The organism is Calothrix sp. CBUCES-K 9914 (assembly GCF_059640475.1).
On record NZ_JBXXZH010000002.1, the window covers coordinates 1 to 57671 of the forward strand.

The window sequence follows — 57671 nt, forward strand, 5'->3', positions numbered from 1 at the left end:
AGCACTGAAGGACAACCACGAGGAAAGTAAGAAAGTGAAGAGTGCTGAGTGCTGAGTAAAGAGTTTTAACTTAAAACTCCTTACTCTTAACTCCTAACTATTTATCTCACTCAGCACTCAGCACTCAGCACTCAGTACTCAGCACTCTTAACTATAAAAATATGAAAGCTGTTTGTTGGCACGGAGCAAATGATGTGCGGGTTGAAACTGTACCCGACCCAAAGATTATCAACCCGCGCGATGTCATTCTAAAGATTACATCTACTGCTATATGTGGTTCAGATTTACATATATATGGTGGTTATATTCCTACAGTTCAACCTGGTGATATCATCGGTCATGAATTCATGGGAGAAGTTGTTGAAACTGGTAGTAAAATAAGTAATCTGAAAGTTGGTGACAGAGTAGTTGTACCTTCCACTATTGGTTGTGGTCACTGTTACTATTGCTCACATGATATGTGGTCGTTATGTGACAACTCTATTCCTGAAGGTTGGGTTGAAGAAAAATTATTTGGTAATATCACTTCAGCGATTTTTGGATATTCTCATGCTTTTGGTGGATACGCTGGTGCCCAAGCTGAGTATGTAAGAGTTCCATTTGCTGATGTGGGTGTAGTCAAGGTTCCTAAAGATATACCCGATACTCAATTACTCTTTATATCGGATGCTATTCCTACAGGATATATGGGCGCCGAGTTATGTGATATTCAACCTGGTGATACTGTAGCTGTGTGGGGATGCGGTGCTGTCGGTCAATTTGCGATGATAAGTGCTTATATGATGGGCGCCGAAAGAGTTATTGGTATCGACCGTTTTCCAGAGCGTTTAGAACTAACAAAGAAATTTGCCAAAGCTGAAGTTATCAACTACGAAGAAATAGACGCAGGTGAAGCATTAAAAGAAATGACAGGTGGTCGAGGTCCTGATGCTTGTATTGATGCTGTAGGTTTAGAAGCGCATGGTGTAGGTTTTGAAGACTTTTACGACCAAACAAAGCAAAAACTGCGTTTAGAAACCGACCGTCCCCACGTTTTACGACAAATGATGTTAGCTTGTCGCAAAGGTGGAACTCTTTCCATTATGGGTGTGTATGGAGGCTTTATAGATAAAATGCCTCTCGGCGCCGCATTCAATAAAGGTTTAACTTTCCGTATGGGACAAATGCATGGTCAAAAATACATGCATAAGTTACTAGATATGATAATGGAAGGTAAATTAGACCCTTCACAAGTAGTTACACACGAATTGCCACTTGAACAGGCGCCGCATGGTTACGAAATTTTTCAGCAAAAAAAAGATAACTGTATTAAAGTAGTTTTAAAGCCGTGAATAAAGTTTTTTGGCAAGCTTTTTGACGAATTTTGCGGAGATAAAGTTCAAATTATCAACATCTATCCAATGGAGGAACTTTTCGATGAATATGTTACGTAAGGCATTGACTTTATTAATAGCAGCATTTACATTATTCACAATTCAATTTGGTTACAACAACATCCAGCCAGCATTTGCTGACAACACAGTAACATCACCCGAAGGCGTATATTACAAAGGTACGCCAGATGATGATATCCACAGAAACCTCGGACAAAATAACTACGGTAGCGACAGCAACAAAAACAAAGAAAGTAGCTACGGAAAGGATAGCAAAAACTACAAAAATAATGCTGACGATACCGAGTTCTATAAAACCAAAGTTGACGACGGTACTGTTGGCTCACAAGCTAAAAACAGAACTCAAGCAAGCGGTGGAACAGTAACATCACCCGAAGGCGTATACTACAAAGGTGTGCCAGATGATGATGTTCACAGAAACCTAAGACAGAATAACTATCCTAGCGATACCGAGAACTACAATACTAGCAGCGGCAACATCATAGAAGAAGCTAAAAACAAACTTCAAGAAACCGCTGAAACAGTAAAAGAAAAACTCAACTTGGACGAAGAAACACCCCGTGCGACTAAACAGTTCTTACGTTCTACTGAAAAGCAAGTAGAAAAAACAGTTGAACCTGTAACTGGTACTCGTAGCGGTTACTATCAGCTTCCTTAACTCTGACTTTGCGTTCTTTGCGTTCTTTGCGGTTCGTTAAAAAATAAACCACAAAGACACAAAGAACACAAAGAAAAGAAATATAAAAAATTAGGAATAATAATTATGAAAGCAGTATGTTGGCACGGTGCCAATAAAGTTCAAGTAGATACAGTTCCAGACCCAAAAATATTAAACCCGCGCGATGCAATTATAAAAATTACTTCAACAGCAATCTGTGGTTCAGACTTACATTTATTCAATGGCTTTATTCCCACAATGGAGAAAGGGGATATATTAGGACATGAGTTCATGGGAGAAGTCGTTGAAGTTGGAACATCTGTTAAGAATATAAAAATTGGTGATAGAGTCGTCGTACCATTCACTATTGCTTGCGGAAACTGTTTCTTCTGTCAAAAAGACTTATGGTCACTGTGCGATAACTCTAACCCCAACGGATGGTTAGCAGAGAAGATAATGGGTCATTCACCTTCAGGTTTATTTGGATATTCCCATATATTTGGAGGATACGCAGGTGGACAAGCAGAGTACGCGCGTGTACCTTTTGCTGACACAGGTTTACTCAAGATACCTGATGGGTTAACAGACGAGCAAGTTTTATTTTTAACAGATATTTTTCCAACAGGTTATATGGCAGCAGAAAACTGTCATATCAAACCCGGTAATATTGTCGCTGTATGGGGATGTGGACCAGTTGGACAGTTTGCCATTAAAAGTGCGTATATGTTAGGTGCCGAAAGAGTCATTGCTATTGACCGTATTCCTGAACGTTTACAAATGGCGAAAGATATATGTAAAGCAGAGGTTCTTAACTACGAAGAAATAAACGTAGGTGAAGCACTCAAAGAAATGACAGGAGGTCGTGGTCCAGATGCGGTTATTGACGCAGTAGGGCTTGAGGCACATGGTACAGATTTTATGGCACTGTATGACCAAGCAAAACAAGCGGTAAAATTAGAACCCGACCGTCCTACAGCATTACGCGAAGTTATTGTAGCTTGTGGTAAAGGTGGTCATGTATCAATTGCAGGTGCTTATGGTGGGTTTGTTGATAAACTGCCAATGGGCGCCGCAATGAACAAAGGTCTAACCTTTAAAATGGGACAAACACACGTTCATAAATATTTACGTCCTTTACTCGAACGTATTCAAAACGGTGAAATTGACCCAAGTTTTGTAATCACACACACCTTACCACTCGAACAGGCGCCGCACGGTTACGAAATATTCAAGCACAAAAAAGACAACTGCATCAAGATTGTACTAAAACCCTAGCAAACGTAGGTTGGGTCGAGGCACAAGACCCAACATATATTATCTATATGTCAAATGAATTATCACGTCGTACACTTTTACATAAAGCTGGTTTGGGACTACTAACAATAGGCGCCGCTTCTGCTGGTACAATAATCAAACCTGCTCGTACCTTTGCTCAAGTTAAAGAGCCTCCAATGCCACCAAATAAAAGATTAGGTTGGGCAATTGTTGGTTTAGGGAAATTTGCAACTGAGCAAATAATACCATCATTTGCTGAATGTAAAAGCTCAAAGTTGGTAGCATTTGTTAGCGGAGATAAAGCGAAGGCTGAAAAATATGCCAGCCAATACGGTGTTAAGCCTAAGAATATCTATAATTATCAAAACTACGACTCTATTCGTAATAACTCTGAGATAGATGCAATATATATAATATTACCAAACGGACTACATGCCGAATACACAATTCGCGGTTTGCAAGCTGGCAAGCACTTAATGTGTGAAAAACCGATGGCAATTACTGTCCAAGAATGTCAAGCAATGATTGATGGTGCTAAAAAAGCTACACGCAAATTAATGATAGCTTACCGCGCGCAGTATGAACCGTTCAACTTAGCAGCAATAAAATATGCTCGTAGTGGTCAACTAGGTAAATTAAAATTAGTTACTTCAGACCACGGACGTAACCTCGACCCTAAAGACCCAGCAGACAGTTGGCGAATGAGTAAAAAGTTAGCTGGAGGTGGTTCATTGTATGATATTGGTATATATAGTTTACAAGCAGCGAGATATATTACAGGCGAAGAACCTATTGAAATCAACGCCATGATTTATAGTACTCCAGGTGACGCGCGCTTTCGTGAAGTGGAAGAAAGTGTTAATTTTGGACTACGTTTTCCTAGTGGCGCCTTAGCTAATTGTAGTTGCAGTTATGGTCATTCTGATGTTAAACGTCTTCAAGTATTTGGTACAGAAGCAACATTAGAACTTGACCCAGCAACAGACTACTACCGTCATCGTTTAATAATCAAACGTAAAAGTGGTATGGAAGAACTACAAATTCAAGAGCAAAATCAATTTGCTTTAGAAATAGACCATTTATCACAGAGCATCATGGAGAATAAACAACCAAAAACTCCAGGTGAAGAAGGTTTACAAGACGTGCGGTTAATGAACTTAATATATGAAGCTGCACGTACAGGTAGAACAATCAAAGTTTAATTACATAAGGAAAAGAGGATAATATCATGGCTGACACAAGCGTTAAAAAAGTAGATTCTGCTTATTCACCTACAGGTCAACTCGGTCAAAAATATTTAGCATCTGGAAAAACCGTTTCCATGCGACTTTGGGAAGACGAACAACCCGGAGAACCCAAAGAACCAACAGCGCGCGAATATGAAACAGTAGGTTACGTCATCAAAGGTACAGCAGAATTACACCTCGAAGGTCAAGTAGTAAAACTCGAACCAGGTAATTCGTGGGTAGTTCCAAAAGGAGCATCCCACACCTACAAAATCTTAGAATCATTTACCGCAGTCGAAGCAACAAGTCCACCAGCGCAAGTACATGGACGCGACGAAAATTAATTACATTTATAAAATGAACATTGTTATTTTGTTTTGTTGCAAAGCATCTAAAGGCTTTGCAACAAAATCCAGATAAAGCAGTAGCGTTACGTCAAGCGATGCTAACAACGATGAAACAACAACCATATTCTAACCCTTTAAGATGGGCTGCTTTCACGTTGATTATTAAATACTACGCATCTGTATTAAGTATCTTTAAATCGGTGACACCTGTACTAGAGAGTGTGTCAATAGATTTTGTTAACCATTGGTTATCAATTTCCTAGGTTTAAAACCATTTATCTACCTAAAGTAGTAGATTCATAACATAAGTTTGCATTAATACTAATAAATAACAAAATAACCATAAAGAACACAAGTATTGCTATAAAAATTTTGTTAGACTTACTTAGTAGATGATTAGTTAAGAAAAATGTATTTTCAAGTAAGTCAAAACATAAATGGCACTTAATCCAAGTAAATTTACAGTAATAGTGATTTTCAGTACTAACTAACACATTGGTTAAACAAGTTAATCTAGGCAAAACGGTAAAAATAAAACTCTGGAAAGTTATTCAGCTAAAACTTATTAGTCAAAATTAATACTGGTACAATTAATATTTTTCTAAAATTTGACTATAAAATCAAGCTTGAATGTATTAATTATTTCGTTTTAAATATTACTTTGATTTTGTTAATTAGTGCAAAGTTTTGAGAACAGCATCTGAAAGTAAAGATTAAATATTTTTAGATGTATTCACAGAGTAGTGTGTTATATTGACAAGCAAAGTTTTAGTGCTTTCCCCACTATGAAACAACAAAAAAATCACCCCAATACTAGTGTATTTAGGGGAATATCTGTTTTGAAAACAAAGATTCTCTTATTAGTTTGCATTTTTATCATTAGTACTTTTGGAGTTGTGTTATCAAATTGGTTGACGACAAACCAGACAGCTAGAGCTAATAGTGATTTTTTACAACCTGCTCCTAGTCAACCACTAGATTATTACGACTATTTTGGAAAACTACTGAGTCCTCAAGAAGCAGCAGGAGTAGTTATTAATAAGGGACTTGATGCTAATGACCCCACTTCTTATCAGCGGGTAGGTGCTGTTAAAATTACCAAGGAATTAATCGCTCAAGGTGAAAACATATTCTTCAACCGTAAGATTGGCGATACATTTGGTTTGCAAGGGGTATTTGGTTTTGCACAAGGCATCAACAGAATATCAAATGAATTAACTGTTGCAGTTGCTAATTTACAAGGTCAGTCAACAGCTAACTTAAAAATTACCCTTCAGAAGGACTTAACTCTGGGTAGTCGAACTTTTCCTAAAGGGACTGTTATTCCTACAGGTTTAAAAATTCAACAGGGAAAAGTTACTTCATTAGGAACTACTCCTAGTGGAGACTTTACTTGTGCGCTCTGTCATGCAACTCTTTCTAATGATGGCAAGATTCTTGCTGGAGTGCCCAATGGTGAAATTGCTTTTCCGTTTTTTATTGCCTTGGCACCGAATACAGCTGCTGGGTTTGCACGGGCGGGTATCAATCCTCTCGACCCACAATATAAAGGTAATGGTAAGACGATAATTGACAGCAAAGGTAATAAAGTAGAATTACCCGACCCTGAAAAATTTGAAAAAGCCTTTGATGATGCTGTTTTAGATGTACCATTTGGTCATTTTGAAAGTTCACCAGATGGGATTAGAAACACAACTCAAATTCCTAGCGTTTTCACGTTTAAGAGTAATCCTTATGCATTCTCTGGAGATTTTGCCGTAGGTCCGTTTGCAGGATTAAGTTCTCTTAACAGCGCTGTTCACTCCTCAGAAATCAATATCTTGGCAGCTGCCCAACTCAGTCCAGAAACTCTTGGCATTGACCCAGAAGTTTATATTGGTACATTTCTTCAAAATGCTGCGGTTTCCAGTCTTCGTTTACCAGAAGGGAATATAGTAAAACCTTCAGAGTGGTTACGAGGAGTGATTGCGAAAAATCCACTGCAAGCAGAACTCGAAGACCAAATTCCTGCTCCTGGTACAGGAACTTACCCAAATCTGCAACCCAGTTTATTTACTTTCAATGGTTTAGTTTTCAGCCCAAATACTGGTAAGGCAGATGAAATTGCTAGTGGTTCTTTCCTCGAAGCTGCAAACGCGATGTCTGCTTTTCAAAATAGCTTAGTGCCACCTGCTAATCAGAGCCAAGAAAATTGGCAAGCTTTGAATAGTAACTCTGTAAGGCGTGGTGCAAAAGTATTTGAGAAAGCAAATTGTGCAACTTGTCATATTCCACCCTTCTTCACCGACAACATAATTCATCCACTTGATGAAGTAGGTGGAAATCCTGCGCGCGCTCAAACGAAACTGAAAATAAATAAATTATTAGTTCCACCCAAGTTATACACTTTCAACACTCCCGTTCCCATACCTGAATCAGCTGAAGTACTGGATGTACCGACACAAGGCATCTCCGATAGTCCTACAACTCTACCCAAAGGCACCTTACCAAAAGGTGGTTATAAAACCGTCTCCTTACGAGGTCTTTACTTGAGCGCACCTTATTTGCATGACGGTGGTGCAGCAGTACGAGCAGGAAGTTTAAAAGTTAACCGAAATGGTAGCTTTACAGTTATTGACAAAAGCGGGTTAGGTTTAACTGGCACAATTAGCCAAGGTATTCCTGCTGATGCAGCTAGTAGCTTGCGTGCCTTAATTGACCGCGAACTTCGTGCATTAGTTGTGGAAGCTAATAAAGCTAACCCAAGTTTAGTACGTAGTAATCTTGATGGTACAGGTCATGATTTCTATGTTGATAGGTTGGCTGGGTTTAATCAAAAACAGCAAACAGACCTGATTAATTTCTTACTAGCATTGGATGATAATCCTGAAAGCTTTTAAATAACTTGACAAAAAGTCCAAATCTAACTGCTAAAGGGATAAGGGTGTATGTACTATATACACCCCTACTTTAATAATCAGGCATCTGAAGTTTGAATTGTTGTATCGTATAGAATAATTCATATAAACCATCCGTTACATCCGTTTAAAATCCGTTGCCATGATTACTTGCTTCCATACTAGATATGCTTTTCCATTTAAATGTAGTCCATCGCTTGTAAATTCGGTGCCTAATTGTCCTTCTGTATCAAGAAGATGTGAATGTATGTCAATATATGTATAGTTATATTCTTTTGCTAAGTTCTGTAATTTTGAGTTCAGGTCTACTACTTTTTGTTTATCTGTCCAATATAAATATATAGTGTTATTAATAGGTAAAACACTTTGGATAAATACTTCAGTATTAGGTAATTTATTTTGAAACTCTATTAATATCTGTTTGTACCCTTCCAATGTAGCTTCGACTGATTTGTGAAGCATATGCAAGTCGTTGATACCAACCATGAGAAATATTTGTTTAGGCTGGTTCTGAATTATTGTATCAAGGCGCCGCAATATTCTTTCTGTGGTGTCGCCCGATATGCCACGGTTTTGAATATTAGGATTTTCTAGTAATTCTGTCCATTCCCCTTCGTCGGTTATACTGTCTCCAAGAAAGATGATTACGTTAGTTTGAATGGGCAATAGTTCAAATTGACTTGTTTTATGTATGTAGTATGGTGGGTTATAGATATGAAATATGTTTCTATTTTTATTAAAGATGTTCAAATTTGAGATTTTTTGGTGCCAGTAACTAATGCCTCCATTCTTAATGGTCAAAATACACGCTAATATTAATATCAGTAAATTACAACAGATAGAGACAAATAATAAGATAGTCATAAAAACTCCCGTACTCTTTGCGATACTTGTTCTAATAAATTAGGCGCCTGAACATCGAACCATTCAATTTCTGGGTATGCATGAAACCATGTTCGCTGTCTTTTGGCAAATTGTCGAGTATGCAAAACAGTTAACTCTTTGGCTTGAGTTAAATTTATTTCGCCTGCTAAGTATTGTCGAATTTCCTGGTATCCTAATGTGTTTAACAAAGATAACTCGGCGCCGTATTTGTTGGATAAGTATTCGACTTCTTGTATAAAGCCATCTTGAATCATTTTTTCAGTACGTTGGGCAATACGTTGTGTTAAATGTGTGGGGTCACTATCTAAAGCTATTTGTAGTATGGGGTAGGAGGGAGGATTTTCTCCTTGCTGTTTTGAGATTGGTTTGCCTGTAATGTAATATACTTCTAATGCTCTTATTGTTCTTACTGGGTCGTTAGGATGAATTTTTTCGGCGGCAAGTGAGTCAACTTGAAGTAGCATTTCGTATAGTTGACTTTGAGCAAATGTTTGTGTTAATTGCGCTCTTAACTCATAGTTAGGCGGCACTCTTGGTATTTTCATGCCTTGTACGATTGATTTTATGTATAAACCTGTACCTCCAACTAAAAGGGGGGTTGGAGAAGAGGGTTTTTGTAACAATTTGTGAACTTGGTCTTGATAGTCTGCAACTGTCATAGTGTCTGTGGGGTTGCAGACATCTATCATGTAGTGAGGAACTAGGGCAAGTTCAGATGGAGTTGGTTTGGCAGTACCAATATTAAATTCACGGTAAACAAGGCGGGAATCTGCACTGATAATTATAGTATTGAGCCGTGTTGCTAATTCTAGCGCCAAGCCTGATTTTCCTGTCGCCGTTGCACCACATATGACTATTAATTTGAATTCGGTCATAAAGGTCGAACCAATTGGAAGGAAATATAAATAAATAATTTTACGTAAAATATGGGATAATCTTCTATAGAAAAATATTTACTCATATTGCTCTGACGCTACAGTAGTCCATTAATCAATCGTTAAAATTTAGCTAAAATTTAAGGTTTCGCTGTTTTGTTTCGATTTATTGCATACAATAAGCAATAGCCCCTAAATTTGATACATAAATACTATAATTAAATGAAGTCAAGATGTCTTTTGGATGCAGTGAAAAACTCAAGGCAATCAGCAGGCGAATATAAGAGGGTTGCACCCCCGTTAGGAAATAAGTATCAAATTGCCCTAAATTCGTCATCAAGGCTTTTGTGCTAGAATCTTGAAGTGATTTTGACTAAATCGCTATTTAAGCGACTTCATTCCCACTAAGAACGGAAAATTTCATGACGACAGATTACGGCGCCGATCAGATACAGGTTTTGGAAGGTCTGGAACATGTCCGCAAACGACCGGGTATGTATATAGGTTCAACCGGAACGCGCGGACTACACCACTTAGTGTATGAGGTGGTGGACAATTCAATTGATGAAGCTTTGGCTGGTCATTGTACCGTTGTTGAGGTTGAGTTAAACCCTGACGGGTCATGTCGGGTGGAAGATGACGGTCGAGGTATTCCAGTTGATACGATGACAAAAACTGGAAAATCAGCACTAGAAACTGTACTAACCGTACTTGGTGCGGGTGGTAAGTTTGGTGGTGGTGGTTATAAGGTATCTGGTGGTCTTCACGGGGTTGGTGTTTCGGTTGTTAACGGTTTATCTGAATGGTTGGAAGCTACTGTTTGGCGTGATAAGAAAGTACATACGCAACGCTACGAACGCGGTGTTCCTCAGTCCGATTTGAAGATAAAACCTTTGAAAGAACCACGTACTGGTACTTCAATCCAGTTTAAGCCCGATGACACTATTTTTACTACTACCACCGAGTTTGATTACATTACTTTAGCTGGGCGCCTGCGAGAGTTGGCGTATTTGAACGCGGGTGTAAAAATTACTTTTACTGACAATCGTTTAGAGTTGCTCAAAAGTGATATACCCAAGGTTGAAACTTACGAGTACAAAGGTGGTATTCGTGAGTATGTAGCTTATATGAACGTTGATAAGCAAGCTTTACACGAAGAAATTATCTTTGTGCAAGCCGAACGTAACAACGTTCAAGTTGAAGTTGCTTTGCAGTGGTGTACTGATGCTTACTCAGATAATGTTCTAGGTTTTGCCAACAATATTCGTACCGTTGATGGTGGTACACACCTGGAAGGTTTGAAAGCAGTACTAACTCGGACGATGAATACTGTTGCCCGTAAACGCAACAAGATTAAGGAAAACGAGCCTAATCTTAGTGGTGAACACGTTCGCGAAGGTTTAACAGCTGTTATTTCTGTAAAAGTCCCTGAACCTGAGTTTGAAGGACAAACTAAAACTAAACTTGGTAACACTGAAGTTCGCGGTATTGTTGAGTCTCTCGTTGGAGAAGTTCTCAGTGAGTACTTAGAATTTCATCCAGGTGTCGCCGACTCTATATTAGACAAGGCTATTCAAGCTTTTAAAGCTGCTGAAGCTGCACGTCACGCGCGTGAGTTAGTACGCCGCAAATCTGTACTCGAATCATCCCCTTTACCCGGTAAATTAGCGGATTGCAGCAGCCGTGATCCAGCCGAATCAGAGATATATTTGGTCGAAGGCGATTCAGCGGGCGGATGTTGGGATTTATACACACAAATTGCACTTACGGATGGGCGCCATTTAACGATAGAAGAGATAATAAATGAGCAGGAGCAAGGGATACAGAACTATTGCTATACTATCCGTGAGAGTGGGAACATAGGTATAGAGCGTATAATTAATGCACGTAAGACTAAGAGTAATACGGAAGTAGTGAAGGTAACGCTTGATAACGGAGAGGAACTAATTTGCACTCCAGACCATCCTTTTATGTTACGGGATGGTAGTTACAAGCCAGCAGCTTCGTTAACTCCTGATGATTCGCTGATGCCTTTATATCGGGAAATATCTGAGAAGAACGAGCGTGGAAAGGGGCTTAATGGCTATGAAATGGCGTGGAACCCATTAAAAGAGGATTGGATTTATACGCATTTGCTCGCGGACTTCTATAACCTTGAACACGGTGTTTATGAAGCCAAAGGTGTATGTCATCGTCACCACGTTGATTTTAACAAGCGCAACAATAACCCTACTAATATCCTTCGGATGAAACCCGAAGACCACTTAGCACTGCATCGCGCACATCTTGAGAAAACGTTACATAGACCAGATGTAATTGAAAAAAGCCGTCAAGCTCATATGACGCAAGAGTTTCGTGACTTCATAAGCGAGCGGATGCAGCGCGAGGACACACGTAAGATTCTTTCCGAGCAAGCAAAAGTGCAGTGGGAGGATGAAGCGTACAAAGAGTTCATGACGCAAAAATGGCGTGAGTTTTATGATACTAATGAAGCTTATCGCCAAGAAAACAGTGAGCAACTAAACCGCGCGCAGCAAGAATACTGGAGTGACGAAGCTAACAGAATTAAGCAGTCAGAGCGTGTACGTGAGTATTATGCCAATAATCCTGAAGCTCGCAAAGTACTTTCAGATTTAGCGAAGGTACAATGGCAAAACGAAGAGTTACTAGCATGGCGCCGTGAAAAAACGAAGGAGCAGTGGAAGAGTTGCAATTATAGATTAAGTCGTCGTGAGGCACTTAACAAAACTTACTACCTCAAAACGATGGGTGCTTTGAGAGAAGTTTACAGACAAACTAATTGGATAGACCCCGAAGTTTACGACGACTATCGGCGCCGATTAAAAGATAAATCTTTACTTTCTTGGAAAACCTTCTGTGAGCGTTACTTCAAAGGAGAGGAATATTACGCAAAACAAGCAGTAATGAACTACAACCACCGCATCGTCAAAGTCGAACATCTCGAAGAAAAAATGGATGTTTACGACATTGAAGTGCCAAATAGCCATAACTTTGCTTTAGCAAGCGGTGTATTTGTCCACAATAGTGCTAAACAAGGACGTGACAGACGTTTCCAAGCAATTCTCCCATTAAGAGGTAAAATTCTTAACATTGAAAAAACCGACGATGCCAAGATTTATAAGAACAACGAAGTTCAATCGTTGATTACGGCTCTAGGTTTGGGCGTTAAAGGAGAAGACTTTGATGTCACGCAATTACGGTATCATCGTGTAATAATTATGACTGATGCTGATGTAGATGGCGCCCACATCCGTACTCTACTACTAACGTTCTTTTACCGATACCAACGTTCTTTAGTCGAACAAGGGCACGTATATATTGCATGTCCACCGCTATATAAAATAGAACGTGGACGTAATCATTATTACTGCTATAGCGACCGAGAAAAAGCTCAAATCATTGGTCAGTTCCCAGACAACGCTAACTACACCATTCAGCGTTTCAAAGGCTTGGGTGAAATGATGCCAACTCAGTTATGGGAAACAACGATGAACCCGGAAAGTCGAACATTGAAACAAGTAGAAATCGAAGATGCAGCGGAAGCTGACCGTATCTTTACAATATTAATGGGCGACCGAGTACAACCGCGTCGTGAATTTATTGAAACTTACGGGTCTAAACTTGATCTAATGGATTTAGATATTTAATCGGTTTTGTGAAAATCCTCACTCTTTTACAGGGTGGGGATAAATATTAACTCAACATCGTCATTGCTACAACTTTTGGTGTCGGTAACTTTACTGTTACTGTTGTTCCGACGCCAACTGAGCTATTTAATTCAATTGAACCTGCATATAAATCTACACATTTCTTTACAATAGCTAATCCTAAACCAGTACCAGGAATATCTTTAGTATTGCCCGCGCGGTGAAACAAACTGAACAGTTTTTCTTTGTCCTCATTTGGAATACCAATACCTTGGTCTTGAATTGTAAAGACAGCTTCAGAATCCCGACAACAAAGGGTAAAATTAATAATCTTGTGAGATGGTGAATATTTGACGGCGTTGGAAAGTAAGTTAGTTAGGATGTGGCGAATCAAATTTTCATCAACATACACATCTTTGTAATCACCGTAGAATTTAAACGCTATTTGACGATTTTCGCCCGAAGTTAAACAAATTTCCTCGATTAAGTCGCGCGAGAACTCAGCTAAGTCGATAGGTTGAATGTTAGCTTTTAACCGAGTTAAGTCAACTTGACCAATAGTTAAAACATCAGTTAACAACTGGTTCATTTTTTTGACGTTGGCAGTAATATGTTGGAAAAACTGCTGTTTTTTCTCAATCGAGAGCTTATCACCATACTGTTGAATAATTTGTGACGAAGATAAAATCACTTGCAACGGTGAACGAAACTCGTGTGAAACCATTGACACAAACCGAGATTTTAATTCATTTAGTTCCCGTTCACGTTCGAGAGATGAGCGAATTTCCGTTTCTAAACACCGTCTCTGTTCAACTTCCATCAATAACTTTCTATTTGCCGTGTGCATTTTCTGCGACATCTCACGCGACCGTAATAGTACTTCTACTCGAATTTGCAACTCGCGTTTTTCTATTGGCGCCGTAATTATTTCATCAATATTTTGCTGTAGTTGACGGTTTATCATCTCAGTATGCTGCCGCGTCACAACAAGCAGATATGGTAAGGCAACAGGATGCTCAATTTGTTTGCGTGCGTATAATTCTTGATGATACTGTTCCAGTACTACTCGGCACAGAATACACAAATCAAACGGTTGTTGTATCAAACTTATTAATTCTTCACTATCTGAGCTGATTTCCGGCGCCACCACATGATAATATTGCACCAAATACTCAACCATTAGGTGCCTGTCTTCAAAGTTGTCCAGCAGCAGCAAAATTCGACTCACAGACACTCTCCAATAAGGGAGCGAATTTTAATAATCCGCATCACATTCATTTTGCATACAATTGTGCTAGCAATTTAGCAACAGGTAATACAAATTAATCTGAAATTATATTTTAAATTGCAATACCTAAGCATATCGCCCAAGAAGTATTTTTATAGCTTATACAATGAAGCGGTCAAAACGCCTTTATATCCATAAGGGGTGTAAAGTTTTTTGATAAATCAAAGAATCAAACTGCGACCGCGATGCTTGGGCTGTAGCTGTATCGGATATTTTTTTTACTTAGACTATTAAGTTACGTAAAATTCACCAATACTACGTAGGGTTTAGGGAAAACGGGAAGGGGAAAAGGTTTTTAATATTATTAGTGGTGGGTTGAAAGCGAATCCAGTTATGTCCTTATTAACTGGTTAACGAACTTAGAAAGTAAACAAATCAATTTCACTTAAAATTGAGGGCTAAATCTCAGTGACTACTTTTAGGACAATAATTTGTTAACAGTGACAAATAATTAGTTAATGTACAACATTGAAATCACATTAAAGTATTTATATAAATTAATACTTTTATGGACGTAACTGGATTCGAACCAGTGACCCCATCCATGTCAAGGATGTACTCTAACCAACTGAGCTATACGTCCGTTTTTGCGACTTATTAAGGATAGCACAAGTTATTCTACAAAACAAGTAAAAACTAAAAATTAGATGAACTAGACTGTGTGATGGTTATTTATACTCGATTCTAGTACTTAATTATCACCACAAAGCCGCAGAGTAGACAGAATATCAGATAGAACTTCGTCTATAAATTGATTCTAACCAAAGGGGACAATGCTGAATAACCCAAGCGTAACGAGTATGTGGACTGTAAATAACACGATACCAGTCTTTTTCAGCAAGTTGTACATAAGTATCTCGAACATCATACACAAGTCTTAGCGAACCGACTTTTTCAAACTCAGCATAATAACGAAGACTAGAGCGACGCTTACGGTATTTACTCTTGAGACGTACAGCTTCTACACGCAAAATACCCTGACTTGCATCAGCTAGATGGTTACGAACATGTCGCGCTCCAGCAAAACCTGCGAATACTGTATACGTAATTAATAAGAAAATCAGAAATCTGGCGCCTGTCTGCATTTCTGGGCTAATATTAGGCTTTGCCAAAATTGTCAGTGGCACAAATCCAAATATATATCCAAGTCCAATCAAACCTATAATTAGGACAACGACTGGTGCAAATGCTTTCTTTCGCAGCCAAGTGCGCTGCTGTATTGTCATGGGCAAAGTTACAATATTTTTATCCGTCATCATCGAAACTTTATATATATATTACGTCTACTTATGTTAACTATTGACAGATGCCCATGATTCTTGATATGACGCGGCGCCAACTTTAAAGTTTCTTCGCGTTTATGCATGAATATACTAGCAGTAGTATTACTTATCCGCAAAGTAGTTATCAATACTTTTTAAAAAATAGGTTTCTGCCAAATACAAATTTTTTATGTATGTAACCTGAGTCTATAAAGTTACAGTGTATAAATGTTTCATCTAAGTAATGAAATAGCACATTGGCGCCTATCATTTGTGAACCGTGGTTCACATTTTGAATTTCAACATTGAGCCAAATTAGTTATCGCACTTGTATGAGTAAGTGGTGCCTGTGTAATCAGCTAGCAGAATATATTATCACAAATTATGACTATCCATCACTAAAAATTATTGTCGAACTGAATAATGAAAATAAAGATAAAATCATTTTTTTCTCAGAGTCTCAAGGAAATGAAAACATACCTTGGGCTGTTACAATCAAAGGAGAAACCTATACTATCAATTCAAAAACTCCTTTTGATGCGCTTAAAAAGTTAGACCCTTATCTCAAACGGGACGTTATGCAGCGTTTAATAAAAGAAGGAACTAACTTTTAATATTGTAGGACAGGCGAGACACCTATCCTACGGGGGTCATTTATTGTTTGGATAACTTTTATATAAATGTGGTTATGTCGGGAACGTTTACCCATTGAGATTTTTGATTGGATTCGTGGGCTAAGTCCATTAATAATTGTGAGTATACCCCTTCGCGTAATGAAGGTGTGACTGGTTGTTGTTGGTCGATGGCTTTGACCCAGTTGTCAATAACGCGAATAAATGCTGATATTCTACCATCTGCGTGATTATGAGGGAATAAGAAGTGGTCGGGTATTTCTATTTCTGCTTGCGGTTTACCTATTTGATTTCCCCATACACGAAAATCATGCACGTAATCTTTTTGATTTTCACTTCCTAATACCAATGTCCCCTTATCTCCATATACTTCTAACCAATGAGGACGATGTGCATGTACTACTGCACTAATTGTTAGTTGACACGGAGTTCCATCTGCTAGTTCTAACATCAACATACACGTATCATCACTGTCTACTGTTTTGAGTTCTCCAGTACTGGAGTCAATACGTTGTTGAATTGCAGTTGTTAAGTTTGCGCTGAGTTTTTTTACTGAACCAAATAACCAGTGTATATAGTCGAATGCGTGTGAACCTAATGAACCTAACGCACCTCCCCCTAGTTGTTTACACGAGTACCAATTCCAAGGACGACTTGGTTCTGCACGTGAGGCGCCTAACCAGTCTATTCTAATTAAACGTTTGTTTCCGACATAGCCTTGTGCTAAAAGTTCAGAGAAAAATTGCCACCCAGGTATAAAACGGAATTCAAAGTCTACTGTAGCAGTAACTCCTTTTTGATTGGCTAGTTGATATAGTTCTTTTGCTTCGTTTAGGTTTAAAGTGACAGGTTTTTCTAGGAGTAAATGCTTACCCGCTTCTAAAACAGTTTTTGCCATTTCGTAGTGGAGAAATGGTGGTGTTGATATACTAACTGCTTCAACTTGAGGTAAATTTACAATATCGCTGATTTGATTACAGGCATGAGGTATATTATTTGCGGCGGCAATTTGTTGAGCTTTTTCTAAATCGCGATGATAAATAGCTACTACTTGGGTACGGTGGTGCGCTTGAAATCCAGGGATGTGAACTTTATTCCCAAATCCTGTACCGACAACAGCAACACCAATTGCATCTTGATTTGATTTCGATGGCACCATAGATTGATTTATTAGAAAAATGTTATCTTTAAAATATTAACTAAAATATTAAGATTTCTTGGTCATAATTTTCTGGAATCGGTTCAATTTCCCAAACAATTCCTTCCCCTGGTTCCAAAGCCACCTCAACGAACAACTGTTCGGTAGCTGTGATTGCAGTGTCTTCGTTATCAGGGAATGATTGTAGGTCTTCGGTTAGCAGTTTTAATTTAAAACCTCCGGGAATAAATCCACCAATTCCAGCATTTTGTAGTTCAAATCGCCATGTTGTATACTCTTCGTTGATTTGAGGAACTATACGAAGTTCATACATTTGCCCTGCAATAGTCAATTGACGTGCGAGTATTTTTGTTTCATTTGCTTGTTCAATACTTCGTGCGGCGCCGCTTAGTTGTAAACTAATATTGCTCCAACCTAACTGTTGTGCAGTTTGAGTAACACCATTTTGCAGCCATTCCAATACAGATTGTTGGGGTTGTCCAATACGATGCTGATATAATTTGTGGCGCCAACCACCATTTTGAATTAAGGCACCCCATGTTTGAAAGGGTATTTCAAGACGAGGTGATACGATATCAGGATTAGTGAGACGTGCTATTAAATTGTGAGCTTGTGTTGTAGATAATGTTGGTAAAGTACTTATGGGAGCGCGCGTAGTTTCACTCGACACACAATCAAAGGAAATAACTAGAGGTAATAGGTTTATGTCGTTTATATCACTTGCATCAAGTGAATAAGTACGGGTATACGAACTATATTCTGCTTGAGTTTTAAGTTGCAAATGAGTACAGTAACCCCAAATACGAATACATCTATCTTCGGGTACAATTTGCACTCCTATATAGTAATCTGCTGCCCAACTTGGTATATCTATCCATTCTTGAGGAACTCGTAACTCACTTAAGTCAATAGTTTCTTGAGGAACTAAAATTATTTTCGTTGAGTCTACACCAATAACGGTCCCATTTACCAGTTCCCAAAAACTGGATAATGCAGTGGTATTATATGATACGTTTGCCTGGGGAGCTAAATCTTGTTGTAACCACGGCAAGATGCTACTTAGGCAAAGTTCATTTATGTAAGCTTGATAACGTGCAGTTGGGTTAGAATGAACTTGATTTTCCCAAGCTAGGTCGTAAGCTTGTTGTGGTATTTCCAAAATTAAATCCGTTGCAGAGGCGAAAGTTAGTAAGCTGTTCATAGTTTTGAAGCACTATAGTAAGACTGTAGCCATTGTTCCATAACATAGTTTGTACTTTTTAGTATGTCGGATGTAATGGAAATATGCAGTTTTTCTTTACTCCAGATAAAAACCGCTTTTAGTAGGGTTTCGCGGATTTTGTTTAGGCGCCGCGATATGGTGTACTGTGGAATTTGAAGTGATGAAGCTATTTGCTGCTGGGTTAATCCTTGAGTGTAATAGAGTTTGAGGATTTGTTGTGCCTCTAATTCAAGTTTATTAACTGCTTGTACCAAAACTTGGCTAATTTCTTTTTGCTGAGAATTACGAGTTTGCTGTTCTTCTTCGGCTATTATCTCAGTTAATAGTGAGTCTTGACTACTAGGTATATTATCTATAATTTCGTACATATCATCACTTCCAGTAGGTGTGTTGATGGAAGTCACAGTAGGATACAAAAAATTACGTATAGCTTTTGCACAAGCTTGCATCCAGGTTTCTAACGTTTGGGCAGTGATTTTAGATGGCGCCTGTGTGTTGTATGCTTTTGTAATAGCTTCCCACACTTTGTCATCAGGAGGGGAAAGCTTACGGCTTGTATTGGTTTGGGTCGGAGCGTATATTAATTGATAACAGTTCCAAGCGTTAGTGTAATTTGTTATCGTTTCTTGAGATAAGCCTGCTGCTTGCAATGATTCTACCAAACGTTTTTGACTGGTTTTGCGTAACATTCCCCAAGTCGAACAAATATCGACTTCGTGACGCTGACGTAATGTTTCACGAATAATCGAACTAAAGGTAGTGCTAGCATAGTTATTAAGGATAAAACCCTGATTTGGATTAAACCCTTTTAGGATGCGGTCAATTTGTGTAATTGCAATTTGGAAGAAATCTGGTAACGAGTACTGTGTGTTGGCAAAAGTCTGTGCTAATTTTTGTGAACTCCAGTAACAAGGTTCTTGTAGATATGCATTCAAATGCTGCTGTGGAATAGGTGTTAGCGTTTCAAGCTGCCAGCGTTTATGCCAATATATTGCCCAAATATTGTCTGAAGTCTCTTCTGGATTTTTATTTACACAGCTTGTAATACTTCGGCACAACCGTCCATCTTTTGCCCAACTGTGGAAGCGTTCTGCATCGAATTGGATAAAAGTTGAGAACTTGTCAATAATACTTTGCCGGGGATGCATAAACTTACGCTTAATTATAAATTATAAAATTTTTTAGAATGGATGACACCAAGGAGCGTCTGCCCGCTAGTTTACTACAAGAAGTTGATTATAAATTTCGACATCAAGTGAGAACGTGTTAAATGATAATACGACGCTGCGAAAAATTTTATTAATTATGATGGGTTGTATATAGCCCTGTGCAGTGACTCGATACGTGCGAAGAGACGAATAATTATCTTTACCACAGAGACGCAGAGGGCACAGAGAAGAGTATAGCAACAGATTATGAACGGATGTAACGGATATTTAGTGTTTTTCTAGAAACTTTTATGCAGATGCTTACAAACCTATCATAAATTAATTGAGTAAAGGCGAGTTATTTAAAAATTTTCAGTACAACATTACAATTAAGTTAAACCTGCCTAGGCTTATGTCTCAAAATAACCAAATTGCCGTTGAGTTTCGCAATGTGACGCTACGTCGCAACAACCGTTCATTAGTGTCTAACCTCAATTTTAGTATATATAAAGGCGAGGCGCTGGTGTTGCTTGGGCGTAGTGGTAGCGGTAAGACTACGACGATGAAGTTGATAAATAGACTTTTGGCGCCGACTATTGGTGAGGTATTATTTGATGGTATCCCCACTACAGAGTGGGATGAAATCAAGCTGCGGCGCCGGATTGGTTATGTAATTCAGGAGACAGGTTTATTTCCACATTTTACTGTAGAACGTAATGTTGGTTTAGTACCGTCGTTGGAAGGTTGGAAACCAAAGCAAATCAAAACACGCGCGCATGAGTTATTGAATTTGGTGGGGTTGGAACCTTCGACTTTTGCACAGCGTTATCCGCATGAACTTTCTGGAGGACAGCGGCAACGGGTTGGTGTTGCAAGGGCGCTAGCTGCTGACCCACCGATGTTGTTGATGGATGAACCATTTGGGGCACTAGACCCGATAACGAGATTAGAGATACAGCAAGAATTTAAACATTTGCAACAGGAATTGGGGAAAACTGTTGTTTTTGTCACTCACGATATTCAAGAGGCTTTTATTTTAGCTTCGCGAGTAGGTTTAATGTACCAAGGAGAATTGATAGTGTTGGAGGCGCCTTCTCTGTTCATGACTTCTCAACACCCTGAAGCAAAGGCTTTTTTACGATGTCTTGAGTATTCATTACCATCAGACAGATATAGCGGTTCTTAGTAAGCGTAAGGTACAGATAGAATATCTTGTGGAGCGGCTGTCCTCAGCCGCCCTGCCTTAATTTAAAGGCACTCTTTTACCAGCAAGACAGTAAACCAAATTACTGGGGCTGTTTTACTGGTGGGTATAATTTATATGTCTAAATTACTGGGGCTGTTATTCATATCCCCCAGTAATTACTCGCTCCTCGAACTGGTACGTGTACAAAAGCCCTATTTATGTAAGGCGCCTACCACTGCCTGGAATTCGTTAAAAATTTCTGCTAAGTTCGCTTCTAGTGGTGCCAATGCTGAACTGTCGCTGTTGAAGACAATTTACCTACCGTGAATGAACAATTTACCAATAGTATTGAACAGAAAAAACAACCTGCTAAAACCAGGGTTGAAAGGAGGCGCCGCATATTGGTACTGTATTAATTTTGCTAGATGTGTGTATTTCTAAGGTTTTGGAGAATATGCAATTTTCAGAAATTGCATAAGGTCAAATTCTCCAGAATTATTAGAAGATGATGATAAAGATAATTGTAAAATCAGGTACTCAGTATGAATTGTATCAAAATATTATTTGCGTATAGAAGCATTCACTATGTGACAATTAAAAATGACCACTGAATAAAAATACTTATGGGCGATGCTTCAAGATATTGGAAATTGGTGAGGATGGATGCAGGAGGGAACCGGAAAATTCTGGAAATCCCTGCTGCTAGGTCATTTTTCGTGCAAGTGTTTGGCGAATTAGCACAAGATGATGTATCGGATGGTGACATTCAGCGGCAATTACTACATTTGTATCAGAATGCATCTGGCGAAACAGCTTTGCTTGCGGAGCGTTGTTTACTTTGTTTCATTTCTGGAATTTTAGAAAAAGGTTGTCTACAATTAGAAAGAAACTTTGGTGAAAAGTTTAATTTTAGTTGTAAAGATTTATTATTGTTTGTTCTGGATGATGACAGTAGATTATCGCCAGTCAGCGAGTATAAATGTTTTTCTCGTAAGATTCTTCAGAGCTTTGATTCACAGCAAGGTAGTCTGGCTACTTGGGCGATAATAAAAGTTAAACAGCATCCCGAACTAAATAAATTTTTGTTGTCACGCGGTGTTCACTTGATTAGTAATTGGGCGATTTTAAACGATACTCAACCTAAACAATTAGAGCGCATTCTCAAGGATTTTCATACCTTAAGTGATGGAGAAATTCAAGAAGCACAAACTTTATTACATAGTTATCATACAGTATATCGCGTTCAAAGACTACAACAAATTAGAAAAAGGGTTAGGAGTACATGCGATGAACCGACTTTTACACAATTAGAAGATATTGCTCAAAGTATTAAGAATAAAACAGGTAGGTTATTTGAAGCTGAAACTGTGAGACTCAAGTTGGAAAAGCTGGCTTCTCAATTACGTGATTATCGAATTTATGTTCGAGGTGGTTCTTTACCTACAGATTCTCTAGACGCTGTAAATGGAGTCGAGTATAATTCTTTATTAGACAAAATTCCTGCTCCCTCAACCAGTAATATTGTTGAATCAAATGATGAACAGTCAGAGTTTTTACAGTATTACCGTCATCAATTTCAGATTTGCCTACAATCTGCTTTAGCCAAAGTTACAGAATCAAGGGTGAGACGATTACAACGAAAAAAAGATGACAAATCACAGATATTTTTGACTGCTCTCGAATTGTCTCAATGTCAAAAGTTAGCAATGAAGGATATTGCCGAACAACTGGGAATGAGAGCGCAAGACGCAGTATCTAAGCTGTTGAAACTAGATAATTTACGGGTTGATGTAGGACAGGAAATGTTGCTGATTTTAAAGGAATGCGTGAAAGAGAAAGCTCAAGTATACGCTGACGTACATGCTTTGAAAAAACTCGATGAGCAATTGACAGCGATACTTTCGGAAGAAATTAGCAAGATTATCGAAAATTCCGAAATTCAATCTCGAACAACGAGAAGTTATTTAAAAAGTGACATTTTTGCGGAACGTTTATGTGAATACCTCGATAATAGGAAGTTATTAAATAATTAATTATGCAAAACTTATCAATTAGTATCCCTCTCATGTCTTACCTTGACTTCGATGATTTACCAACATCAGCGATAACTCTTTCATCTGATGATATCGACCGGGCGGCAGAAATTAGCGAGTTGATTCCTAATGAGTTGAAGCAATGGCAAATGTATCTCAATAGTTTAGCTTTGTCTGCTTTTGAGCAATGGTTGGAGGAAAGAGCAGAATCTTTAATAGTTAATCGAGAGAAGTGTACGATTTTACAACCAGCATCAGCAAATTTTATTAATTGTGTAGCTAATTTACAAGTTGGCGAATTTAAAGTTTGTTTGATTGCTACAGGTAGTCTTAGCGATGAGATGGTGAGTTTATCGAGGGTAGTTGTCGATTTACCTGAGTTTATTCCCCACTTTTATGTTTTGGTGGAAATATTGGAGGAACGAGAAGCGGCAAATGTATATGCTTTTCTGTCTTATCAGGGATTGATAGAGGCGTTACATGTAGAGACGTTACATGTAACGTCTCTACAGTCGGATTGGAATTATCAACTACCCATATCTTGTTTTGATGAGAATCCAGATAGGTTATTACTGTATTTACGTTGTTTGGAACCATCGGCAATATCTTTACCCGCAATTCCTAGTAACCGCGCGGTGGTTTTATCAACTGTGCAAAATCAATTAGTCGAATTATTACCTCAGCTACAATCTCCAGAACGGGAGTTATCTGATGTTTTAACTTGGGAACAGGCAACAGCGGTGTTAACTAACCCTGAATTGCTGAACTGGGTTTATACGTTACAAAAGCAATATATGGAGGCGCCAAATAACCCTTCTGTTTATGGAAACACGTCGCTAAATTTGAATGCATCTTTACGGGACTTAATCAAATTAATTATACAACCAGCACTAAATACTGGACGCTGGTTATGGGATGAGTTGGATGAATTAGCACAGGGACTTTCTTGGGTGCTGTTACCTAGTTTTTCTACTGCTTTAGAAATGCGTCCAATGCGTAGTCCAGAAGAAGAGTTTGAAGTAATTACTACACAACTACGAGAGAGAGGGTTAGAAATTCCTATACAAGCGCGCGGTGCGTATCAAGATTTACTTTTAGCTGGCATACCTTTACGCATATATGCTGTAACTTGGCATTTGGTATCGGAGTCTCAACAACCAGAGTGGAGTTTACTGTTAATTTTAGGCGCCCCTGCTTTAAGTAGTTTACCCTCTAATATCAAACTTAGGGTCAGTGACCAAACGGGAATTTTAGAAGAACGGGGATTAGACGCGCAAACTAGTGATACTTATATATTTACCCGTGTTGTTGGTAATTGGGATGAAAAGTTTCTGGTAAGTGTAAGTTTGATGGATGGGGTTGAGACGACTTTACCACCGTTTGCGTTTAATTTAGGGAGATAGACTTATAAGGACGAGAAGAAGAGCGACAAGTAGCGGGAGCAACGAGAGCGCTCTCTGATTCTTCGACAGTTGACCATAAAACTAGGCGAATTGGATGAATCAATTCGTTCGCGCGTTTCTGTTATGTCGTTGGATCAACTTGAATTACTAGGTATAGCGTTGTTTGATTTTAGCACTATGGTAGATTTAGATGCTTGGTTGGAGCGGGTCGGGTGAAGGTGGATACTCAAATTAACGACGCACAGGTGCCTTTTTGTTCGGTTTTCACTACTTTTTATTCCAGAAAACCGTATTCACCACTTTATATTAATCCTCAATTCCTCTACTTATGGCAGAAAATTGCATAAATCTTATAGTTTTGTCAACCTCAGAACTTTTTTGGCTTTTCTTCACAATATCTTTAATTTAGGAATGATAACTAGTATTTGTACGGTATGGCGCCTTAAGGTATGGTAATTACACTGAGGTTCATTTTTTATTTTGCATAACGTGGTTTGTCCTCAGAAATACAAGAGATTAAGCAAACAATCGACTGTAGCCATATAAGAGGAGTAACCAATGTCTAACCGTTTGAAGAGTTTCGCCCTAGCTACTTTGGTATTTTCACTGACTTGTGGTGTTGGACTAGCAGCAAATGATTTAGTAGTCAAGCATACACTGGCACAAACTACTACAAGTTCAGATAAGAAAGTGGAAGCTGATAAGTTGTTTCAAGAGGGAGTGCAGCAGTTTCGGCGTGGAGAGTACCCGAAAGCGTTGCTGACTTATCAATGGGTGTTGGAGATACGGCGCCTGTTAGGCGATAAGGTAGGAGAAGCTGCGGCTTTAAATAAATTGGGAGAAATTTACAACGGGTTAAATCAACCTGACCAAGCTTTGGAAGTTTTGCAGCAATCTGTGAATTTATATAAGGTAATTGCGGATAAAGCTGCTAATAGTGACGTTCTAGATAATATTGGTACGAGTTATAGATTAAAAAATGATAATACCAAAGCATTAGAATTTTACCAACAATCCTTAATAATTCGTCAGCAGCTAAAAGATAGGCAAGGGGAAGGTAAGACGCTAAGTAATATTGGATTAACTTACAATAACCAAAAGCAATATCCGAAAGCTTTGGAAACTTTACAGCAAGCTTTAGCTATTCATCAAGAAGTCAAAGATAGTTATTGGGAAGGATATACTTTAATTAGAATCGGGGTAGTTTATGGTGATTCCAGTGACTACAAAAATGAATTGAAATATTATGAACAAGCTTTAATATTAAATAGAGAATTAGGAAATAAAGATGGGGAATTTCGTACTCTATGGAATATGGGATGGCATTATAATAGTCAGAAAGATTATGATAAAGCCATAGACTTTTGGCAGCAATCATTAGTAGTTGTAAGAGAAGTTCAAAATAAATCACTAGAAGCCCTAACTCTTATTCAGATTGGTGATACTTACTCTAATCAATCTCAATCTGATAAAGCGATTAGTTTTTATCAACAAGCACTATCTATAACGCAAAAATTAAAAAATAAACCACAAGAAGGCAGCATACTTGCAAAATTAGCAAATACTTATTTTAGCCTCAACCAATATGAAAAGGCAATTGATAGTTATCAACAAGCTTTATTGATTGCACGAGAAATACCCAATAATAAATCACAAACAGCCGCCCTTCTATATTTATTAGGGGATACTTATTTTAAGATAAAACAATATCAGCAGTCGTTGAGCTTGTACCAACAAGCGCTACCTATTGCCAAAGAAATTACCAATAAATCACTAGAAGCACAGATTCTCGACAGAATTGGTGATAGTTACTCCAATTTGCAGGAGTATGACCAAGCTATAGCAGCTTACCAAAAAGCTTTACCAGTTGCCCAAGAAGCAAAAAATCAGGGACTTACAGCAAATATCCTCATTGGTATTGGGTCGGCTTATAGCTTCAAAGATAATAAAGAAAAATACATAGAATACGTTCAGCAAGCATTAAAGATACAAAGAGAAATCAAAGATAAACCCGCTATCTTAAAAAGCCTATTATTAGTATCTTCACACTATGGTTCAAAAGCTATTAATTTCTACGCTAGAGGCTTAATTGCTCAAGCCAAAGCAGAATTACCACGTCGTATTGAGTTTGCAGAGGAAGCCTTAAAGCTTGCAAAAGAACTCAAGGAACAAGCCTCAGAAGCCACAGCTTTATATGCATTAGGTCAAAGCTACTTTATTTTAGGAGATAATCAGAAGGCGCTAGAATTCTCACAGCAAGCTGTCAAGATTGCGCGAGATATAAAAGACAGGGATCTCGAATATAGTGCCCTCAATAACCTTGCTCAAATTTATATGTCTCAGCGTAACACCGTTAAAAAAATTGAAGTAGGAGAACGACAAGTTGCAATTAAAAAAGAACAAAATGATTCGTTAGGTTTAGCTGATGCACTAGTTACTCTCGCTTCTGATTATGCAATTGCGGGTAAACATCAACAAGAGCTTGAAACCAATCAGGAAGCTTTAGCAGTAACACAGAAAATTGAAATTAGTCAACTACCTTCATATCAACAAGAAGATGCCCAAGAAGTGAAGCTCTTTGCCTTAGATGGATTGAGAAGTAGTTACGAAAATATGGGGCAACTCGATAAAGCATTAGAGTTTGCTAATGAGCATCTAAAAACAGCCCAAAGCTTCGGTAAAGCAAAGTTTGAAGCAGCAGCACGATTGAAATTAGCTTCTTTATATACCAATTCTTTTAGAGATAACCTTAAAAGCATTGATGCTGCACAAAAAGCTTTAAAGATTGCACGACAAATTCAAGAACCACAAATAGAAGCACAGGCACTACAACAATTAGGTGCTAATTATAATGAGCTTGGCAATTTTAGTAAAGCTCTAGAAGTCGCAGAACAATTATTAAATATTGCCAAGCGCTTAGATAACCCTCGCTTAGAGCGTGATGCTTTAGTCATTTTTAGAAATGTTTATCATGCTCAGGGTGAATTTCAAAAAGCTTTAGTTATGGCGCAAAAAGCTGTAGCTATCGCACAGCAAAAAAATCTTGGTGGAAATGAAATCACAGTTTTAGCTGCATTAAGTGACAGTTACTCATCTGTGGGAGATACATCTAAAGCTGTAGAAGCAGCCCAACAAATTTTAACTATAGCTAAACAACAAAACAATCCGAATTATGAAATACTTGGTTTAATGTACATGGGACGTGCCCACAAACTGCGGGGAGAATATCAACAGGGTGTTACTGCCCTAGAAAAAGCCTTGGAGATAACGCCAAAAAATAAATTTTTTGGAGGAGAGATAGCAGCAGTTGGTGAACTCGCAACTCTCTATGAAGCATTAGGAGAATATCAAAAACTTATTGCATTAGCAGAACCGCGTTTGCCACAAGTCAAGCAGCTAAAAAATCGTCCTGTTGAAGCAGGGATACTAATTGTGTTAGGCTATTCTTACAGCAGTATTGGTGAATATCAAAAAGGTACAGGGCTTGTTGAACAAGGTTTAGCAATTGCACGAGAACTTAAAAATCCTGCTCTTGAATCAACGGGTCTAGCGAAATTAGGCAGTATTTATAACTCTCGCAACGAGTATCAAAAAGCCTTAGAATTAACACAACAAAGTTTAAAAATTGCTCAAGAAATCAAAAGTTCACCTTTAATGCTAGAACCTCAAGCAACTCTAGGAGATATTTATCATAATTTAGGGGAGTATACGAGAAGTCAGGAGTATTACCAACAAGTATTGACGATAGCTCAAGAACTCAAAAATAGAAGAATTGAAGCTGCTGCCTTATTAATTCTCAGTCAAATTAATTTTAGGCAGAATGAATCGCAAAAATCTGTAGATTTAGCCCAAAATGCATTAAAGATATTTCAGCAAATTAAAGAACCTCGCTTAGAAGCACTTGCTAATTCAATAGTGAGTATTGGCTATGCTGATTTAGAAAATGACCAAAAAGCTATGGAGTCAGCAAAAATATATTTAGCGTTTGCTAGACAAGTAAAAAATACAGCTTGGGAAAAAAGTGCGTTAGCTTTAATTGGACACATACATCGCAAGTTTGGCAGAACAGAGCAAGCGATAGTTGCCTATCAACAAGCGTTAGCAATAAAAACAGATAACCAAGTAAAAGGTGCAGATGCAGGTATTTATGCTGGATTAGCACAGGTTTATCAGACTTTAAATCAACCAAATGTCGCCATTACCTACTACAAGGAATCAGTGAATAGGTTTGAAGAAATTCGTAGCAGTATTACAGGTTTACCCAAAGAATTACAAAACTCGTTCTTAAATTCAACTATTGATTTCGACAAGTTGAAGGTTTCAGATATATATGCTCAACTCGCAGGGTTATTAAATTCTCAAGGAGCGTATCAAGAAGCATTCCAAATCAGGCTACTTATCGAAAAGCAGGAAATTCGAGAAGCAAGGGGTTCTAGAGGTAGCACAGAAGGTAAATTAAATATCCCTCTCACTCGCACAGAAGCAAAGATTCCCCAGCAAGGTAAAATAACACTAGCTTTAGCTACTCAGATAAGTGAATGTGAAAAAACTAATTGCAGTCAACTAACTGAACTTAAGAATAAGCTCAGTACTTCAATTCAAGAATTTAGTAACGAATTGAAGAAAATTGAGCAAGAAATCGGAGAAAATCGTGCTAAAGATAAACAATCTTTTAATCCTGACGGACTAGGAAAAGCCCAAGCAATTGTTGAAGCGCAAGCAAAGGAAACACAAGCAAACACCGTGATGATTTATCCCTTGGTGCTAGAAAATGAATTGTGGTTACAAGTATATGGGCAAAAAGGGCTAGTCAAAACAGAGAAAGTCTCAGTATCGAGAAAGGAATTAAGAAATACAGCGAAAAAATTTCGTGAGTTAATGGCAAAATGTGAACTAGAAGGATACAACTGTAGTGGAAAAGATATTGCAGAAATACAGCAAATTAGTCAACAACTCTACAGATGGCTAATTAAACCTTTAGAAAAAGAATTAACTGATAATCAGGTCAAAAATCTAATTTTTGCACTCCACAGGGAAATTCGTTATATTCCCATGAGCGTACTTCATGATGGCAAGCAATACTTAATTGAAAAATATACAATTCATAATGTCACTACAGAAAGCTTTGATGAGAAAGAAAAGCTAACTAATAATATTCAAAATACTCCCCTTTTGGGAATGGGGTTATCTAAATCTGCTCCAGATCCAAATCCTAATTCTAATAAGAGCTTCCGCGCTCTATTAAATGTACCCAAAGAATTAGAAGCAATTATTAGTGAAAATACTAGCGAAAAACAAGGAATTTACCCAGGTAGAAGATATTTAAATGAAGTATTTAATTTTGCAACATTGCGAGATAATTTGAACAAATACAAAATTCTTCACCTTGCTACCCACGGTGTATTTGACTCAACAAGTCCAGAACAATCTTATATCTTAATGGGAGATGGTAATCCACTTACACCGACTATGATTTCCAGTTTGACAGAATTAAAGTATATTCATTTAGTTGTTCTGTCAGCTTGTCAAACAGCGCTTGCAACTTCTCAAAATCAAAATGAACCTCAAGATGGTGTAGAAATTAATACCCTGGCTTACGAGTTTATGAATCGAGGTGCTAAATCAGTAATGGCTTCTTTGTGGAAAGTTGATGACCCTAGTACATCTCAACTTATGCAAGAATTTTACAAAAATCTCGCTACTGGCAAAATGACAAAATCTCAAGCATTACGTCAAGCACAATTAAGTATGCTCAAAGGTAATAATTATACCGCAGAAAATGGTGATAAACGCGGCGCCTTTGTAGAGAGAGAACAAGGAGCATTACCCAGGAACGAACAGCGAAAAAGTAGTTACTCTCACCCCTACTACTGGGCGCCGTTTATTTTAATTGGTAACGGTTTATAAAAAACATCAGAGATGCAATAAATCGTATCTCTCCTCACCCACACATAATGCATTACCAATCAGCAACCACAAATGACCAACTTTTATCTTAAAGTCCAACACATCGAAAAAATTTGTTTATTTCAACTCAGCTGGGGAAAAGGACAGCAGCTAAATGTCACAATTCCCTATCCTCAAAATCTCACCATACTCTATCAAGATTGGCAACGTTCCTATCTAAATTATTACAACAATTACAAAAAACAATCAGTACGTGGTAGAGTGGCAGATGGTGGCGCCATTGCAACTCCACCTACTGATTGGCACGCAAAATTAGTTCAAGCTGAAGCTAGATTTTTACTGGAATTTCATAAATGGTTGCGCTGTGGGGAATTATATGAAATTCGTATGGCTTTAGCTAATGTGCCAGGGAATAAAGAAAAGATAGAAACACTTTCTCAATCACCACAGACTATAAACCTTTTCCTCACTTGCAACACCATAGATTTAGAACGCTTTCCTTGGGAATTTTGGGAAATTGGTACAGAATTTGCACTTTCTTCTGGCAAAGTTCGCATTGTTCGCACACCGATAAATATTCATCAAGGATTTGAGCATAAAAAGCATCGACTTGCTCGTAAAGTCAGAGTATTAGCAATTTTAGGTGATGAAAGTGGTTTAGATTTCAAAGCTGAAAAGGAAGCAATCCGTAAATTAAAAAATATCATAGATGTAAAATTTGTGGGTTGGCAGCCAGAAAAAAGTATTCCAGATTTAAAAAGGGAAATTAAAGATGCTATTACCTCAGACTTAGGTTGGGATATCTTATTTTTTGCTGGACATAGTAATGAGAATAATCTCACAGGTGGAGAAATTAGTATCGCAAAAAATATCGCTTTATCCATTAGTGAAGTGGCGCCATTATTAACTATTGCAGTGGAACGGGGTTTACAATTTGCAATTTTTAACTCCTGTAATGGTTTGAATATTGCCAACTCCCTGATTGACTTAGGTTTGAGTCAAGTAGCTGTGATGCGTGAACCAGTTCATAATGCTGTCCCAGAAGAGTTTTTACTGCGATTTTTGCAAGCTTTAGCGGAATTTAAAGACGTTCACGAAGCTTTATTACTAGCATCTCAATATCTAAAAACCGAGAAAAACCTCACATATCCTAGCGCTTATTTAATCCCTTCTTTATTTCGTCATCCCGAAGCACCTTTATTTCGGATTGAGCCATTTGGAATTAAACAAAGACTCAAAATAACTCGAAAAGAAGCTATAGCACTTACAGTTTTATTATTACTGAGTTTACAAGCTCCTATCCAAAGTAACTTATTAGGACAAAGATTGTGGGTACAAGCTGTTTATCGTCAATTAACAGGAAAAGTTACTAAGCAGGATTTTCCAAAAGTCTTATTAGTATCAATTAATGACGAATCAATCAAAAAGTCTAAAGGTCTAATTAGTAACCCTAGACCAATGAACCGCGAATATATTGCTAGTTTAGTTAATCAGCTAACGGATAAAGGAGCGAAAATAATCGGTATTGACTTTGTATTAGATCGACACCAACCACCAAATGATAAAATTTTAGCACAATCGATCAAAAAAGGAGTTAGTACATCTCTGAATCCAACTTGGTTTATATTTGCAGGGGATGAATCTGATGCTGGCGTATGGCAGACTGTGATACCAGAAATTGCCAGTTCTAATTGGAGTTTAGATGGTGAAATAAAAATATCATTTTGTGATGATATACAGCGTATGCCCTGTTATATGACACTGTTACCATCATCAAATAATAATTCAAAACCTTTTACTTTTGCAAGCTTATTGGCGTTATCACATCAATTAAAAAATTCTAATTACAGTACTAATGATAATAGTATAAATAATCCGCAGCTTCCACAACCAAAACTAGATAGTCAAAGCAATTTTTGGCAGCAGCTAAATAGTTATCTCAACAATAATAAGCATAATACTATTTTGCAATCGCCCCGTTCTCGCTTGCAACCAATCACAGATTATAGTGGGATAATCGCCCAAATGTGGCTACATCCTATTATTGATTTTTCTATCCCTCCAAACCAAGTATATGAATCCATCCCTGCTTGGCAATTGTTAGAAAAAAATGCTAAAAATCCGGCTTTGGCGAACCTGCAAAAACAAGTAGTTATCATCGCAGCAGGAGGATACGACGAAGCGGGAATGTCGATGGATAAGGAAGATAACTTCGATGTACCCCCAGCACTAGATTTTTGGCGCCTTCAACAGGGAAACAATAGCAGAATTATACCTGGTGGAGAAGTCCATGCCTATATGGTGCATCATTTTCTCACACAAAGATTGGTTATACCTATCCCCGATGTCTGGATATTGGGGGTTGCCGTCTTGACTGGGAAATACCTCTACTTTTTATTACGCCAAAATCCCCAGTTCTGATGCATCTAAACAGTAGAAATGTGTAGTGCAAGCGTTTTTGAGTAACGAAAAAGATGCTTACATCACAATTACACTTTTTGAATGCTAAAAAGCATAACCTCTTGTAGTTAATAAATACGAGTAATTACTGAAAAATTTTAAGGGCTTAATAAATGCGTAAAAATCTGAATTGCTTGAATCGCCGAAATAATAAGGTTTATAAAGCAAAAAATAAGTTATCAATATTTGTTTATCGGGCTACATTGGTAACTGTGTTACTGTCGTTGATGTCTCCCGTAGGTTTAGCATCCTCGCAGGCAAAGGAAGTAACTAGTAGGGTAAATAATGCGGTTTTAGCGCAGACCCAAACAGAAAAATACAAAAAAAATGAGGCGTTGCGGTTCCATGAGTTAGGTCTTCAGCTATTAAGTCAAGGTCAGTTTCAAGAAGCTTTAAAGATGTTTGAGCAGGCTTTAATTATTCATAGAGAAATTGGCAACCGTCAAGGAGAAGGTGAGCTACTCAACAATATTGGGTTAGTTTACGACCATTTGGGAGAGTATCCTAAAGCCTTAGAGTATTATCAACAAGCTTTAGCTATTTCCAAACAAGTTGGTGACAAGTTTACGCAAGGTTCGATACTCATCGGCATCGGTGTAGTTACCCGTCGCCAAGGAGAGTACCATAAAGCTTTGGAGTATTATCAACAAGCTTTAGCTATTGCTAAACAAATTAATGACAAGTCGATGCAAAGTTCGATACTCAACAATATTGGGTTAGTTAACAGAAAACAGGGGCAGTACTCCGAAGCCTTGGATAATTATCAACAATCTCTAGCCATTCTCCAACAAATTGGTGATAAAGATAGGGAAGGGAAGACGCTCAATAACATTGCTACTGTTTACACCTATCTTGGACAGTATCCTAAAGCTTTGGAAGCTTATCAACAAGCTTTAGACATTGCCAAACAAATTGGTAACAAGCAAATGGAAGGTACAACAATTAATAATGTTGGGTTTGTTTACACCTATCTTGGACAGTACTCTAAAGGTTTAGAAGCTTATCAACAAGCTTTAGACATTACCAGACAAATTGGTGACAAGTCAGGAGAAGTTACGACAATTAATAATATAGGATGGCTTTATACCAAGAATAAACAATATGCGAAAGCTCTAGAAAAATATCAACAAGCTTTAATCATTGCTAAACAAATTGGAGAGAAGCCAATAGAAGGTGCGACACTTAATAACATTGGAGGAGTATACTCTAGTCAGAGACAATATACTAAAGCCCTGGAGGCTTTTCAACAAGCTTTAATCATTATTAAACAAATTGGTGATAAGCAAGGGGAAGGTGAAATACTTCATAATATTGGAGGAGTTTATTCTCAACAGGGACAGTATCCCAAAGCTTTAGAGTTTTATCAACAAGCCTTAGTCATTGCCAAAAAAATTGGTTACAAGCACGGGGAAGGCGGGACACTCAATAATATTGGAGAAATTTATATTATTCAAGGTAAATATTTCCTAGGTGAAACAAAGCTATTTGCAGCTATTGGGCTTTGGGAGTCGCTGCGACAACTAAAATTAGAAGACGACCATAAAATTTCTATTTTTGAACAACAATCTCATACTTATCGTCTTCTTCAACAAGTTTTAATAGCTCAAAATAAAATCGAGCAAGCCTTAGAAATTGCTGAACGAGGTAAAGCAAGAGCTTTTATAGATTTATTGACATCAAAATCAATCAAAAATGAAGAATATATTAACACAATTCCATCCATGCCTCAAATTAAAAAAATTGCTCAACAGCAAAAAGCCACACTTGTCGAATATTCCGTAATCAACAACTCAGAACTCTACATTTGGGTAGTTAAACCCACAGGAGAAATTGCATTTGAACAAGTAGAATTAAAATCCCTCAAAGTACCTCTGGAAAAATTAGTAGAAACCAGTCGCCGTTCTATTGGTGTTACAGGCACCGTTACAAAACAACGTGGACCGATAATTGAAAACCCACCCCTACCAAATCCAGAAAATCAAAAAAAAAGCTTACAACAGCTCCACGAACTCCTAATTACGCCCATCGCCAAGCATCTTCCCAAAAATCCTGATGAGCGCGTAATTTTCATCCCCCATGAATCCCTATTTCTCGTTCCCTTCGCTGCACTCAAGGATGCAAACAACAAATACCTGATTGAAAAGCACACCATCCTCACTGCTCCAGCAATTCAAGTATTGGATTACACCCGCAAAAATGCAGAAGCATTGAATATTGCCTCTCTACAACCTACAGATACATTACTGGTAGGAAACCCAACTATGCCCATTACAGGAATTCCCCCAATACAACAACGTCCTTTACCCGGTACGGAAAAAGAAGCGAAAAAAATAGCTCCCATCCTCAACACTCAACCTCTTATCGGTAAACAAGCAACAAAATCTACCGTACTGCAAAAAATATCAACCGCCAAAATAATTCATTTAGCCACGCATGGGTTACTTTATGGATTTGGGGAAAGAATACCAGGTGCAATTGCACTGGCGCCTGATACTCCTGGTGTTAACGAAGGATTGCTCAAAACCACCGAAATAATTAAATTAAATCTAAAAGCGGATTTAGTGGTTTTGAGTGCTTGCGATACGGGTGTAGGGGAAATAACAGGTGATGGAGTCGTAGGATTATCCCGTTCCTTATTGACTGCGGGAGCAGAGAGTGTAATCGTTTCCCTGTGGGCAGTTGATGATGGTTCCACCTCAGATTTAATGGTGGAATTTTACAGCCAATTACAGCGAAATCCTGACAAAGCTTCTTCACTACGTCAAGCAATGCTAACAACCATGAAAAAACATTCTCATCCCATACACTGGGCAGCTTTCACCCTAATTGGCAACGCCGAATAAACCGGAATTAAAAAAAAATTTACCAAACCGTAAAATTTTGGCATATCCTCCTTGACTCCAGAAATATATAAAACCAAGAGAGCAAAAGATGCTTCCAGAACGGAAAAAACAATTGTAATTCACTCTGCCGAACGTATCTATATCTCTTTCCACAACATCACCCAGCAATCATCAATAATTCAGGAATCAAAAAAATGAAAAAAATCACATTAGCACTCGGCATGGCTGTATTAGGTGCAATTGTTTCTAGTCCCAAAGTATTCGCAGAAAGCCTCAATCAATCCGAGCCTATTATTATCGCTCAACTTCAACCTCAACTCAAGCCCCAACAACAGTTACCCTCAATTAAACTACAATCGGCGCCTAACTCTACTGAAAATAGCAACATCGAGACATTGTTAAATCAAGCAGGAGAGTACCTAGAAAAGGGTGATTATGATAAGGTAGTTGAAAATTGTAACAAGGTTTTACAACAAGATAAGAATAATTATGGCGCCTATATACTTCGAGGTCTAGCATACACTCAAATACAAAAGTATCAGCCAGCAGTTGATGATTTTAACCAAGCAATTCGCATTGATCCAAATTCCCATTACTCATACTTTGGTAGAGGTTTTGCTCAGTTTCACTTAAAAAAGTACGAACAGTCACTAGCTGACTTTAATCAAACAATCAAACTAGAATCAGACTTTGCCCATGCTTATTTCTGGCGCGGTATCACTCAAGGTTATTTAGGTAATAAACAGGGAGCAGTTGCAGACCTACGACAAGCTGCGGAACTGTATAAGAAAGAAGGTAAAACTGAAAATATGAAGACAGCACTTGACTTGCTAAAGCAACTTAGTTAGTACAAATACTAAGCTAAGATTCCCGATTTTTGAAAAAGTTGGGAATCTCTAGCATGACGAAATATCTTTCAAATCTCCCAACCTTAATCACTCTCACAGTCATGCCAAATCCAAAATATCTCTTAAAGATAGCTATCTCGACAATAACTCTTAGTGTTGTTTCTATAATATCAATTCCAATCAATCATGTAATCGCTTCTGAAAAATCATTAAATCAGTTAGAAACAACAGTAGGCAACAAAGATAATTCTCCAGTTCAACAACCAAATAAATCATCACTTGTCAAAACAGCGAAACAACTAAACGCCACACTTGTACAATATTCAATCATCTCGAACGAATCCATCGTTGATGGTAAAACCCAAACTCAAGAATCAGAACTATATATTTGGGTCGTTAAACCCACTGAGGAAGTAGAATTTCGCAAAGTTGACTTAAAAGCTTGGGGAAAAATAGAAAAGAATTCATTTTTAGACTTATTTAGAAGAGAACGACGCAGGTTGAGCGCTAGAAGTGCAGGCACAAAAGGAATTCAAATCGAATCTAAACCTAAGAAAAATAACTCATTACCAGATTTACAAAAATTGCATCAAGTATTAATTGAACCTATAGCTGATTTACTACCACAAAAAGCAGATGAAAAAGTTATTTTTATTCCTCAAGGTGAATTGTTCACTGTTCCCTTTGCTGCATTAAAAGATGCAAATGGCAAATATTTGATTGAGAAACACACAATTTCCACTGCACCATCAATTCAGGCATTAGATTTACTTTACCAAAGGAAAATTAAACGTCAGGGTGAAAAACCTTTCGTCCCCAAAGATATAAAAGCTGATGAATTATTAATAGTAGGTAATCCTACCGCACCAAAAACACCTATACAACCAGGAGAGGAAGCCTGTAAATCACAACCATTACCAGGTACGGAGAAAGAAGCAAACGCTATCGCACAAATATTTAAAGCCCAAGCACTTATTGGTGATGCTGCCACAGAAACCGCTATCTCGCAAAAAATGCCCCAAGCCAAAATAATTCACCTAGCAGCCAATGCTTTTTCTAATGATTGTCAAAAAGGAAACTCTCCTGGCGCCATCGCGCTTGCTTCTTCGGATCGAGATGACGGTTGGTTGAGGACTGAAGAAATTCAGAATATGAACCTCAAAGCCGATTTAGTTGTCTTGACTGGTTGCGATACAGCTTTGGGAAAAATTACTGGTGATGGTGTCATTGGGCTTTCCCGTGCTTTTATAGGCGCCGGTGCGGATAGCGTCATTGGTTCCTTGTGGGAAGTAGATGATATGGCAACGGCATTTCTAATAACTGAGTTTTATGGTAATTTAAACAAAAATACGGATAAAGCGAGTGCATTACGTCAAGCAATGCTGGAAACTATGAAAAAGCACCCAAATACTCGCGATTGGTCTGGTTTTACGTTGATTGGTTTGTTGTAGTGGTGAGGGGTATGACGATGCGTTCCTGCAAAATTGGGCTAAGTGTGTTTATTTTTCTGTTGGCTGTTTTTTCTACTTCGTTGGGTTCTCGGTTGCCGATGGTGTCGGTTGAATCGCGGGTTTTGGCACAAACGGTAGATGCACGGAAAGCCCAAGCAGATAGACTGTTTAAGCAAGGTATTCAGCAGTATCAAACCAGTCAATTTGATGCAGCATTACAATCTTGGCAGCAAGCGCTGATTATTTACCGAGAAATAAAAGACCGTAATTTTGAGAGTGCCACATTGGGAAATCTTGGTCAAGCCAACCTTGATTTAGGAAACTACACCAAAGCTATTGAATACTGTCAGCAAGTTTTGGTGATCGCACGGGAAATAAAAGACCGTCATTTTGAGAGAGCCTCACTCTCGAATCTTGGTACTGCCTACCTTTACTTGGGAGACTACCCGAAAGCCATTGAGTACCACAAGCAAAGTTTAGTGATCGCAAGGGAAATTAAAGACCATCAAGGTGAAGGAAAAGCACTAGTAAATCTTGGTCTTGCCTACGATAATCTAGGAGACTACCCGAAAGCCATTGAGTACTATCAGCGAAGCTTGGCGATCTCTCGGGGAATTAAAGACCGTCCAACTGAGGCAAAAGTACTGGGAAATCTCGGCAATACCTACAATAGTCTAGGAAAATATCCGAAAGCCATTGAGTACCACCAGCAAAGTTTGGCGATTGTACGAGAAATTAAAGACCGTCAAGGTGAGGGAAGAATACTGGGAAATCTAGGTCTTACCTACTTTAGCTTGGGAGACTACCCTAAAGCCATTGAGTACCACCAGCAAAGTTTAGCGATCGCACAGGAAATTAAAGACCGTCAAACTGAAGCAAATGCACTCTCGAATCTCGGTATTGCCTACCATTCTCTAGGAGGCTACCCCAAAGCTCTTGAGTACCACAAGCAAAGTTTAGCGATCACGCGGGAAATTAAAGACCGTCAAGGTGAGAGTAGTTCACTCGGAAATATCGGTAATGTTTACCTTTCTCTGGGAGATTACCCAAAAGCCATTGAGTACTACACGCAAAGTTTGGCGATCGCACAGGAAATTAAAGATCCTCAAAGTGAACAGTCTGCGCTGACAGTTATCGGTGCTGCGTATCTTGAACTGGGGGACTACCCCAAAGCTCTTGAGTACCAACAACAAAGTTTGGCGATCGCACGGGAGATTAAAGACCGTCAAGGTGAGAGTAGTTCACTCGGAAATTTCGGTAGTGTTTACCTTTCTCTGGGAGACTACCCCAAAGCTGTTGACTACTATCAGCAGCAATTGGCGATCGCCAGAGAAATCAAAGACCCTAAAGGCGAGGGTAATGCACTAGGAAATCTTGGTAATGTTTACCTTTCTCTGAGAGATTATCCCAAAGCTATTGAGTACTTTCAACAAGTGTTGGTGATCGCCCGAGAGATTAAAGACCATCAAACCGAGGGTCAATCACTGGGAAATCTTGGTAATGCCTACAATAGTCTGGAAAACTACTCAAAAGCCATTGAGTACCAACAACAAAGTTTGGCGATCGCCCGAAAAATCAAAGACCGTCAAGGCGAGAGTCACTCACTCGGAGAACTTGGTTCTGCCTACCTTTACCAGGGAGACTACCCCAAAGCCATTGAGTACTACAAGCAAAGTTTAGCGATCGCGCAAGAAATCAAAGACCCTACAAGCGAAGGGAAGGCTTTAAACAATCTAGGATATACTTTTTACAAATCTGGTAATCTCTTTCTGGCAGAAAAAAACTTATTTGAAAGTATTAAGGTTAAAGAGTCTTTACGAAACAAAAAATTAGACGATGCAAATAAAGTCTCAATTTTTGAAATTCAAAGAAATACCTACAGACTTTTACAGATAGTCCTCATCGCCCAAAATAAAACTGATGCAGCCTTAGAAATAGCCGAACGCGGACGGGGACGTGCTTTTGTAGAGTTACTTGCTTCCCGCTTATTTGCTAATCTCAAAGAACAATTCCCAATCCCACCAAAGATTTCAGAGATTAAACAAATCGCCAAAGCGCAAAATTCTACTCTCGTCCAATATTCAATTATTACTAATGAATTCAAAGTTGCGGATAAAACAGAATGGAAAGAATCAGAGTTATATATCTGGGTAATCAAACCCACAGGTCAAATAATCTTTCGCAAAGCAGACCTTAAACCATTATGGCAGAAAGAAAATACCAATTTAGAGCAATTAGTTAAAATTAGCCGTCAATCAATAGGTGTCAGAGGCGCTAAATTAGAAGACCCACCTCCACTAAATCCAGAAAACCAGAAAAAACGCTTACAAAAACTCCACGAAATATTAATCTCACCCATCGCTGACCTGTTGCCCAAAAAAGAAACTGACAAAGTAGTATTCATACCGCAAAGCTCATTATTCCTAGTTCCATTCCCGGCATTACAAGATGAAAATGGCAAATACCTGATTGATAAACATACCATCCTCACATCCCCATCAATTCAGGTTTTAGATTTAACTGGAAAACAACATCAAAAACTTGGAAACCAACCCCTACAGACTAATGATATGCTGATTGTGGGTAATCCCATCATGCCTAAAGTCTCAATCAAAATTGACGAAAAACCGCAACAATTACCACCTTTACCTTACGCAGAAAAAGAAGCTAAGGTCATCGCTAATTTATTTAAAATTCAACCCTTAATTGGCAAGCAAGCAACAGAATCAACCGTAGTCCAGCGCTTACCCCAAGCACAAATTATTCACTTTGCCACCCACGGATTATTTGATGATATTCGCGGTTTAGATAGTTCCATTGCTCTAACACCAGAAAATTCTAACTCCTCCTCATCTTCTCTTAGCAAAGAAGAGCAAAAGCACGATGGACTCCTCACCACAGAAGAAATTTTCGGCTTAGAACTCAAAGCCAATTTAGTAGTTCTCAGTGCTTGCGACACAGGTAGAGGAAGAATTACAGGGGATGGTGTTATCGGTTTATCTCGCTCTTTTATCAGTGCAGGAGTACCCAGCGTCATCGTCTCCCTATGGTCAGTTGATGATGGTTCAACTTCATTTTTAATGACTGAATTTTATCAAAATTTGCAACAAAAAATGGACAAAGCTACAGCATTAAGAAAAGCCATGCTTGATACCAAGAAAAAATATTCAAATCCATCACAATGGGCAGCTTTCACCCTCATAGGGGAATCTGAATGACCTAACCCCCTAGAGGTCAAAACTGGCATATCCTCCCACACCCACAGAAATACACATATAGCGTTTCCCGGTCTAGTGAAGTACATTTTTAAAGCTGTTCGTTTTGGCAATAAAGAATTAGGTGTACCTCAGTTGCTTAGGAAACGCTATAACCAAACAATCCAAAATTACCATGTCCTACATCAAACGTCGTCAATTTATCCAATTCGCTGGTTCCGCTTTAGCCACAATGGGTATCAGCCAGTTAGATATCATGCGTCAAGGAGAACGTTACGCAAAAGCTTTAGCACAAGACACACCCCGTAAATTGGCGTTACTTGTGGGAATTAACGATTACAAAAACAACATATCCCCTCTAGGAGGTTGCGTAAACGACGTTTTTTTACAGCAGAAATTACTAACCAACCGCTTTGGCTTTAATCCCAAAAATATTGTAACTTTAACCGACGCACAAGCCACACGGCAAGGTATTTTACAAGCATTCAACGAACACCTCATCAAGCAAGCCAAACCCGGTGATGTAGTGGTATTCCACTTCTCCGGACATGGTTCGCGCGTAAAAGATGAAGACAAAGATATGCCCGATGGGCTTAACGGTACAATAGTACCTGTTGATAGTTCCTTACCGACCAATGGTGGTGTAGTGCAAGATATTATGGGACACACCCTGTTTTTACTCATGTACGCATTGCAAACCGAAAACGTTACTGTAGTATTAGATTCCTGTCACTCAGGGGGAACAAAACGGGGAAATTTTGCGGTTCGTTCGCGCGATGGTGGCAGTGATTTCTTACCCAGTAAAGCAGAATATGAAGAACAGCAAAGATTGTTGAGGGAAACCAAACTTTCACAAGCAGAATTTCTCAACAAACGGCGCCAAAACGTTGCTAAGGGAATCGTAATTACAGCTGCCAAACGCGATCAATTCGCTGTGGATGGTCAATTTAGTGACTTTAGCGCTGGAGCTTTTACATACGCTTTAACTCAATATCTGTGGCAGCTAAATAGAAATGAACCTTTTGCAAAAACTTTTGCAGGTGTTAGAAGCAAAGCTGAGATTTTAGCATTTAACACAGGCGGTTCTCAAGAAGCAGAAATAGAAAGGAACATTAAAAATCTCAATTCTCCATTATACTTTTTGCCACCTAAACCAATTCCCGCAGAAGCCGTAGTCACGGGTGTAAATGGCAACCAAGTAAATTTATGGTTGGGTGGAATTGAATCCCAAAGTATAGAAGGTTTTAACAAAAGTGCAATATTAACAGTTGTGGATGAAAAAGGAGAACCACGGGGACAAGTACAAATTGAATCGCGTCAGGGATTATCTGCAAAGGCAAAATTGCTCAACACCACACGCACACAAACCCCATTAGCAATAGGAACTCTTTTACAAGAACGTATCCGTACTATCCCCAAAAATATTACTTTAAAAATCGGACTTGATGATAGTTCTCTTGATAGTAATACTATTGCTCAAGCAAAACAAGCACTACAAGCAATACCTAGTATCGAAGCCCTACCCCTGAGACAAAAGGAAGTGCAGTATATATTTGCTCGCATGACTAAAGCCAAATATCAGGAATTACAGAAACAAAATATACCAAATTTTCCTCCCGTGGGTAGTTTGGGTTTATTTACGCCTACCTTAGATGCAATTATTGTTAACTCCTTTGACGATTCCGGAGAAACAGTAATTGCCGCAGTTAAACGTTTACAATCAAAACTGACATCATTCTGGGCTGGGAGAATGGTCAAACATCTTCTTGGTAATCAAAATACATCAAAAATCGGTATTTCTGTTTCCATGATTATTGCTGATAGTCAAAAACCTCTCGCCGAGACTTTTACACCTCGTGGTGCCAAACTAGATAATGATAATAGAAACCAATCAACACCAACCAAACCAGTAAATATTTCCGACTCAGGTATACTAAAATTACCCTTGAACACAATAATAGCTTTCCAGGTTCATAATCAAGAATCAGTACCTCTTTATGTCAGTATTTTAGGCATAGATAGCGCCGGAGACATGGGTGTTCTATTTCCCTATGATCGGACGGAAGAAGCCATATTAGCCGCATCAATCGAAACAGGAACTAAAGTCTTAATTCCTACAACCGAACATCAACGTAGCGGAACAAGGATAAGAATTGGCGAGCCACTCGGCTTTTCAGAAATACTTATTATCGCCAGTCCAACACCATTACACGATTTACTCGATAAACTCCAAGCAATCGCAGATGCCCAAGGACAAGCTGGTAAACGCAGCTTCATTACAGCAACCGGAGACCAATTTTTAGACTTAACCAATAGTCTACTTGATGATTTAGACAGAAGCACTCGTAGTGGAACTAGTGCTGATAATATCCAACTTCCTGATGGAGAACGTGGGGTTGATACTACGAAGTTAGCTGTGATGTCGATTCCATTTGAAGTGGTGAGTAAGTAAGGTGCGTAACGCTATGAGATTATTCGCTTCGTTGAAAGATTGTTATGGCGTTACGCACCCTACGATAGAATGTCGCGATTTCACGCATTTGGAGGCGCCAACACGCATTGGGGTAGGGTGCGTGACACCTTGAAATGATTTGAGCGTAGTAATAAAACTTGTAGGTCACGCACCGACTCTGATTGTAACTAAATCGTAGCGATAAAAACATACGTCAAATTCTGTAAAAAAGTTTATGTGTCCTAGTATTAGAGGCGCCTCTTTTGATGCCAGTTGCTCTAACAATAAATTTTCTGCCTCTTTTTTAAGCTCTACTGCAAGGCGCCAATTGAAGAGTCAAAATTTATGGCATTGTATAGTAGTATATTTGCTCAAATCGCGACAAGTAAATAAATATAGGGTTTCGCTCTCCTGGGTTTAGACATTACTCTCTGTAAACTGTAGGCTGTGAGATTTTATTTCAATTTACTTAACTTATTTAATAATTTAAAACTTTGATCATCTTCGTTAAGTTGATATTCTTCAATCAGCTTTCCATCTTCAGCCCATTCTTTTTTACTAACAATAATACCGTGCTTGTATAAACATTCTATTTTTAATTTTCCACTTTCATACCACTCTTTACACAAACCATCTAAAGCTCCTGACTCATAGTAATATTCGTAGTGCATCTGTCCACTCTTATACCATTCCCTTGAAATTCCTTGTAAAATACCATCCACATAAGAATTTTCTGCTAATAGCTGACCCGACGCGAAATTCTCGCGCCTCAATACCCGTAAAATCTTGTCCCTCGTAAGTGTAAACATGATAATCCGAATAATCTAGTTCATCTGTAAAGACTCTCATAAAATAACCAACTCCAATAATAAACAATCTATCCGTTACATCCGTTTACCATCCGTTGCCAAATTTACCCACACTCACGATACAATTACAACTCAGCACTCATTACTCCTTTATGTCTTACCTCACCCCCGAAGCAAAGTCAAAACTATCGAGTACTATCCGCGCGCTTAGGGAACGTTTACTTACCGACTTACATAATGCTCTCGGTCGGTTTGGCGCCAATAATGAAGGTATTCTCACTCAAGAAGTTGACAATGAGTTAATTTTACCTCATGGCAGCCAAGCGCATTTAAGAAAGCAGCGGTATGGAAAGGAATTAGAGTCTTGGAAATACGTATGGATAAAGGAAACAACAATTCACAAGGATAAATACCAGTACTCACCAAATGATTATCGAATTTATGAAGTGGCGCCGACTTTAACATAATTAAGCAACAAATATTGATGGGTATAGGTTGGGTATCGAGGCGCCTACCCTGCGGGAAAACTCCGTTTACACCCAACCTACAATTGTTAATTTTGGGTGACGAATCTGGTAATTAGTTCCTCGCGCGACAATTGCGACAATTGCATTAACACAGGGGTAAATTCTGATGGAGATAGTGCTAAGACGTATGGAATAATTGCTTCTAGTTCTGGGTCTAGCGAACCAAAGCGAAATATAAGCAAGTTTTCCACAACTTGGCGTTGTCCCTGCTCCTTGCCAATCTCCTTGCCAATCTCCTTGCCAATCTCCTTACCGCGCTCTACGGTTTCTTGCTCCCATTCCAAATAAGCTTGTGATAAATTCATAAGTAACTCTTCTTTATCTTCATTGTCATTTTCTGTGCTTATTCCTATGTTAATCTTCCAAGTGTAAAGTAGCGATAAAATTTTGGAACGTTTGGGATTACCTTTCGGTAAAGCTACTACGTCGTCAACAGCTTGTTTCTGAGTCAAGCCTTTACCCAAAATTCTCAACCACAGTGTTTCGGGAATACGCTGTAATTTGTCAATAGCAACAATTCTTGTCAAAAGTACTTCTCCCCAAAAATAAATACCCTCTGGCCAATTCGGGTCTCTATGAGCAGGCAGTTTATTTAACAGTTCATCGGAAAAAGTGGTTGATATAATCCACAACCGTGGCAGTTCATCCTTAGATATTGTGTCCTCATCTCGCTTACTTTCACGTCGCAGTTCTGCTTCTAGGTGAACTAATTTTCCAACGCAACTGCGGATTTCCCATTCTGTTGGTTGCTTGCGGAACGGTTCTAACAAACAGGGTGTTTCAGCTATTGAAGCTAAAATACCCAAATCTGGTAAGTCCTCTACAGGTGGTTGAGTTGATGGGATAAACCAAATATCAACAAATCTCGGTTCCCCAGGTATTTCCTCGCTGATTTTTACTTCACCCAAAGGTGATAGACATTCTTTGAAGAATTGTTTTGAAAACTGGTCAAATGGGTTTTTTGTCATTGAATTTTGACAGATACACAACCTGGGTTTATTTTCTCGCCCAGTCTTTATTATCTAATAAGTTGAATCTAATAATATACTTTATTAATAAATCTTGAAGAGAGCATTAGCTTTGTTCATATTTTTATAAGTTATTATTCAGAAAAAACACTCTTGCAGTTGCAAATAGATGCTTTTGATACTGTTATCCGACAGCATTGTATGAATTAAAACTACAGTTATAAGCTGAGTAGTGGCGCTAAATTTTACTGTAGACGAAGTAAACTTTAATGAGTTGTGTATAAAATTTGAATTGGAAAAACCTGGCAACGGATAAAAGCGGATGTAACGGATGAACTGTAGGTTGGGTGGAGGAACAGTACCTAACAAAAACGCTAATATTTATGTTGGGTATCTAGGCGCCGTATCGGCTCAATAAGTTGGTTTTTGCGTACATAGCGTGCTAAATTTTAATTCCAATCGATAATTTTCTTTTATTGTCAAGGCTTACAGTCACTTCTAGTTAGTTGAAAGCTCCGAAAGGCTTTTTTCGACTATCTGAGTTTCAGTAAGTGGTTGAAAATTTGGCGTTGCTGAATCATGGGATGTTTTGCCCAATTTCTAACCAATTATTAATAGTTCCAAGCGCTAGTTCATCCCGCATATAAGCAACGCCGAAAATTTAACGCACTGTCAATTTTACCAAACTCAAATGCTTCCTCTGTTATTGGTAATGATTGATTTATCTCCTAACTTGCACATTCAAATAATCCATATATAGTAAGGGTTCCAAAAAATGTGCTAGTTTCATATTTTACTGGTGCGCTTGGGGCGCCAGTCGGAGGCTTATATCTTGCACCTATATTCTGGCATGTAATATTATTAATTGCAGAGTCTATAACTACGCTCATACCCGCCTAGGACTAAAAGTCACGCTTGCTAATAGCAAAAGTCCATTAAAATGGACTATGCGCGTTAGTATTATTAAACACATATATGTTTACAATCAAGAATTAATACGTAGAGGTGCAAGATGTCAGTTATTAGTAAACGCTCAAAGTCCTCACCAAATTACTGGGGCTGTTTTTTATATCCCCCAGTAATTACTCTGCCTTTAACTGGTGGTTTGTGTCATTAATTTTGGTATGTTGGCGCCTACCGTTACGGTATGGTAGGGTGTGTGACGCCACAGAAAAATTGTACTATTTACGACAAGACTTGTAGCGTCACGCACCGACTAATGGATGGTGCGTCAAAGCACATGATCTTTCGTTTTATTGAAGACTGTAATAGCTTTGACGCACCCTACACACCAAAACTACTGACACAGACCACGCTTTGGTTCGTGTCATTAAATTTGGGGTGTAGGCGCCGAACTAGAACTCTCTTAACTCTTATCTCTGTTTCTCTGTGTCTCTGTGGTAAAAAATATATCACACCAAAACTATTGACATGAACCACTAATAGCTATTTTAGCTACCGGATTATTGCCCGCAACTGAGCTTTTACTTACACGCTCCGAAGTTTTTATCACGCTTTTTCTCCCAATCTACAGGTCATTGAGCATTAAACAGGACGTTTGTAATAAATCTTAAAATTTGTGAGAAAAAGTTACTTTGCTGCGATATGGGGGAATTCTAGCAATATGGCTCAGTTAATGCTTGCATAACTTTCCAGGTATACCTGAACCCGATTGTAAAAGCAAACACTATGTGGGAATTTGATAATTGGCTATGGATAAATCAATAATTCAATTGGTTGACAAGTTACCCAATGACAATATTACCGTCAAAGTATTAAAGGCTCTTGATTTTATTGCACCAGGTCAGTGGAATAATCTGCTGGGATTTGACAATAGTATCCGCACGATTACAGGAGAAACCGATGCTAATGTAATTCAGAAAATTCGCGCTCACGCTGTTAGTTTATATAATGACCCACAACAAGGCTACCAAACAGCCGTTAAACTGTATCAAACCATTGATAAAGCAGATACGGCAATGGCAACAGCTGCTTTAGCCAACAAAGTTGGTGAAAAAATTGGCTTTCTTTCTTTCTTAAGCAACATCACTCCCAAAGCAGACGTAACTCAAACTACTGATCTAGTCCTAAAAATCGCGATTGAAATCATTGCTTTCTCCAAACTCAACGGTATTCCCCAACCTAATCCCCAAGAATTTGCCAATTTTCTTGGCAACCACTACCAAGATGCATAGTAAAAAGTAATAATGCAAACGAGAGGTGCCGCAGTTGTTAGGTAACACTAAATAGCGGCGTGCAGGTAAAGGCGCCTCTCAATTGTGGGTTCGGTAGCTTATCAGGGGGGGGTTAGGGGGATCGTATTTTAGGAAAATGTCTTAACCGAGTAGTATTGGAAGTTAACTTTATTAATATCTGCTTTTATAAATCAAATAATTAGGAATATTTCACAAATAAACATTGTTATTGATAAACAATATAATTTACTGAAAAAAGTGGAAAAGGGCTTTGGATGTTCTGAAGTAACACTTTTAATTGCAAATAAATAATAAAAAGGGGGATGAACATTGTTGACAATAACTAATCTATGTTTGATTCGACAAAATCCACAGAGCTTTCTACTGGTACTGGTGCTTCAATATATACTCAGGGTAAAAATAGTTTTGATGAAAGTTTATACTCGAATAATGTTTCAAGTTTAAAAGGTTCTTCACAATCAGTTGAGTCTCAAGGCTTAAACCCTAATCCCAACCTAATTTTTAGTAGTGCAGCTATCAACACTGATTTTAACGGTGATGGTAAGACTGATAAAATTTGGCGCAATTCGCAAACGGGTGAAGTTGCTATTTGGATGATGAATGGCGCCAATCCTCAAGGAGTAGCTTTACCATCGCGCGGTGCTGACTGGGATTACAAAATCGCAGATCTGAATGGTGACGGTAAAACTGATTTAATTTGGCGTAATAAAAATACTGGAGTAAACGAAGCCTGGGTAATGGATGGTGGAAATATAGTTGCTAGTACTGCACTGCCAACTACAGATAAAAATTGGGATTTTACTGTTGGGGATACTAATGGAGACCGTAAGAGTGATTTAATTTGGCACAACAAGAGTACGGGTGAAAATGCTGCATGGGTAATGGATGGTACAAATGTTGCTTCTGCTGCTATGTTACCAACAACTGATGCTAATTGGACTTCTACTGTTGTAAGTGTTGATGGTACAGGTAAAACTGATTTACTTTGGCATAATTCTGCAACAGGTCAAAATTCTTTGTGGAGTATGAATGGTACTCAGCTAGCTAATGGTACTGCGCTCGCGAATTTTGGTGCTGGTTCTGATTGGCAGTTATCTGCTAGTGACTTCAACGGTGACATGAAAACTGATATTTTCTGGCACAATACCAAAACAGGTGAAAATAAAACTTGGTTGATGAATGGTGCTAATGCTACAGCAGCTGACTTACCTACACAAGGCGCCGGTTCTGATTGGAAATATTCCTTCGGTGATGTAAATAATGATGGAAAGATTGATGTGCTATGGCGTAATGTATCTACTGGTGAAAATCTAGGTTGGGTAATGAATGGCGCCAATGCAACTGGAACTGCTTTACCAACTATGAGTTCTGATTGGACATCTAGCTTAGGTGACTTCAACGGTGATGGTAAAACCGAACTGTTCTGGAACAATACTAAGACTGGTGAAAATATAATTTGGTCTGGAGATGGCACTAGCACTGCTGTGAATACTACTCCAGTTGGTTGGTACACTGCGTAGTTTTTTAGCTACATAAATTTGTATGAGACGTGGTTTAATCGCTGCGTCTCTACAAAAATTATTTGTCGTTTTTCAAAATAATCGGTATTTAAGCGCATATCTCCTGCACTTGTACACCGTGATTTGAAAGAATATGAATAGCATGTAATACAACATAAAACATCTAAAAATACTCCTAATTATTATGAATGCTTCCAGCTTATCTACACCTATTTATTCGGCAAACATATATTCTGTAAATAATACTCTTCAACAAAACAGCCTCATTGATGTAAATAAAACTAGTTATACAAATGATTTTTTGCGTTCATCAAATCCTAGTCAAACAATTGACTATGACGTTGAAAATCAAGCATATAATATACCAAGAACTAACCCAAATCCTAACTCTATTTTTAGTAGTCCAGCCACACACGCTGATTTTAATGGGAATGGAAAAACAGACTTACTATGGCGTAATAGTCAAACAGGTGAAACAGCAATCTGGTTAATGGATGGTAGTAATATTACGGATGCTAAGTTTTTACCCAAAATGAGTGCTGATTGGCAATATAAATTAGGTGATTTTAATCGCGATGGAAAAAGTGATATTTTTTGGCGCAATACCACAACGGGTGAGAATGTATTGTGGATGATGGATGGTGATAATGTTACAAATACTACTCAATTACAAACTATTGATCCTGCCTGGAATTTGAACATTGCTGACTTTAATAGTGATGGTAAGAGCGATATTTTTTGGCATAATATTAAAACTGGTGAAAATGCTACTTGGTTAATGGATAATACCACGGTGACAACCGCAGCATATCTAGCTAAAACAGATTTGTCTTGGACTCCTAGCATAGTTGATTTTAATGGAGATGGTAAGAGTGATATTTTTTGGCGAAATAGTGCCACAACCGAAACAGCAGTATGGATGATGGATGGTACTAACTCGAATGGTACGTTCTTACAAAAAATGGACTCTTCTTGGGATTATACAACAGGCGATTTTAATGGTGATGGCAGAAGTGATTTATTGTGGCACAACAAAGTTACAGGTGATACTTCTGTATGGATGATGAGTGGAACTTTCCTGTTTAGCAGCAATTTAAATAATATGGGCGCCGACTGGACAGATAGTATTGGCGATTTTAACGGTGATGGTAAAACCGATGTATTTTGGCATAACACCAAAACTGGAGAAAATACTGCTTGGTTAATGGATGGTTCGTCTATTGCAACTTCTGCATTCCTGCCACAAATTGACCCATCGCTACAGTACACTATTGGTGATTTTAGTGGAGATGGAAGAACTGATATCTTTTGGCGTAATCCCACTACTGGTGACAACTCGATTTGGTTTATGAATGGTACAACAGCTTCGGGAAGCACAGTATCTAATGCTCCTCCTGAATGGAAGACAACAGTTATATAATTATAACAAATAAGATTCCCGACAAAGCATTTTAAAGTCGGGATTTTGAGTTTTAAAATGATATTTACGCTACTTTTACAAAAATAAGGCGTGTTAAGATTTGACAGATTATTGAGTCAAAAGAGTTAAAAATTATTGAAAATTTATCACAAAATTAGTCATGAGTTCTTCCACACTATCTATGAATACACCTTTTGGGAATCTTGATTCTGTAGGCGCCTTTTTACCCAAAAATGACCTTATTAATGTAGACAAACCGGGTTTTTCTTTTGATTTTGGTAAATCTTCGGGTTCTGAGGATATATCTAGTCAAGCGTATAACATACCTCTTTCTAACCCAAACCCTAATTCGATTTTCAGTAACCCAGCTACATATAGTGACTTTAACGGGGATGGAAAAAAAGATTTATTATGGCGCGATGATAAGACTGGTCAAACCGCAATTTGGATAATGGATGGCAAAAATATTTCTGATGCGAAGTTTGTGCCTAGTATGAGTTCCGACTGGGATTATAAGCTAGGGGACTTTAACCGTGATGCTAAGAGCGATATCTTTTGGCGCAATAAGAAGACGGGTGAAAATGTTTTGTGGTTGATGGATGGCGCCAATGTTGCCAGTACAACTAAACTGCAAAATATAGACTCGAATTGGGATTTGGATATTGCTGATTTTAATGGCGATGGTAAAAGTGATGCTTTTTGGCACAATAATGCAACGGGCGAAAATGCAACTTGGTTGATGGATGGCAATAATGTCACTACTGCAGCTTATTTGACTACAACAACTGATTTGGGCTGGAAACCAACTATAGTTGATTTCAATGGTGATGGTAAAACCGATTTGTTTTGGACAAACAAGAGAACTTCAGAAACAGCTGTATGGTTAATGAATGGTACTGATTTCTCTGGTTCGTTCTTACAAAAAATGGACGCAACTTGGGATTATAAAATAGGTGATTTTAATGGTGATGGTAAAAATGATGTGTTATGGCAGAACAAAAATACAGGTGATACATCAATGTGGTTGATGAATGGCACTTTGCTGTTTAGCAGTGATTTAGATAAGGTGGGTTCTGATTGGAAAGCTGATATCGGTGATTTCAATGGTGATGGTAAAACCGATATTTTCTGGCGGAATGAGAAAACTGGAGAAAATACTGCTTGGTTAATGGATGGCTCTGCTATTTCGACTTCTGCGTTTTTATCTAAGACTGACCCATCGTTAAAATATACCATCGCTGATTTTAATGATGATGGCAAGACCGATATTTTCTGGCGCAATCCTAATAGTGGTGATAATACCCTTTGGTTCATGAATGGTACTACTGTTTCGGAAAGTACGGTGATTAATGCTGGGCCGGAATGGAAGACTAAGGTTAGTTAAAGGGTGTTTGTGGTAAGTGCTTTAGTGTTTAATTTAAGCACTGAAGTGCTTACTACGAACTCTCACACCTTCTTGCCCTTTTTCCTGTGTTTGTTTTTAATGCGTTGAACTTGCTGTTGAAATTCGGCGCCTTTCTCTGGGTTTACCATCGCAACAAAGTTGGCAAACCCAGTGATTGCTAAAAGTGTATTATGGGAGTTTCCCCAGTGTTTTCCTTGAAGTCCTTCTTGTTCGATTTGATATAAAGTGGCACGAAATTTCTTTAGGACTTTTTTGGATATATTTAGTTTGTCGTTGACGATAATGCCTGTGACTTCTTGTTGGTGTGTGTTACGCAGAACGCGCGTTTTGTCGTGATTTATATTAAAACCTTCGTGGGTTACTATTGATTCTGTACGTCTGAGGATATTACATATATGTCGTTGATTTTCACCTGATGCTGAGAAGGTTAAATCATCGGCGTAACGACTATAGGTAAATCCAATGTTTTCTGCCATACCCTGTAAACGTCTGTCTAAACGACGACAGAGTAAGTTTGTAATTGCTGGACTTGCTGGTGAACCTTGGGGAAGATGTCTTTCATCTAGGGCAACATAATATGTCTTACCATCAAGTTCGACTTGTTCAATGTCGGCAGCAGTACAAATTAGGGCAAAAATAGTTGCTGCTGCTTCGGAGTAACCAAAAGATTGAAATAATCCTTTGACACGTTTGTAAGAGATTGATGGAAAAAAGTCTTTAAGGTCAAAGTTTATAATCACATTGGCGCCAACATGAGGTGTTGCGTTGGTTATAATGGAACGATTTTGACGAAACCCATGTGCTGCATCGTGTACTTCGAGTTTGTTCAGTATATTTTCTAGTATCCAGTATTGCGCTTGCTTAAGGTTTGGCATTGGCGCCGAAATTAATCTTTCTCCACCTGTTCTCTTTGGAACTTTGAAACGAATATAATGCGAAATTGTGGAAGTTTTACGGTTGAAAGCGAGAAAACGCAGCTTACCAATACTTATTCCCATTGCTTGGGCTATTTCTGAGGCTGTATTACAAAGAGGTAAATTATTACTTTGTAGGCGTTCGATATTTGCTTCGGTGTTGTTTAAGCCTCCTGATACATCTTCCCCAAGGTAGATAATATCGTTTTGTTTTTTCTCTTGCCATGCTGCCGCGCGTTCAAGTCGTTCTCTTTCGCGCCGTTCTTTTGTTTCCTTTTGTTTGCGTCGCGACTCTTCCAAACGCTGCTTGAGCATTTGTTTCCGCAATTCTTTTTCATTGCGAAGCCGACTGCTTTCTTGACGTAGTGCTTCTAACTCGCCCCTAATTTCTCCCTGGCGCCGAATTTCATCCGCTGGGTCAGAGGGTATTGTACCTTGAGGCGCCCAAAAGCCAAAACGTATCATTTCTTCAAGAATAAATTCGTCTTTCCCAGTTTGACGAATACGGTCGTAGAGTTCCTGACGAGTACGAGGTTGATCGGACATGGTAGTGCTGAGTGCTGAGTGCTGAGTTAAAAGGTAGGGTGCGTGACGCTATAACTATTGTGAAACAACACTAATGATTTAGTAGCGTCACGCACCTTACGAGTTAGGGGAGAATGTGAGTTAAATGTTAAAGATACACATATATATAAGCAAACACAGAAAAAAGCGTAAGCTTTTTCCAGTTTATTCGCAGTTTCTCGATTTTGGGTAGATGTGGAGAAAAAATAATTTTGTTGACATATGAAAGGTTGGAATTGTCCATACAGTACTTAATGGTTAGGAAAGTACTCTTAAGGGTGATAAGAAAATTCTGGAATTCTTACGATGGTGGCTGAAGCTTAGTTATGTAAATCACACTCACAAGAGATTAAAAACATGACTGCTATTCAATGCCCCACTTTTAAACCTACTTTAAGACTTGGTAATAATGGTCAAGATGTTAAGGAGATGCAAAAGCGTCTTAATCAACGTTTGGCAACAATTTATACACCTGCTTTAGAAATTGCTGTTGATGCTGATTTTGGTTCTGAGACTGAGACTGCTGTTAGATATTTACAATGCCTTGGTTTTATCAATGTAAGTGGTATCACGGATGCTGCTACTTGGAATTTTATCTGTGATGGCGCCGCTAGTTTACCTGTTTTGCGGTTAAATAGCACTGGAAGTGTTGTAAAGTCTGTTCAACAAGCTTTGTCTGGTGCTGGTTTTTATAATGGTGCTTTTGATGCTGTGTTTGGTTCTTTGACTGTTCAAGCTGTTAAGGATTTTCAAGCACATTCTGGTTTGGTTGCTGATGGTGTTATTGGCGCCAAGTCTTGGGATGCTTTGATTAAGCTTGATTCTCATATTGATAGCTGTTTTGCTACTTATTACGGTGGTTGTTAACCGTTTGCAATATATAAGCATAAAAAAATCGCGCTGGTTTCCCTTCGTAAATCTCTGGGGACTAGGTTACTCAACTCAAGCGGTCACAGTACTACCCGGTTCATTCACTTTATAAAAGTCAAACCGGAATACCGGGTAGTACTGTAAGACCGCACAGTCAAGAGTAGACTAGTGATGCGCGTTTAGACTATATGCACGGACGGCGATACACCGCCCAGTTTGCAAGGATTTTTTACCAGCGCGCTTACACAACTATTTATTTTATTATTGGCGCCCACGACTATTTTGCATTCGTAGCGCAAGAATATGCTCACATGGTCCTTTGAACAGTTTGTTTTGCTGGTGCCAGTTGCAAGTACACTCTGCTCCAATTATACGCTCGTCATTATCAATCGTCAAAGATGGTGTATAAGTTTTTTGCTTGTCTTTTACGCTACCTTCTATTGTCAATCTATTGTTGCTGTCGGTGACTGATGTTATTTGGACGGCATTTTTACTTATAAACCTTGTAGCGCTTTCTTCGCGTTCGTTGGCGAAGCGCAATCTATCCATTGGTAAAGGGTCGCGACTAAGTTCTCTAATGCGATAGACTTGTTTTTTTAAGTCGTATATTACACGCCCAGCTTGTGTGTAAACACTTAATGCTCCTGTTATGGCTGCGCGACTTAGTTTTAATCTTTTTGATAAATCATCTGCTGTTTCTACCCAATTTTCACGCAGTGCGTTAAATATTTGCTTTTGTGTCCATTCATCGACATCCGCACGCGGCGCCATTAAGTCAAAGTTTCCTGATGTTGACCAGTCGTTTGCTGTCCACCCTGATAGTCCTAGGGTAAATGACATGTCGCCGAGGTCGGCGATGTAAAATGATGGCATCCCTGTGCCTAGTAAATGTACGGTGAATTTTTTGGCGATGGGTATGAGACGTTCTAATATATGTAGGCGCCTACGTCCCCATACTCGTATTGTTTGCGGTTCTGAACCAAGGTAGGGTGAACGAGGACAGGTTACTTCGATGTTCCACGGTTCAAATACGATACGGATGGGTTTTCCCGGTTCGAGATGGTAGCGCATACTGCGGGGGCCTTGTTTTTCTTTATGGCGCCGCAGTATGAAACACATATTATACACATCGGTTGGATGTAGATCGAATTGAGTTGTTGGTAAGCACATTGCGGAACTTACTTGCAGGAACCCCCGTACCCAAGTGTCTGGTAAGTCTATTTTTACTTCTTTGTATGCTGCTTCGTTGGTGGTTTCGACTTCAAACCCGGATGGATCTACTTTTAGTTCGGTGGTTTTATAGGTACGGATTTTTTGAAATTCTTCGTATAGTGCTGCTGAGTAGTCTACGTTGGTTGTTCCACAGGCAAATTCGTTAATGTTTTTGAAGACTTCGTAACTGGCACTCAGGCGCCCATAACTTGATTCGTCTATACTAAAGCATTCAAAGAAGACTTCGTCGGGATGTACTGTGATTACTGGGTCGAGGACAAACCATGCGTCTCGGTCTTTTTCGTAAATATAGTTAAAGTATTTTTGTCTGGCTGCATAAAATGGCGCCAGTCTTTCGTAACTTTCCTTGGTTAGTTGGTTGTATTCTTGTTGCAGGGTTTGGATTTTTGCTGTTACATCTTGTCGCATTGCTGCTGTTAAGTCCCAGTTTAGGTCTTCTTGTTGTTGGCGCCATTCTTTATACGCTGTTTTATCTTTGGGTTTAAAGCGTAGGTCGGAGATGACGACATCGTGTAAGGCACTTATTGCTTCGCGAAATGCTATGTTTTGTCGTAGTTCGCCGATGAAGTATGTGGGAGGACGGGTGGTATCGGGTGAAAATGACATCTGGGTGTTGGCACCATTTTCTTGGACGGTTGTGTTGTTTTTGTAAGTGTAGTTGAATTGCATTGGTTTTGTTGATTAAAGGATTGAATCACAAAGGCACAAAGGACACAAAGGGAAGAAAAGAAGAAAGAGAGTTTAGGTTCTGGTTTCGGTTGGTGTAAGGATATGGAGGGGACTCGGGAGGTGTGGGTATTTTTTACGGATTGTTAGCATTATTTGTAGGGTGGTGGCTTTGTCTTGTTTTGCTATTGTTAGGGATTGACGGGTCATTATGTCGGCTACTATTTGCGCTGCTTTTTCGCTTTTTTGTGATTCGATGTTCAGAAATTTGAAGATGCGTTGTTTGGCTATTCGACTACGGTTGATGTTTGATAGTACTGTCGTAAAGTACGGTGTTAGTTGCTGTAGGCGTTCGGGGTTGTCGGTAGCGTGGTTTTCTAGGTAGTTGGTGACTAGCGTTTGCATGTCGGAGGAGGGGTGTTCGCTAAATTTGAGCAGGTATTGCTCTGCGTCTTGGGTTTGGAAGTTTTGTGTTAGTAAGTCTCTACCGAGTTTTCTGGTTTCTTCCCGAACGCTGTCGCAGATGGAGATTAGTACTTGAGGTGTGAAGTCAAGGGCGCCAAATTGGGTGGTAAATATGTTAAATGCATAGTCGCGCGTGTCTTGCCATTTGGCTTCTAATGTTTTTACTGCAACAACAAGTTCTTGAGGGTTGTTACGAAGTCTTTCTATGCTTTGCGACAGCATTTGTTGCGCTGCTTGTCGAACTGCTATTATTTCATGGTTGCTCAGTTGAACGATTTCACTCGTTGTAAATTGAGATACCCATGTAGTTAAGTTAGCTTGAAGTAATAGTCCTCCAAGTTCCTGTGAGGCTGATGATTT

The 57671-nt window shown here is 38.7% G+C and carries 38 protein-coding genes, 1 tRNA gene and 1 pseudogene (1 of these 40 running past the window's edge); 27 read left to right on the plus strand and 13 right to left on the minus strand.

Going from position 1 to position 57671, the window contains the following annotated elements; translation table 11 throughout:
- Positions 1-161 precede the first annotated feature (161 nt).
- From AC2JBO_RS00445 to AC2JBO_RS00475, 7 genes are all read left to right on the plus strand, one after another.
- A complete protein-coding gene (locus AC2JBO_RS00445; RefSeq protein WP_496951643.1) occupies positions 162-1331 on the plus strand; it encodes a zinc-dependent alcohol dehydrogenase in 1170 nt (389 codons plus the stop codon).
- A gap of 85 nt (positions 1332-1416) precedes the next feature.
- The gene (locus AC2JBO_RS00450; protein WP_496951644.1) at positions 1417-2052 is read left to right on the plus strand and encodes a hypothetical protein; all 636 of its coding nucleotides are present in this window, start codon (positions 1417-1419) and stop codon (positions 2050-2052) included.
- 105 nt (positions 2053-2157) lie between these two features.
- The gene (locus AC2JBO_RS00455; RefSeq protein ID WP_496951645.1) at positions 2158-3327 is read left to right on the plus strand and encodes a zinc-dependent alcohol dehydrogenase; all 1170 of its coding nucleotides are present in this window, start codon (positions 2158-2160) and stop codon (positions 3325-3327) included.
- A gap of 47 nt (positions 3328-3374) precedes the next feature.
- Entirely contained in the window at positions 3375-4529 is a 1155-nt protein-coding gene (locus AC2JBO_RS00460; protein WP_496951646.1) for a Gfo/Idh/MocA family protein, read from the plus strand.
- 26 nt (positions 4530-4555) lie between these two features.
- Complete coding sequence (locus AC2JBO_RS00465; protein ID WP_496951647.1) at positions 4556-4897, plus strand: cupin domain-containing protein; 342 nt, start codon at positions 4556-4558, stop codon at positions 4895-4897.
- A gap of 20 nt (positions 4898-4917) precedes the next feature.
- A complete protein-coding gene (locus AC2JBO_RS00470; RefSeq protein ID WP_496951648.1) occupies positions 4918-5163 on the plus strand; it encodes a CHAT domain-containing protein in 246 nt (81 codons plus the stop codon).
- 576 nt (positions 5164-5739) lie between these two features.
- Positions 5740-7779, plus strand: a complete 2040-nt coding sequence (locus AC2JBO_RS00475) for a hypothetical protein (RefSeq protein ID WP_496951649.1) — start codon at positions 5740-5742, stop codon at positions 7777-7779.
- A gap of 135 nt (positions 7780-7914) precedes the next feature.
- Here the strand turns inward: AC2JBO_RS00475 and AC2JBO_RS00480 are convergent, their stop codons facing one another.
- Together AC2JBO_RS00480 and miaA are read right to left on the minus strand one after the other, a co-directional pair.
- A complete protein-coding gene (locus AC2JBO_RS00480; RefSeq protein ID WP_496951650.1) occupies positions 7915-8661 on the minus strand; it encodes a GDSL-type esterase/lipase family protein in 747 nt (248 codons plus the stop codon).
- Entirely contained in the window at positions 8658-9557 is a 900-nt protein-coding gene (gene miaA / locus AC2JBO_RS00485; protein WP_496951651.1) for a tRNA (adenosine(37)-N6)-dimethylallyltransferase MiaA, read from the minus strand. Before miaA ends, AC2JBO_RS00480 begins: the two co-directional genes overlap by 4 nt.
- Positions 9558-10051: 494 nt before the next feature.
- Between miaA and gyrB the strand changes: the two genes are divergently transcribed.
- Positions 10052-13225 (plus strand): DNA topoisomerase (ATP-hydrolyzing) subunit B, encoded by a 3174-nt coding sequence (gyrB, locus tag AC2JBO_RS00490; RefSeq protein WP_496951723.1) that lies wholly within the window; start codon positions 10052-10054, stop codon positions 13223-13225.
- 46 nt (positions 13226-13271) lie between these two features.
- On the opposite strand, the gene AC2JBO_RS00495 is transcribed toward gyrB, so the two are convergent.
- From AC2JBO_RS00495 to AC2JBO_RS00505, 3 genes are all read right to left on the minus strand, one after another.
- Positions 13272-14453, minus strand: coding sequence for an ATP-binding response regulator (locus tag AC2JBO_RS00495; RefSeq protein WP_496951652.1), 1182 nt, complete (start codon positions 14451-14453; stop codon positions 13272-13274).
- A 569-nt stretch (positions 14454-15022) separates the two neighbouring features.
- Positions 15023-15096, minus strand: a tRNA-Val gene (locus AC2JBO_RS00500).
- Positions 15097-15241: 145 nt separating this feature from the next.
- Positions 15242-15772 carry a hypothetical protein gene (locus AC2JBO_RS00505; RefSeq protein ID WP_496951653.1) on the minus strand — a complete coding sequence of 177 codons (531 nt, stop codon included), beginning with the start codon at positions 15770-15772 and terminating at the stop codon, positions 15242-15244.
- A 335-nt stretch (positions 15773-16107) separates the two neighbouring features.
- On the opposite strand from AC2JBO_RS00505, the gene AC2JBO_RS00510 reads away from it, so the two are divergent.
- A complete protein-coding gene (locus AC2JBO_RS00510) occupies positions 16108-16389 on the plus strand; it encodes a hypothetical protein (protein ID WP_496951654.1) in 282 nt (93 codons plus the stop codon).
- A 58-nt stretch (positions 16390-16447) separates the two neighbouring features.
- Here AC2JBO_RS00510 and AC2JBO_RS00515 read toward each other — a convergent pair whose 3' ends face one another.
- The 3 genes from AC2JBO_RS00515 to AC2JBO_RS00525 are packed head-to-tail and all read right to left on the minus strand — an operon-like array spanning position 16448 to position 19936.
- The gene (locus tag AC2JBO_RS00515; RefSeq protein WP_496951655.1) at positions 16448-17566 is read right to left on the minus strand and encodes a Gfo/Idh/MocA family protein; all 1119 of its coding nucleotides are present in this window, start codon (positions 17564-17566) and stop codon (positions 16448-16450) included.
- 40 nt (positions 17567-17606) lie between these two features.
- Positions 17607-18767, minus strand: a complete 1161-nt coding sequence (locus tag AC2JBO_RS00520) for a DUF1822 family protein (RefSeq protein WP_496951656.1) — start codon at positions 18765-18767, stop codon at positions 17607-17609.
- On the minus strand, positions 18764-19936 hold the full coding sequence (locus AC2JBO_RS00525; protein ID WP_496951657.1) for a sigma-70 family RNA polymerase sigma factor: 1173 nt from the start codon (positions 19934-19936) through the stop codon (positions 18764-18766). Before AC2JBO_RS00525 ends, AC2JBO_RS00520 begins: the two co-directional genes overlap by 4 nt.
- Before the next feature lie 412 nt (positions 19937-20348).
- Here AC2JBO_RS00525 and AC2JBO_RS00530 point away from each other — a divergent pair, with 412 nt between their 5' ends.
- The 12 genes from AC2JBO_RS00530 to AC2JBO_RS00585 all read left to right on the plus strand — a co-directional run bounded on the left by AC2JBO_RS00530 (position 20349) and on the right by AC2JBO_RS00585 (position 43734).
- Positions 20349-21122, plus strand: a complete 774-nt coding sequence (locus AC2JBO_RS00530) for an ATP-binding cassette domain-containing protein (RefSeq protein WP_496951658.1) — start codon at positions 20349-20351, stop codon at positions 21120-21122.
- Between the two features lie 135 nt (positions 21123-21257).
- A complete protein-coding gene (locus AC2JBO_RS00535; RefSeq protein ID WP_496951659.1) occupies positions 21258-21449 on the plus strand; it encodes a hypothetical protein in 192 nt (63 codons plus the stop codon).
- 296 nt (positions 21450-21745) lie between these two features.
- A complete protein-coding gene (locus AC2JBO_RS00540) occupies positions 21746-23155 on the plus strand; it encodes a hypothetical protein (protein ID WP_496951660.1) in 1410 nt (469 codons plus the stop codon).
- A gap of 32 nt (positions 23156-23187) precedes the next feature.
- Positions 23188-24558 carry a DUF1822 family protein gene (locus AC2JBO_RS00545; RefSeq protein WP_496951661.1) on the plus strand — a complete coding sequence of 457 codons (1371 nt, stop codon included), beginning with the start codon at positions 23188-23190 and terminating at the stop codon, positions 24556-24558.
- 69 nt (positions 24559-24627) lie between these two features.
- Positions 24628-24774 (plus strand): DUF4351 domain-containing protein, encoded by a 147-nt coding sequence (locus AC2JBO_RS00550; RefSeq protein WP_496951662.1) that lies wholly within the window; start codon positions 24628-24630, stop codon positions 24772-24774.
- A gap of 342 nt (positions 24775-25116) precedes the next feature.
- A complete protein-coding gene (locus AC2JBO_RS00555; protein ID WP_496951663.1) occupies positions 25117-30465 on the plus strand; it encodes a tetratricopeptide repeat protein in 5349 nt (1782 codons plus the stop codon).
- A gap of 72 nt (positions 30466-30537) precedes the next feature.
- Positions 30538-32886, plus strand: coding sequence for a CHASE2 domain-containing protein (locus tag AC2JBO_RS00560; RefSeq protein ID WP_496951664.1), 2349 nt, complete (start codon positions 30538-30540; stop codon positions 32884-32886).
- 152 nt (positions 32887-33038) lie between these two features.
- The gene (locus AC2JBO_RS00565; protein WP_496951665.1) at positions 33039-35768 is read left to right on the plus strand and encodes a CHAT domain-containing protein; all 2730 of its coding nucleotides are present in this window, start codon (positions 33039-33041) and stop codon (positions 35766-35768) included.
- Positions 35769-35962: 194 nt separating this feature from the next.
- Positions 35963-36616: a tetratricopeptide repeat protein gene (locus AC2JBO_RS00570; protein ID WP_496951666.1), complete on the plus strand. Its 654-nt coding sequence runs from the start codon at positions 35963-35965 to the stop codon at positions 36614-36616.
- A gap of 53 nt (positions 36617-36669) precedes the next feature.
- Positions 36670-38067 (plus strand): CHAT domain-containing protein, encoded by a 1398-nt coding sequence (locus AC2JBO_RS00575; RefSeq protein WP_496951667.1) that lies wholly within the window; start codon positions 36670-36672, stop codon positions 38065-38067.
- 11 nt (positions 38068-38078) lie between these two features.
- Positions 38079-41285: a CHAT domain-containing protein gene (locus tag AC2JBO_RS00580; protein ID WP_496951668.1), complete on the plus strand. Its 3207-nt coding sequence runs from the start codon at positions 38079-38081 to the stop codon at positions 41283-41285.
- A gap of 172 nt (positions 41286-41457) precedes the next feature.
- Positions 41458-43734, plus strand: coding sequence for a caspase family protein (locus AC2JBO_RS00585; protein ID WP_496951669.1), 2277 nt, complete (start codon positions 41458-41460; stop codon positions 43732-43734).
- Positions 43735-44189: 455 nt separating this feature from the next.
- Here AC2JBO_RS00585 and AC2JBO_RS00590 read toward each other — a convergent pair whose 3' ends face one another.
- The gene (locus AC2JBO_RS00590; protein WP_496951670.1) at positions 44190-44456 is read right to left on the minus strand and encodes a toxin-antitoxin system YwqK family antitoxin; all 267 of its coding nucleotides are present in this window, start codon (positions 44454-44456) and stop codon (positions 44190-44192) included.
- Positions 44457-44695: 239 nt separating this feature from the next.
- Here AC2JBO_RS00590 and AC2JBO_RS00595 point away from each other — a divergent pair, with 239 nt between their 5' ends.
- Positions 44696-45010: a hypothetical protein gene (locus AC2JBO_RS00595; RefSeq protein WP_496951671.1), complete on the plus strand. Its 315-nt coding sequence runs from the start codon at positions 44696-44698 to the stop codon at positions 45008-45010.
- Between the two features lie 86 nt (positions 45011-45096).
- On the opposite strand, the gene AC2JBO_RS00600 is transcribed toward AC2JBO_RS00595, so the two are convergent.
- The gene (locus AC2JBO_RS00600) at positions 45097-46038 is read right to left on the minus strand and encodes an RpnC/YadD family protein (RefSeq protein ID WP_496951672.1); all 942 of its coding nucleotides are present in this window, start codon (positions 46036-46038) and stop codon (positions 45097-45099) included.
- Between the two features lie 1712 nt (positions 46039-47750).
- On the opposite strand from AC2JBO_RS00600, the pseudogene AC2JBO_RS00605 reads away from it, so the two are divergent.
- The 4 genes and pseudogenes from AC2JBO_RS00605 to AC2JBO_RS00620 all read left to right on the plus strand — a co-directional run.
- Positions 47751-48230: pseudogene (locus tag AC2JBO_RS00605) on the plus strand (hypothetical protein); the annotation flags it as partial.
- Between the two features lie 353 nt (positions 48231-48583).
- Positions 48584-49774: an FG-GAP repeat domain-containing protein gene (locus AC2JBO_RS00610; RefSeq protein WP_496951673.1), complete on the plus strand. Its 1191-nt coding sequence runs from the start codon at positions 48584-48586 to the stop codon at positions 49772-49774.
- Positions 49775-49958: 184 nt separating this feature from the next.
- Positions 49959-51194, plus strand: a complete 1236-nt coding sequence (locus AC2JBO_RS00615; RefSeq protein ID WP_496951674.1) for an FG-GAP repeat domain-containing protein — start codon at positions 49959-49961, stop codon at positions 51192-51194.
- 160 nt (positions 51195-51354) lie between these two features.
- Entirely contained in the window at positions 51355-52578 is a 1224-nt protein-coding gene (locus AC2JBO_RS00620) for an FG-GAP repeat domain-containing protein (RefSeq protein WP_496951675.1), read from the plus strand.
- A 62-nt stretch (positions 52579-52640) separates the two neighbouring features.
- Here the strand turns inward: AC2JBO_RS00620 and AC2JBO_RS00625 are convergent, their stop codons facing one another.
- On the minus strand, positions 52641-54059 hold the full coding sequence (locus AC2JBO_RS00625; protein ID WP_496951676.1) for a reverse transcriptase family protein: 1419 nt from the start codon (positions 54057-54059) through the stop codon (positions 52641-52643).
- 375 nt (positions 54060-54434) lie between these two features.
- Between AC2JBO_RS00625 and AC2JBO_RS00630 the strand changes: the two genes are divergently transcribed.
- Positions 54435-54944 (plus strand): peptidoglycan-binding domain-containing protein, encoded by a 510-nt coding sequence (locus AC2JBO_RS00630; RefSeq protein WP_496951677.1) that lies wholly within the window; start codon positions 54435-54437, stop codon positions 54942-54944.
- 264 nt (positions 54945-55208) lie between these two features.
- On the opposite strand, the gene AC2JBO_RS00635 is transcribed toward AC2JBO_RS00630, so the two are convergent.
- The gene (locus AC2JBO_RS00635) at positions 55209-56849 is read right to left on the minus strand and encodes an SWIM zinc finger family protein (protein ID WP_496951678.1); all 1641 of its coding nucleotides are present in this window, start codon (positions 56847-56849) and stop codon (positions 55209-55211) included.
- Positions 56850-56921: 72 nt separating this feature from the next.
- A protein-coding gene (locus AC2JBO_RS00640; protein ID WP_496951679.1) for a WGR domain-containing protein crosses the window boundary here: on the minus strand, positions 56922-57671 show its 3' portion. Its footprint extends 2397 nt past the window's final position; the window shows 750 of its 3147 coding nt (coding positions 2398-3147); its start codon lies beyond the right edge, outside the window — the gene reads right to left on this strand; the stop codon is at positions 56922-56924.

Coding starts and splice junctions, on each gene's coding strand:
- AC2JBO_RS00445 (WP_496951643.1), top strand. CDS start 162: ATGAAAGCTGTTTGTTGGCACGGAGCAAATGATGTGCGGGTTGAAACT.
- AC2JBO_RS00450 (WP_496951644.1), top strand. CDS start 1,417: ATGAATATGTTACGTAAGGCATTGACTTTATTAATAGCAGCATTTACA.
- AC2JBO_RS00455 (WP_496951645.1), top strand. CDS start 2,158: ATGAAAGCAGTATGTTGGCACGGTGCCAATAAAGTTCAAGTAGATACA.
- AC2JBO_RS00460 (WP_496951646.1), top strand. CDS start 3,375: ATGTCAAATGAATTATCACGTCGTACACTTTTACATAAAGCTGGTTTG.
- AC2JBO_RS00465 (WP_496951647.1), top strand. CDS start 4,556: ATGGCTGACACAAGCGTTAAAAAAGTAGATTCTGCTTATTCACCTACA.
- AC2JBO_RS00480 (WP_496951650.1), bottom strand. CDS start 8,661: ATGACTATCTTATTATTTGTCTCTATCTGTTGTAATTTACTGATATTA.
- miaA (WP_496951651.1), bottom strand. CDS start 9,557: ATGACCGAATTCAAATTAATAGTCATATGTGGTGCAACGGCGACAGGA.
- gyrB (WP_496951723.1), top strand. CDS start 10,052: ATGTATATAGGTTCAACCGGAACGCGCGGACTACACCACTTAGTGTAT.
- AC2JBO_RS00505 (WP_496951653.1), bottom strand. CDS start 15,772: ATGATGACGGATAAAAATATTGTAACTTTGCCCATGACAATACAGCAG.
- AC2JBO_RS00510 (WP_496951654.1), top strand. CDS start 16,108: ATGAGTAAGTGGTGCCTGTGTAATCAGCTAGCAGAATATATTATCACA.
- AC2JBO_RS00515 (WP_496951655.1), bottom strand. CDS start 17,566: ATGGTGCCATCGAAATCAAATCAAGATGCAATTGGTGTTGCTGTTGTC.
- AC2JBO_RS00520 (WP_496951656.1), bottom strand. CDS start 18,767: ATGAACAGCTTACTAACTTTCGCCTCTGCAACGGATTTAATTTTGGAA.
- AC2JBO_RS00525 (WP_496951657.1), bottom strand. CDS start 19,936: ATGCATCCCCGGCAAAGTATTATTGACAAGTTCTCAACTTTTATCCAA.
- AC2JBO_RS00530 (WP_496951658.1), top strand. CDS start 20,349: ATGTCTCAAAATAACCAAATTGCCGTTGAGTTTCGCAATGTGACGCTA.
- AC2JBO_RS00535 (WP_496951659.1), top strand. CDS start 21,258: ATGTCTAAATTACTGGGGCTGTTATTCATATCCCCCAGTAATTACTCG.
- AC2JBO_RS00540 (WP_496951660.1), top strand. CDS start 21,746: ATGGGCGATGCTTCAAGATATTGGAAATTGGTGAGGATGGATGCAGGA.
- AC2JBO_RS00545 (WP_496951661.1), top strand. CDS start 23,188: ATGTCTTACCTTGACTTCGATGATTTACCAACATCAGCGATAACTCTT.
- AC2JBO_RS00555 (WP_496951663.1), top strand. CDS start 25,117: ATGTCTAACCGTTTGAAGAGTTTCGCCCTAGCTACTTTGGTATTTTCA.
- AC2JBO_RS00560 (WP_496951664.1), top strand. CDS start 30,538: ATGACCAACTTTTATCTTAAAGTCCAACACATCGAAAAAATTTGTTTA.
- AC2JBO_RS00565 (WP_496951665.1), top strand. CDS start 33,039: ATGCGTAAAAATCTGAATTGCTTGAATCGCCGAAATAATAAGGTTTAT.
- AC2JBO_RS00570 (WP_496951666.1), top strand. CDS start 35,963: ATGAAAAAAATCACATTAGCACTCGGCATGGCTGTATTAGGTGCAATT.
- AC2JBO_RS00575 (WP_496951667.1), top strand. CDS start 36,670: ATGACGAAATATCTTTCAAATCTCCCAACCTTAATCACTCTCACAGTC.
- AC2JBO_RS00580 (WP_496951668.1), top strand. CDS start 38,079: ATGACGATGCGTTCCTGCAAAATTGGGCTAAGTGTGTTTATTTTTCTG.
- AC2JBO_RS00585 (WP_496951669.1), top strand. CDS start 41,458: ATGTCCTACATCAAACGTCGTCAATTTATCCAATTCGCTGGTTCCGCT.
- AC2JBO_RS00595 (WP_496951671.1), top strand. CDS start 44,696: ATGTCTTACCTCACCCCCGAAGCAAAGTCAAAACTATCGAGTACTATC.
- AC2JBO_RS00600 (WP_496951672.1), bottom strand. CDS start 46,038: ATGACAAAAAACCCATTTGACCAGTTTTCAAAACAATTCTTCAAAGAA.
- AC2JBO_RS00610 (WP_496951673.1), top strand. CDS start 48,584: ATGTTTGATTCGACAAAATCCACAGAGCTTTCTACTGGTACTGGTGCT.
- AC2JBO_RS00615 (WP_496951674.1), top strand. CDS start 49,959: ATGAATGCTTCCAGCTTATCTACACCTATTTATTCGGCAAACATATAT.
- AC2JBO_RS00620 (WP_496951675.1), top strand. CDS start 51,355: ATGAGTTCTTCCACACTATCTATGAATACACCTTTTGGGAATCTTGAT.
- AC2JBO_RS00625 (WP_496951676.1), bottom strand. CDS start 54,059: ATGTCCGATCAACCTCGTACTCGTCAGGAACTCTACGACCGTATTCGT.
- AC2JBO_RS00630 (WP_496951677.1), top strand. CDS start 54,435: ATGACTGCTATTCAATGCCCCACTTTTAAACCTACTTTAAGACTTGGT.
- AC2JBO_RS00635 (WP_496951678.1), bottom strand. CDS start 56,849: ATGCAATTCAACTACACTTACAAAAACAACACAACCGTCCAAGAAAAT.